Annotated in this window: 39 protein-coding genes and 6 pseudogenes (1 of these 45 running past the window's edge); 28 read left to right on the top strand and 17 right to left on the bottom strand. The window is 67.0% G+C overall.

Annotation, left to right across the window (positions count from 1 at the left end; genetic code table 11):
- The 8 genes and pseudogenes from AB0P17_RS24465 to AB0P17_RS24430 all read left to right on the top strand — a co-directional run.
- A protein-coding gene (locus AB0P17_RS24465) for an ATP-binding protein (RefSeq protein ID WP_365814032.1) crosses the window boundary here: on the top strand, nt 1-2128 show its 3' portion. It extends 50 nt beyond the left edge of the window; only the last 2128 of its 2178 coding nucleotides appear in the window; the start codon falls outside the window, past its left edge; its stop codon occupies nt 2126-2128.
- A 465-nt stretch (nt 2129-2593) separates the two neighbouring features.
- Complete coding sequence (locus AB0P17_RS24460; protein WP_365814031.1) at nt 2594-4267, top strand: DEAD/DEAH box helicase family protein; 1674 nt, start codon at nt 2594-2596, stop codon at nt 4265-4267.
- Nucleotides 4264-6297: a type I-E CRISPR-associated protein Cse1/CasA gene (locus tag AB0P17_RS24455; RefSeq protein WP_365814030.1), complete on the top strand. Its 2034-nt coding sequence runs from the start codon at nt 4264-4266 to the stop codon at nt 6295-6297. Before AB0P17_RS24460 ends, AB0P17_RS24455 begins: the two co-directional genes overlap by 4 nt.
- Nucleotides 6294-7529, top strand: a complete 1236-nt coding sequence (locus AB0P17_RS24450) for a type I-E CRISPR-associated protein Cas7/Cse4/CasC (RefSeq protein WP_365814029.1) — start codon at nt 6294-6296, stop codon at nt 7527-7529. The genes AB0P17_RS24455 and AB0P17_RS24450 overlap by 4 nt, the downstream gene beginning before the upstream one ends.
- A gap of 1 nt (nt 7530) precedes the next feature.
- Entirely contained in the window at nt 7531-8268 is a 738-nt protein-coding gene (cas5e, locus tag AB0P17_RS24445) for a type I-E CRISPR-associated protein Cas5/CasD (RefSeq protein ID WP_365814028.1), read from the top strand.
- Nucleotides 8265-8990, top strand: a complete 726-nt coding sequence (cas6e, locus tag AB0P17_RS24440; RefSeq protein ID WP_365814027.1) for a type I-E CRISPR-associated protein Cas6/Cse3/CasE — start codon at nt 8265-8267, stop codon at nt 8988-8990. The genes cas5e and cas6e overlap by 4 nt, the downstream gene beginning before the upstream one ends.
- A 1347-nt stretch (nt 8991-10337) precedes the next feature.
- The gene (locus AB0P17_RS24435; protein ID WP_365814026.1) at nt 10338-10661 is read left to right on the top strand and encodes a hypothetical protein; all 324 of its coding nucleotides are present in this window, start codon (nt 10338-10340) and stop codon (nt 10659-10661) included.
- A pseudogene (locus tag AB0P17_RS24430) lies at nt 10615-11199 on the top strand (transposase); the annotation flags it as partial. The gene AB0P17_RS24435 and the pseudogene AB0P17_RS24430, both read left to right, overlap by 47 nt.
- A gap of 41 nt (nt 11200-11240) precedes the next feature.
- On the opposite strand, the gene AB0P17_RS24425 reads toward AB0P17_RS24430, so the two are convergent.
- Entirely contained in the window at nt 11241-12800 is a 1560-nt protein-coding gene (locus AB0P17_RS24425; RefSeq protein WP_365814025.1) for an ISL3 family transposase, read from the bottom strand.
- A gap of 89 nt (nt 12801-12889) precedes the next feature.
- Here AB0P17_RS24425 and AB0P17_RS24420 point away from each other — a divergent pair.
- Nucleotides 12890-13147, top strand: a pseudogene (locus AB0P17_RS24420) (transposase); the annotation flags it as partial.
- A gap of 8 nt (nt 13148-13155) precedes the next feature.
- On the opposite strand, the gene AB0P17_RS24415 reads toward AB0P17_RS24420, so the two are convergent.
- Nucleotides 13156-15246, bottom strand: a complete 2091-nt coding sequence (locus tag AB0P17_RS24415; RefSeq protein WP_365814024.1) for an ISAzo13 family transposase — start codon at nt 15244-15246, stop codon at nt 13156-13158.
- Between the two features lie 50 nt (nt 15247-15296).
- On the opposite strand from AB0P17_RS24415, the pseudogene AB0P17_RS24410 reads away from it, so the two are divergent.
- Nucleotides 15297-15755: pseudogene (locus AB0P17_RS24410) on the top strand (transposase); the annotation flags it as partial.
- 14 nt (nt 15756-15769) lie between these two features.
- Here the strand turns inward: AB0P17_RS24410 and AB0P17_RS24405 are convergent.
- Entirely contained in the window at nt 15770-16483 is a 714-nt protein-coding gene (locus tag AB0P17_RS24405) for an NTP transferase domain-containing protein (protein WP_365814023.1), read from the bottom strand.
- Between the two features lie 59 nt (nt 16484-16542).
- Between AB0P17_RS24405 and AB0P17_RS24400 the strand changes: the two genes are divergently transcribed.
- Entirely contained in the window at nt 16543-16959 is a 417-nt protein-coding gene (locus AB0P17_RS24400) for an NUDIX hydrolase (RefSeq protein WP_365814021.1), read from the top strand.
- Here the strand turns inward: AB0P17_RS24400 and AB0P17_RS24395 are convergent.
- Nucleotides 16954-18735 (bottom strand): hypothetical protein, encoded by a 1782-nt coding sequence (locus AB0P17_RS24395; protein ID WP_365814020.1) that lies wholly within the window; start codon nt 18733-18735, stop codon nt 16954-16956. The genes AB0P17_RS24400 and AB0P17_RS24395 overlap by 6 nt on opposite strands.
- 268 nt (nt 18736-19003) lie before the next feature.
- Between AB0P17_RS24395 and AB0P17_RS24390 the strand changes: the two genes are divergently transcribed.
- The gene (locus AB0P17_RS24390) at nt 19004-20239 is read left to right on the top strand and encodes a helix-turn-helix transcriptional regulator (protein ID WP_365814019.1); all 1236 of its coding nucleotides are present in this window, start codon (nt 19004-19006) and stop codon (nt 20237-20239) included.
- Nucleotides 20240-20585: 346 nt separating this feature from the next.
- Here AB0P17_RS24390 and AB0P17_RS24385 read toward each other — a convergent pair whose 3' ends face one another.
- Nucleotides 20586-20744, bottom strand: a complete 159-nt coding sequence (locus AB0P17_RS24385; RefSeq protein WP_365814018.1) for a hypothetical protein — start codon at nt 20742-20744, stop codon at nt 20586-20588.
- A gap of 71 nt (nt 20745-20815) precedes the next feature.
- On the opposite strand from AB0P17_RS24385, the gene AB0P17_RS24380 reads away from it, so the two are divergent.
- Together AB0P17_RS24380 and AB0P17_RS24375 are read left to right on the top strand one after the other, a co-directional pair.
- A complete protein-coding gene (locus tag AB0P17_RS24380; protein ID WP_365814017.1) occupies nt 20816-21913 on the top strand; it encodes an NUDIX hydrolase in 1098 nt (365 codons plus the stop codon).
- A 63-nt stretch (nt 21914-21976) separates the two neighbouring features.
- Nucleotides 21977-22924 carry an endonuclease/exonuclease/phosphatase family protein gene (locus AB0P17_RS24375; protein ID WP_365814016.1) on the top strand — a complete coding sequence of 316 codons (948 nt, stop codon included), beginning with the start codon at nt 21977-21979 and terminating at the stop codon, nt 22922-22924.
- A 349-nt stretch (nt 22925-23273) separates the two neighbouring features.
- On the opposite strand, the gene AB0P17_RS24370 is transcribed toward AB0P17_RS24375, so the two are convergent.
- The 3 genes from AB0P17_RS24370 to AB0P17_RS24360 form a co-directional block, all read right to left on the bottom strand.
- Complete coding sequence (locus AB0P17_RS24370) at nt 23274-23792, bottom strand: hypothetical protein (protein WP_365814015.1); 519 nt, start codon at nt 23790-23792, stop codon at nt 23274-23276.
- A 357-nt stretch (nt 23793-24149) separates the two neighbouring features.
- Complete coding sequence (locus AB0P17_RS24365; protein ID WP_365814014.1) at nt 24150-25892, bottom strand: hypothetical protein; 1743 nt, start codon at nt 25890-25892, stop codon at nt 24150-24152.
- Nucleotide 25893: 1 nt separating this feature from the next.
- Entirely contained in the window at nt 25894-26604 is a 711-nt protein-coding gene (locus tag AB0P17_RS24360) for a hypothetical protein (RefSeq protein WP_365814013.1), read from the bottom strand.
- A 480-nt stretch (nt 26605-27084) separates the two neighbouring features.
- Between AB0P17_RS24360 and dnaE the strand changes: the two genes are divergently transcribed.
- Together dnaE and AB0P17_RS24350 are read left to right on the top strand one after the other, a co-directional pair.
- Complete coding sequence (dnaE, locus tag AB0P17_RS24355) at nt 27085-30675, top strand: DNA polymerase III subunit alpha (RefSeq protein ID WP_365814012.1); 3591 nt, start codon at nt 27085-27087, stop codon at nt 30673-30675.
- Entirely contained in the window at nt 30672-31025 is a 354-nt protein-coding gene (locus AB0P17_RS24350) for a DUF6300 family protein (RefSeq protein ID WP_365814011.1), read from the top strand. Before dnaE ends, AB0P17_RS24350 begins: the two co-directional genes overlap by 4 nt.
- 706 nt (nt 31026-31731) lie before the next feature.
- Here AB0P17_RS24350 and AB0P17_RS24345 read toward each other — a convergent pair.
- From AB0P17_RS24345 to AB0P17_RS24320, 6 genes and pseudogenes are all read right to left on the bottom strand, one after another.
- Nucleotides 31732-32970 (bottom strand): hypothetical protein, encoded by a 1239-nt coding sequence (locus tag AB0P17_RS24345; RefSeq protein WP_365814010.1) that lies wholly within the window; start codon nt 32968-32970, stop codon nt 31732-31734.
- A gap of 123 nt (nt 32971-33093) precedes the next feature.
- Nucleotides 33094-33456 (bottom strand): nuclear transport factor 2 family protein, encoded by a 363-nt coding sequence (locus tag AB0P17_RS24340; RefSeq protein WP_365814009.1) that lies wholly within the window; start codon nt 33454-33456, stop codon nt 33094-33096.
- Nucleotides 33457-33505: 49 nt separating this feature from the next.
- Nucleotides 33506-34735: pseudogene (locus AB0P17_RS24335) on the bottom strand (IS256 family transposase); the annotation flags it as partial.
- 127 nt (nt 34736-34862) lie between these two features.
- The gene (locus AB0P17_RS24330) at nt 34863-36101 is read right to left on the bottom strand and encodes an IS110 family transposase (protein ID WP_365814008.1); all 1239 of its coding nucleotides are present in this window, start codon (nt 36099-36101) and stop codon (nt 34863-34865) included.
- A 626-nt stretch (nt 36102-36727) separates the two neighbouring features.
- Nucleotides 36728-37510, bottom strand: a complete 783-nt coding sequence (locus tag AB0P17_RS24325) for an SAM-dependent methyltransferase (RefSeq protein WP_365814007.1) — start codon at nt 37508-37510, stop codon at nt 36728-36730.
- A complete protein-coding gene (locus AB0P17_RS24320; protein ID WP_365814006.1) occupies nt 37507-38349 on the bottom strand; it encodes a helix-turn-helix transcriptional regulator in 843 nt (280 codons plus the stop codon). The genes AB0P17_RS24325 and AB0P17_RS24320 overlap by 4 nt, the downstream gene beginning before the upstream one ends.
- A gap of 284 nt (nt 38350-38633) precedes the next feature.
- Here AB0P17_RS24320 and AB0P17_RS24315 point away from each other — a divergent pair, with 284 nt between their 5' ends.
- The 4 genes from AB0P17_RS24315 to AB0P17_RS24300 all read left to right on the top strand — a co-directional run bounded on the left by AB0P17_RS24315 (nt 38634) and on the right by AB0P17_RS24300 (nt 43082).
- Nucleotides 38634-38822, top strand: coding sequence for a hypothetical protein (locus tag AB0P17_RS24315; protein ID WP_365814005.1), 189 nt, complete (start codon nt 38634-38636; stop codon nt 38820-38822).
- A gap of 34 nt (nt 38823-38856) precedes the next feature.
- Complete coding sequence (locus AB0P17_RS24310; RefSeq protein ID WP_365814004.1) at nt 38857-39363, top strand: NUDIX domain-containing protein; 507 nt, start codon at nt 38857-38859, stop codon at nt 39361-39363.
- A 1029-nt stretch (nt 39364-40392) separates the two neighbouring features.
- Nucleotides 40393-41643, top strand: a complete 1251-nt coding sequence (locus AB0P17_RS24305) for an MAB_1171c family putative transporter (RefSeq protein WP_365814003.1) — start codon at nt 40393-40395, stop codon at nt 41641-41643.
- 263 nt (nt 41644-41906) lie between these two features.
- Nucleotides 41907-43082 (top strand): hypothetical protein, encoded by a 1176-nt coding sequence (locus AB0P17_RS24300; protein WP_365814001.1) that lies wholly within the window; start codon nt 41907-41909, stop codon nt 43080-43082.
- Between the two features lie 437 nt (nt 43083-43519).
- Here AB0P17_RS24300 and AB0P17_RS24295 read toward each other — a convergent pair whose 3' ends face one another.
- Nucleotides 43520-44260 carry a helix-turn-helix transcriptional regulator gene (locus AB0P17_RS24295; RefSeq protein WP_365813999.1) on the bottom strand — a complete coding sequence of 247 codons (741 nt, stop codon included), beginning with the start codon at nt 44258-44260 and terminating at the stop codon, nt 43520-43522.
- 529 nt (nt 44261-44789) lie between these two features.
- Here AB0P17_RS24295 and AB0P17_RS24290 point away from each other — a divergent pair.
- Nucleotides 44790-45236: a hypothetical protein gene (locus AB0P17_RS24290; RefSeq protein WP_365813998.1), complete on the top strand. Its 447-nt coding sequence runs from the start codon at nt 44790-44792 to the stop codon at nt 45234-45236.
- A gap of 599 nt (nt 45237-45835) precedes the next feature.
- Nucleotides 45836-47749 carry a helix-turn-helix domain-containing protein gene (locus AB0P17_RS24285; RefSeq protein WP_365813997.1) on the top strand — a complete coding sequence of 638 codons (1914 nt, stop codon included), beginning with the start codon at nt 45836-45838 and terminating at the stop codon, nt 47747-47749.
- 53 nt (nt 47750-47802) lie between these two features.
- Here the strand turns inward: AB0P17_RS24285 and AB0P17_RS24280 are convergent.
- A pseudogene (locus AB0P17_RS24280) lies at nt 47803-49480 on the bottom strand (Tn3 family transposase); the annotation flags it as partial.
- Between the two features lie 696 nt (nt 49481-50176).
- Nucleotides 50177-50982, bottom strand: a protein-coding gene (locus tag AB0P17_RS24275; protein WP_365814087.1) for an IS5 family transposase whose coding sequence is annotated in 2 segments (ribosomal slippage) — nt 50177-50637 and nt 50637-50982 — 807 coding nt in all. Because the reading frame shifts where the segments join, the coding sequence is not laid out codon by codon here.
- Nucleotides 50983-51712: 730 nt separating this feature from the next.
- Between AB0P17_RS24275 and AB0P17_RS24270 the strand changes: the two genes are divergently transcribed.
- The 6 genes and pseudogenes from AB0P17_RS24270 to AB0P17_RS24245 form a co-directional block, all read left to right on the top strand.
- Nucleotides 51713-52048 (top strand): SH3 domain-containing protein, encoded by a 336-nt coding sequence (locus AB0P17_RS24270; protein ID WP_365813996.1) that lies wholly within the window; start codon nt 51713-51715, stop codon nt 52046-52048.
- Between the two features lie 421 nt (nt 52049-52469).
- The gene (locus tag AB0P17_RS24265) at nt 52470-53699 is read left to right on the top strand and encodes a glutathione synthetase (protein ID WP_365813995.1); all 1230 of its coding nucleotides are present in this window, start codon (nt 52470-52472) and stop codon (nt 53697-53699) included.
- A 162-nt stretch (nt 53700-53861) separates the two neighbouring features.
- The gene (locus AB0P17_RS24260; RefSeq protein ID WP_365813994.1) at nt 53862-55319 is read left to right on the top strand and encodes an aminotransferase class I/II-fold pyridoxal phosphate-dependent enzyme; all 1458 of its coding nucleotides are present in this window, start codon (nt 53862-53864) and stop codon (nt 55317-55319) included.
- Nucleotides 55320-55524: 205 nt separating this feature from the next.
- Complete coding sequence (locus AB0P17_RS24255) at nt 55525-56088, top strand: hypothetical protein (RefSeq protein WP_365813993.1); 564 nt, start codon at nt 55525-55527, stop codon at nt 56086-56088.
- A 3-nt stretch (nt 56089-56091) separates the two neighbouring features.
- Nucleotides 56092-56616 (top strand): OmpA family protein, encoded by a 525-nt coding sequence (locus tag AB0P17_RS24250; protein ID WP_365813992.1) that lies wholly within the window; start codon nt 56092-56094, stop codon nt 56614-56616.
- Between the two features lie 468 nt (nt 56617-57084).
- Nucleotides 57085-57573, top strand: a pseudogene (locus tag AB0P17_RS24245) (DUF4240 domain-containing protein); the annotation flags it as partial.
- Nucleotides 57574-57671 lie beyond the last annotated feature (98 nt).

Raw genomic sequence — 57671 nt, 5'->3', positions numbered from 1 at the left:
GCCCAGCGTCCAGGCCGGCCTGATCAGCGGGGGTGTCCATTTCCACGGGGCAGGACCGGTCGCCCCGCTGGTCCCCCGGCAACTGCTGCCGGTGCCGGCCACGTTCACCGACCGGGAGTCCGACCTCGCCGCCCTGATCAACCGGATCGGGGAGCTGCCTGACTACGCGGTGCGCGTGGTGGTCATCAACGGGCCCGGCGGTGTCGGCAAGACCACGCTGGCGAACCGGCTGCTCCACCAGGTGGCCCCCGAGTACGGCGGGGGCCAGCTCTACGCGGATCTGCGCGGCTGCGCCCCTGAGGGCCCAGCCGCCACCAGTGAGGTTCTCACCCGGTTCCTGCGCGCGCTGCGCCCCGGCGCGCAGCCCGCATCCGCGGAGGAGCTGGCTGCCTGGTGGCGGTCGGCAACGGCTTCGCAGCCGGACCGGCTCTCGATCGTCCTTCTCGACAACGCCGGCAACGCAGCCCAGGTCCGGGCTCTCCTTCCGGGCGGAAGGGGCCACCTGGTCGTCGTGACCAGCCGGAACCGCCTGGCCGAGCTCGTCCCGGACGGCGCCGTGCTGCACAGGCTGGATCCCTTCGACGAGGCAGCCGCGCGGCAGTACCTCGCCCGCTGTCTCGGCGAGGACCGTGTAGCCCGTGAAGCCGGTGCCGCGGCACAGATCACTCGACGCGCCGCAGGCTCGCCCATGGCTCTCGCCCTGACGGTGACCCACCTGGCCGCGGACCTGGACCGGCCCTTCGCCGAGCTGATGTCCACAGCCCAGAGCAGTACCGCAGCAGATGTCTCGTATCCCTCCATCGCCCGTCAGGAGGCGGCCGTGAACCACGCCCTCGACCAGTCGTACTGGTCACTTCGCCGCGGCACCCCCGCCCCGGCCGTCTACCGACGTATGGCGAGCGTGTTCACCGTCGACTTCGACGTGCCGCTCACGGCCGCCGTCTGCAACCTGACCGGCGCGGAAGCCAAGGGCGTCCTGGAACTCCTGCACGAGCGGAACCTCATCGAACTCCGCCAGGAGTCAGGTTCCCGCGGCCGCGTCTACCGCTTCCACGACGCCGCCCGCGCCCATGCCCGGGACCGAGCGGCGCGGGAGGCCGTCGTCGGGGAAGCGGAGGAGATCCTGCAGCGGGCCCTGGATCTCTACCTGACGACCGCGAGCACGGCCGAGAAGCTCCTCACGCCCACACACCGCCCCCTGCGCCGGGACTACGTCTTCCCGCCCGCCGAGCTGATCGTGTTCGAGGGTGAAGCCGCCGCCCTGGACTGGCTCTATGCGCAGCGGGACAACCTGCTGCACGCGGTGCGCGCTGCGGCTGCCGCGGGCCTGGACCGATCCACCTGGCAGCTGGCCCACGCCATATGGCCGCTGCTCCGCTCGTCCCACGACTACGAGCTGTGGTCCACGAGCCAGGAACTCGGTCTGCGGGCCGCGCGCCGTTGCGGGGACCGTGAGGCCGAAGTCGAGATGCTCAACACGTGGGGGGTCGGGCTGCGCGGCGCCGGCGAGTTCGAGGCCGCCGCGCAGACGTTCGCGGCTGTCCTACGGATCGCCCGCGAGGAATCCGACCGTCGCGCCGAGGCCCAGGCACTCCACGAGCTCGGCTCCGTGAACCTCCACGGAGGTCATCCCGCCGCCGCGGAGGGATTTCTCCTCCAGGCCCGCCAGCAGCGCATCGAGCTCAGCAGCACGAGCGAGTCCGAGAACCACCGTCTCACCTGCACGCGGGCAGTGGCGATCACCAACGTCTGCCTCGGCCAGGCCCAGCTCGAACTGGGTCGCCCGGCCGCGGCAATCGAAACGCTCAGCACGGCCCGCACGACACTGCTCGACATCGAGGACCACTTCGATGCCGCCCGGGCGCTCGCATGGCTCGCCCGCGCCCACGCCGTCCAGGGCGAGCCCGGCGACGCCGAGGAGAAGGGCCGGCAGGCCATCACCGAGTGTGACGCTGCCGGGTCGGCGCGCTGGCGCGCCCACAGCCGTGAGCTTCTCGGCCACACCCTCCGCGACCTCGGCCACGCGAGCACGGCACGAGATCTCTACCACGAGGCCATCTCCATCTACGCGGCGGTGAGCCGCCGCGATGAGCAGCGTGTCCGCGAGCACCTCCGCCACATCGTCTAGCCGACGGCTCGGCTCGGCCTTCCGCAGCTGGCCGGCGCCAAGTCACCCCACGCCAGACCTCTCACAGGCTGCCGCAGCACCAGCAGGACCGCGGCAGCTCTCACAGCAGATCACACCATCAACCGGAGTCCCCCCTTCCATGACTGGCGCTGGCCGTCACCGAGTTCACGCAGTATCCCGACCGTCGTCTTGCCGCGGTGACCAGCGCGCTCGGCGGCACCCGCGGCGACCTGCACCGTCTCAGCCGGTCCCTCACCCGTCAGGAGGCCGCCGCGTGCGGCGGGCCCTGAGCGGGGCCGCATGAGTACCCGACCGGGCAGCCACGCCCCGGCCCCATCCCGTCAGAGAGCGCAGACCACAGGGTCGGCTCAGCCACCGACCGCCCAATCAGCGGTGCAGTACGGAGAGTTCAGTTCGTTGGAGATATTCTCGCCCGCTCTGCCAGGCATCCCGCAGCCGCATCACGTGCTGAGCACGGGATGCCCCGCATACCCGGGCGTCACCCGGCATGCCCAGTGGGGTCTGCCGGTCTACCGGGGGCAGCGGCTTCCGCCCGCGCTCGCCGACTTCGCTGCTCCCCGCCACTCGTGGGAGCGGCTGGTCCAGGACGTCCTCAACGGCGTGCCCCCCGCGCTTACTCGGCAGCGGAAGCACCCGGAGCTGCGGGACTACCAGCGCCCCAGGGTGGAGAAGATGCGGGCGGCCTTCACCGACGGGGCTCCGGGATTTCTGCTGGCCGATCCGACCGGGTCGGGTAAGACACCGATGGCTGTCACCACCCTGTCCGGCCTGCCCGTAACAACGGTCCTCGTGGTGACCAAGCTCAGCGTGGTGCCGGCCTGGCGGGCCGCGATCGACTACTTCGGCACGGGCGCGCAGCGCTGGGTGGTGATCAACCCTGAGCAGATGTGGCGGCTGTTCGAGCACTCGTGGCATCCGCTGGCGTCCCTTCCCGCGGACGAGGCCGCCGCGCTCGCCGCGCAGTCGGGCCGGTGCCGGGTCGGCTTCGGGGCGGTGGTCACCGACGAGTCCCACATCCTCGCCGACCCGATGTCGATCCGCTCACGTCTGCACACACGGATCATGGACACGGCCGGGGGAAAGTGTCCGTGGTGGCTGCGGCTGTCGGCGACGCCCTTCACCGCTCCGCACGAAACGAAGTATGCCGCCGACCTGATCGCGTACGTCACCGGTGCGGAAGAGCCGGGCGACGTCGACCGGGGCGACTACCTCGAGTGGCTGCGCGGCGAGTGCGGCTTCGAGGTGAATACCGGTACCGGCGGCCGGTGGCACCACGTCGACAACGCCCATGATGTGGAGCGGGTCAAGGAACTGCTCTACGACAGCCCAGTGGGAGCGAGTTCGTCCCCCCGGGAGCTGGGCCTGCCCGACCAGGCCCGCGAGCTGCGCCCGGTGGAGCTGTCGGCGGCGGACCATCGTAAATACACGCAGGCGTGGCACGAGTTCCGCCAAGCGGTCGGCCTCGCCACCGACGTCACGGACGGCGCGGTGCAGGGCGAGGGGCGGCAGCGCGCGCTGCGCCGGGTCCAGCGCGCGTCGTTCCTGAAGGTTCCCCAGGTCGCGGCCGTGGTCGCGGACCTGGTCGCGGAGGGCTACCAGGTCTGTGTCCCCACCTGGTTCCTGGAGACGGTCCACGCGCTGGTGGAGCACATCGCGTGGGAGCTGAAGTCCCGTGGCCTGCCCGACCGGGTCGTGGACATCACCGGTGAGAACGTCGGGCTTCGGGAGCGCAAGCGCCAGGCTTTCCAGCTGGGCCAGTGCAAGGTCGTGGTCTTCAACGCGCTGGAAGGGATCAACCTGCACGCCGGCGAGCGCAATGTCGACGGCCGGGGCACCGACGCCACCTCGGCGCCCCGGGCCACCGTGGTCGCGGACGTCCTCACCGGCGGCAAGCGGACTCTGCAGGCCGAAGGCCGCGCCTCACGCGACGGACAGCATGCCCGGGCGGTCTACGTCTACGCCTCCGGAACGACCGAGGAGGCCTGGCTGGCGCGGATGCTGCGGTCCGCGTCCAACACCCAGGCGCTCGCCCGCGCGAGCGCGGACGCCCGTGCGCTGACCGAGCTCGCCGATCAGCTCGACGCGCACGCCGGCACCCATGCGGAGGTGCCGGCGTGAACGCCCGCCCAAGCTTCAGCCTCGCCCTGCGCCCCTGGGTCACCGTGGTCGACGCCACCGGCCGCACGCACCTGTGTTCCCTGGCCGAGGTGTTGGAGGACGCCGGCGGTCTGCGGCTCGGAGCCGCGGACCCACTGCTGTGGGGAGCAACCGCCCGGCTGCTCACCGCCATCGCCTACAGCGCGGGCTGCGCACCCGCCGACGACACCGCCTACTGGGACAACATCACCACCGGCATCGACTTGTCCGCGGCCCTCTCCTGGGTGCGCGAGCACGCGGCGGACCTGGAGCTGTTCGCCCCCGGCCGGCCGCTGTTCCAGGACGGCGCCCTCCACGACGTCGCGCATCGTCCCGAGGCGACCGTGCCGGTGCTGTATCTCGACCTCACAGCGGCGATCGGGCGCCCGCTGCTGTCCGACCACCGCCACCTGTACGCCTCCGTCCCCGTGGATGGGCGCCGGGCCGCGGAACTGCTGCTCATCCAGCAGACGTGGGCAGTGGGCGGGCGGATCTCCGCCAAGACCTCCGTGTTTGGGCCGGGTTCCAGCTTCGGCCGGCCAACCGCCGCTTCCGGCGGCGTGATGTGGCAGCCGGCCGGAAGCGTCGCCGAGCTGCTGGCCTGGCGGCTCATGCCCGTGGCCGACGGTCCCGGCCGCGGGCACTGGACCTACACCCCGCGCGTTGCGGGGACTGCCGAGTTCCTGCCCGAGAGCGAGTGCGACGGCCTGACCTGGATGATCCGGCGCATGCTGCTGCTGCCCGACGCCGACGGCATGGTCGCCCGGGTCATCACCGCCCAAGGGTGGCGCGTCACCAAGCAGGCGGACGTGCCGATCAGTGTCCGCCACGGCAGCCGCGACATCGTCGGCACCGAGCGGGGAAAGCAGCTGTCCGCGGAAGGGATCACCTCCGACGACGACCTCGCCCCGCTGCTGGCGCTGTGGGACAAGGCCCCCCCGGGAAGTTGGGCCCACGCCGCGCGGACGGCGGTCACCGCGACCGGCCAGGCGCCCGACGTGATGGCCATCGGCCTCGCCACGAGCAACCGGAAGATCCTTCACCAGCGGCGGATCCACATCCCCGCCTCGGCCCTGGCCGACCCCCGCAGCACGGACGCCGCCCGCGCCCTCATGTCCTTCCGGCAGCGCGCCGGCCTCGTCACACCCAGCCGCCGCACCGACCCGGCCACCGGAACCACCCTGCCGCCCGCGTTCGGGTCCGCGGCCTTGCTCCAGGAGGAGTTCATGGACCTCTCCGGCCCCCAACGGGACCAGATGCTGGTCCAGCAGGCCGGCGCCGCGCCCAGCGGTGACCCCGTCCGCGACGGCATTCGCACCGCGGCACTGGCCGCCGTGACCCTGCCTGGAGCAGGCGACCTTGACGAGGACCTGTTCACCACGGTCTCCGCCCCGCCCTCGCTGCCCTCACCCGACGTCGACGACAGCACGGGAGGAGACAGCGCCTACGCGGACAGCCCCGGTCACGCCCTGGTGGTGCAGATGGGCCGGTGGCTGGCCAGCCCGCACATGCGCCCCGTCATCGCCGACCTGGAACGCTGGGCCCGCCGCCCCGAGCCGGACAATCCCGTGGTCGCCCTGGTCACCCGGTCTCTCGCCCCCGAACACCACAGCGCCGGCATCCTGACCGCCGCGCTGATGGCCGTCCATCACCGCACCAACCGGCGCGCTCCCCTCTACGGAGGGGCCGACCTCCCCCGTCTCATGCGGGCCTTCGGCTCCGGCAGAAAATTCGGCCCCACCCACCCCGCCACCCGCGCAGCCCTCCAGGTGATCGTCCGCACCACCTCCGTCGACACCCTGCGCCCTCACCTCGTGCGGCAGGTCCGCTACGCGTCCAGCCGAAAGATGGCCCCTCGCTGGAGCAGCCTCTTCGACGACCTCGCCACCTGGGACCGCGCCGTCCGCACGCGCTGGTCCGAGCTGTTCTTCACCGCCCCCACCCGCCGCACCACACCCGGCGCCCCTTCCCCGACCGTGAACGACCAGGACAAGGACCCGATCAGCGCATGACCACCCCCATGGGCCCGGCGCCCACCGCCACCCCCTATCGCATAATCGACACCACCGGCGCCGAGGGCAACCTGGTCGTCGTACACAGCCTGACGACCGTGGCCGGGGTCTGCCTCAACCGGGACATGGACGGCCTGCCCAAGACTCTGCTCTACGGCGGCACCGAACGGCTGCGGGTCTCCTCCCAGGCCCTGATCCGGCCCGCCCGGACCTGGATCCGCGCCCACAGCCGGCTCGACGAGCAGGGCGCGAGCTCCCGCCTCCTGCCCTTCCAGACCGCGCTCTGTCTCCAGGAGAGGGGCATCGACCCCGCCGACGCCGTGCCCGCCGCCCTCCTGGCCGTGATCGCAGCCGGCATCAGCGTCGATCCGGCCGAGCCCGACAAGACGCGGGCCATGACCTACGTCCCCGCCAGCGCCCCGAGGCGGCTGGCCGAAGTGATGCTCGCGCACTGGGACGACACCGACGTCCCCCGCAAGGAGACCGAGGCGCGCATCACCACCGGTCTGCGCAACGGCCCCCGTGCCCGCGGCCGCAAGAAGCCCGCACCCGAGGACACCCCGGCCACCGATCTCACCGACTCTCTGTCCTCCGTCCTTGTCGCGGCTGCCCGGGAGGCATTCAGCCCCGGCCTGGCCCTGGACATCGCCCTGTTCGGACGCTTCCTCGCCGAGATACCCGGCGGCGTGATCCGCTCCGCGGTCAACGTCGCCCACGCCCTGTCCGTCGACCCGCACGTCCTGCTCACCGACGAGTTCACCGCCCTCGACGACTGGAACACCGGCGGCATCATCGGCGGCGCCGGCATGATCGGTGCCCAGCACCTGTCCTCCGGCACCCTCTACCGCTGGGCCTGCCTCAACCGCCACCAGCTGCGTGAGAACCTCGCCGCCTCCGGCGCCGGCCACGACGAGGTCGAGGCGGCTGCCCAGCACGCCGAGCGCCTGTTCACCACGGCGATCACCTACACGCTGCCCAACGCCCGCAGCAGCCGCACCGGATCCGCGGCGCTGCCCACCCTGGCCATCGCCGCGACCAGCGACATCGCCCTGACCGCGGCCGCCGCCTACGAGACGGCCATCGACCCGCCGGCCGGCGAGGAAGCCGCCGAACGGCTCGCCTCCTACCTCACCCACGCCGCACGCCTGAAGGACGGCACCGCCCGCTGGCTCTCACCGACCGGATCCGAGGCCCCGCCGCTTCCCGACGTCCTCACCGTGGAGGACCACTGACATGCCCACCGTACTGATGCGGCTGTCCGCCCCCATGCAGTCCTGGGGCACCACCTCCCAGTGGGAGGAACGCGCCACCACCGTCCGCCCGACCAAATCCGGCGTGGTCGGCCTCGTCGCCAACGCCCTCGGCTACGCGCGCGACAACGACCTCAGCGCCCTCGCGCCACTGCAGTTCGCCGTCCGCGCGGACCGCCCCGGCCGCACGAGCGTGGACCACCAGACAGCCGGAGGCGGCCAGCCCTCCCCCGCCACCAAGATCCCCTCGAAGTACGGGGCTCCCCGCAGCCCCGAGCCGGACCCCGCAGGCACCCTGCACGCCGCCGAAACGGCCACCGGCCGCACAACCGTCCTGATCTACAAGCAGTACCTGGCCGACGCCGCCTTCCTCGCCGGCCTCAGCACCCCCAACACGGACCTCGCCGCCGAGATCGCCGCCGCCCTCGCCCAGCCAGCCCGGTCGCTCTACCTCGGCAGACGTTCCTTTCCGCCCACCCACCCGATCTACCACGGCACCACCGCGCTCCCCCCGGCCTCCTGGCCCGAGCAGATCCCACTGCTCCCGGAGGCATCCGACCCCAACCCCCGCACGTGGACCGAGTCGCCGCCCGGCCCCGGAACCATGGCCAGCGCCGAACAAGTCCCCACGACCTTCCTGGAACGCGGCCACCACCTGATGCACCTGCAGCTACGCCGCGTACGCCCCACCACCCCGCCGCCCCCAGGAGACACCGCGTGACCAGCCCCTCCCCACCTCCCGCCGCCGTCCACCGCGCCTACCAGGGATGGCGCTCCGCTCTCGTCCTGCCGGCCGCCGAACAGACCGAGTGCCGCAACGTCAACCGGCTCCACCAACTCGTCCTCGCCGGCTTCCGCCACCCCGACCTGAGCACCACTGTCCCCACCGAACGGCCGCGCTTCGTCCTGTACGCCGCGGACCGCGGCCCCGCCCGCCCGCACACTGAGCGCCACCAGGTCGCCAGCCCGCCCAAGGCCGTCGTGGTCCAGTCCCCCGATCAGCCGGACTGGCGGCCGCTACTGGACAGCGGCCGCCTGACCCAGGCGAACGTGTTCCCCGTCGACTACGAGTACGAACTCGGGCAACAGGTGGACATCAAGATCATCGCCAACCCCTCGTACCGCGACACCACCACCCGGCGCCGCCTCGCGCTGACCACCGTCGCCGAATGCGGGGCCTGGCTCAGCCGCCGCCTCGCCGGCCAGGGCGTCGACGTCGCCCCCCATCACATCCAGGTCGGTACGCGAGAACGGATCACCGGTGTCAAGGACGGCAACCATGCCATCACCGTGATCTCCCGCATGTTCCGGGCGCGGGGGACGGTACAGAGCCCCGAGACCTTCCACCAAGCGCTCGCCCAGGGCCTCGGCCCCTCGAAGGCCTACGGATGCGGACTGCTGCTCACCAAGCCGATTGCCGACGAGGACTGGCGACCCGTATGATCCGGACACCGCACAGAGCGCAGATCACCCAGCGTTATCCTCACTCCGGTGAGGCTGTCCCTGAAAGCGCGGCCCTGGCCTCCTTCGCTCTGGAATCCTCCCCACCACGGTGGGGCTGCACCCGAACGCCGCTTCTTGGCCGCCCTGTCACATGCGTCTTCCCCACCCTGGTGGGGCTGCTCCTGAGAGCGTCGGCGACACCGCGGCGACAGCCTCTTCCCAACCCGGTCGACCAGCCGCCGCGCCCCTCTGCCACCACGGGGACGCCGCGGCGGAGACCTCCGTGCATGGGCTCCCTCTTCACTGCCAAACCGCCAGAGCGGCAGCTGGCGGACCACTGCTACACGGTCCACAACACAGCCTCGGTCTGGCGCGCGGGCTCAGGCCCTGCTCCCCACGGCCGCGGCGAGGGAACGACAAGTCGCGCTCCTCTTGTCTGACAGTCATCCTCCACCCGACCTCGGGCTCCCCGTTCGCCAGAGGTCACCTGTGCCGTCTCGCCGACGCCCCCCGAGCCGCTGCCGTCTCCGCCCCAGGGCAGATGGTCCCGAAGGTCCGCAGGCCCCTGAGCGAGCTCGTTGGTCTCCGGGCACCCGGTGCTACGTGCTGAGCCGCCGAACCGGGCTGACCACCAGGACGCCGATGCGACTCCTACGGCTTCTCCCAACTGCCCTTCCTCAGAGCATATTCTGATAGCAAAGGTCTACATGTCCACTCAAAACCCACAAAAAGGGATTCGCGACGGGCGGTTGCGGGATCTCGCTAAGGCCGCTCGACGGCAAGGGTTCCAGCTGGGGAGAACCAGTTCGGATCACTTGTATTTGCAGTGTCCTCGCTGCCCTATCCGCATCACCTTCTCCAAGACCGTCGGCGGCAGAGACACCCGGGTGTATCTCGCCGTATTGAAGCGGCTGCGTGATCACGGACTGAAGTACCAAGGCATAGGAGGTGTCCATAGTGCCGCCCCTTCCTTGACGGATAATCCGGGTTCTTAACACAACATCCGTATGTCCGCCGAACTCCTGGCCAAGACCGCCACGGATCTCCTTGCCCAGTAGCGGGCACGCTGGTGGTCCGACTGCTACCAGCCCAGGGTCCTCCGGCGGCGGGGGCGAGTTCGACCTGCACGGCGACGGCAACGATGAACGCAGACTGACCGCTTCGAACCTGTGGTGGGAGCACCTTGAACGGCTTGTCCGCCTGACTTTGAATCACAAGGCAGACGCGCTGGGGACAGAGCCCCGTGGAGCTGAGGACGGTGAAGGGCAGCCTGCGTCCTGGCCGACTGCATGTCAGCGAACTGGATATTCACTTACATACGGTGTTTTATATTTTTATACTCGACACATGCCGAATCGACCGTCGTACCGCCACCTTGCTCGCACTGGCCGCCGCATCGAAGCCGACATCACGGCCGAACCGATCGGCCCGGCCACGGACCGGTTGCCCGACGCGGAGGCGCTCATTCGGCGCAGCCACGACGAACGCCTCACCGGCGCCGAGCTTGCGCGCGACTACGAGACGAGCACCCGGACGGTGTACGCCGCCCTGAAGAAGGCCGGGCGCAGCCGGGAGGGGGACTGTAAAACGATCGGTGTAACTCCTGATCAAGGAAGATGCATCGATGACCAGCGACAACGTGACCGAGGCCGAGTCCGTCAACTCCGCTGAGCCGCAGCCGGCGAAGAAGGTGGACGACCGGCTCATCGACGAGTTGGTCGGCCGCGCCCAAGCCGAGGGCCTGCAGCTGACCGGCGAGGGCGGGTTGCTCCAGCAGCTGACCAAGCGGCTCCTGGAGTCCGCCCTCGAAGGCGAGATCACCGACCACCTCGGCTATGACAAGCACGACCCTGCCGGGAAGAACGGCGGCAACAGCCGCAACGGGACCCGGGCCAAGACCGTGCTGACGGACGTCGGCCCGGTCGAGATAGCCGTGCCCCGCGACCGTGAGGGCAGCTTCGAGCCGAAGATCGTCAAGAAGCGGCAGAAGCGCCTGTCCGGGGTGGACGAGATAGTGATCTCGCTGTCCGCGAAGGGTCTGACGACCGGTGAGGTCCAGGCCCATCTGGCTGAGGTCTATGGCGCCGAAGTCTCCCGCCAGACCGTCTCCACGATCACCGACAAGGTCATGGACGGCATGGCCGAGTGGCAGAACCGGCCCCTCGACGCCGTCTATCCGGTGATCTTCATCGACGCGATCCACGTGAAGATCGGTTCTGTCGACGATCTTGTGATCCGGACGGGCTGGACTCATCGCGCGAGCAGGACGCGTTTGCGAAGGAGATCGAGGCCGGCCCGGCCGAACATCTGCCGTTTCAGCATCTTCAGCCGGTTGATGTTGCCTTCGACGGCGCCGGAACTGTGGGGAAGGGACAGTCCGTTGCGGACGGCGTCGAAGTCGCGGCGGAGGTTGCGGGCGAAGCCCGCGAGTGGGGTGAGGGAGTCTCGTTCGACCTCGGTGATCCAGTCCTCGAGGCGGTCGCCGTGGCGTGCGGTCATCATGACGGCGAAGTTCCTGACGTGAAGAGTGAGCCGGTCCAGCTCGGGATCGCGTTCACGCAGCCGGTGAAGCTTGCCGGCTGCTTCGTCCCGCAGGTGTTCGGGGTGAGTCATGATCCATGAGGTGACCTCGCGGACCGACGGAGGCTTCGGCCCTGGATCGGGTGCGTGTCCGCGCCCGGTGCGGTACTGCCGCAGATGACGCTGGACGGCCAACTCGCCTCCGGGGTAGCCCTGTTCCTGAATCTCGCGGTAGAGCTGGGTGGCGTTTCTAACGCCATCGTTCCAGCGCCGGTGCAGGTGGCCGACATACGGGTCGACGACGTGCGCCCGCTGCAGGCTTTTGGCGACGACGTCGTCCGCCGAGGGGGCGTTGACCAGTTTGCGGACGGTGGCCTGGTGCAGTCCGAGTTTCCGGCCGATCCCCGCCTTCGACATCCCCTGCTGCCACAACTCGTGTGCGGCAGCATGTTGTCCACGGAGCCGAGTCACGATCTTCAGCTCTGCCGGCAGCTGGACCACCTGCGGTTCGTCGGGGGTGTCTGCGGGTTGTGAAGGCGGTTCGGCCAGACGGGAGCGATGACCGTTCACTGTCTTCTCGACCGCCTGGCCGAGATTGGCCCACAGATGATAGCGATCAGCGACCTGCTCGGCCTGCGGCGCTCCGATGCGTGCGCCCTCCGCGTAACCGCTGGACCGGTCCCGGCAGATCACCTTCACCTCGGGGTGGTCGCGGAGCCATGCGGCGAGGTCTTCGCCCTCGCGCCCCTCGTAGAGATGCAGTGGACGGTGGGTGGCCATGTCGATCAGCACCGTGCCGTAGTGACGGCCCTTGCGGAAGGCGAAGTCGTCAACGCCGAGGACCTCCACCTCGCCGACCTCCGGTTCGGGCAGGGCTCTGACCAGCCGCAGCAGCGTGTCCTTGCCCACGGTGATGCCGGCCGCGGAGGCCAGGCGGGCTCCTGCCCGGCCGGCCAGGGCCAGTCCGATCCGCGTCAGCACCCCGCGCAACAGCGGGGTCTGCCGACTGTGCGGGGTCGTCAGTCCCACGATCTGTTCGGCGAACGTCACCGCCGTGCAGGCAGTGTTCTCGCAGCGGAACCGGCGTATGCGTAACTCGATCACCACGCCGAGCCCGCCCACGGCGACGTCACGCAGCTTGCGTACGTACCGGCCATGCACCCGAGCGGAGCTTCGACCGCACCGGCAGGACCCGCTCGCCGCCCGCACCCGCGTCCTCAACACCACCTTGTCCGGCCGCCGCTCGACCTCCTCGATGAGCAACGCGGACAGGTAAGGAAACAGCTCCAAAAGCACATCACGAGAGCACGCGATGCATGATCGCGAACAGTCGGCACGAACCGCTCAACCGTCCGGATCACAAGATCGTCGACAGAACCAAGATCCGCGACGGTGCCGTGGCGAACCGGCCGATCTACGTGGCCCTGGCCGTCACCGTCGAGGGCCGGCGGGACATCCTGGGCCTGTGGGCTGGCGATGGCGGTGAGGGCGCCAAGCACTGGATGCACATCCTCACTGAGATCAAGAACCGCGGCGTGAACGACGTACTTATGCTCGTCTGCGACGGTCTCAAGGGCCTGCCCGACGCGGTGGAGACCGTCTGGCCTCGCACCACCGTCCAGACCTGCGTGGTCCACCGAAGCCGTCAAGAAACAACCTGGTGGTTATCGGCGCCAACTGAGGTGAGTAGGTCGGCTGCGGTGGGGTGGCGGTGTCCGGCAGGGGTGATGTCGATGCGGCGGTCGTCGAGGATCGGCAGGACATCGCGGATCGCGTTCCAAAGGGTGCTCTTGCAGACGCCGAACAGCTCGGCGAGAGCGTCGAGGCCGCAGACGCGGCGGCGGTAGAGGATCGTGGCGAGGATTCGGTCGCCGTCGGTGATCTTCTGCCGGAACACGCCGCCGCGGGTGCCCGGACGCCGGTTGCCGCCGCGCTGGCGGTGACGGCGTTCTTCGATCGCGGCGGCATAGGGCACGATCAGCTCTTCGAGCAGGGCATGCAGTGCCTCACGGGACATGCCGGTCAGCGTCGGGTGCGTCAGCGCCTGACGGGTCGGTGTCGCGGGAGCGTGCTCGGCCGGGCCGCTGCCGGTGACCCAGGCGCGGAGATCCTCGGCGCGGGTGAAGTAGCGCACGACGGTGGGCGTGATGCTGTTTTTCCGTTCGTCCAGCAGCTTCCGGGTGGCCTTGATGCCGAGGCTGATGGTGACCGGGTTCATCCCGAGCAGGTCACACAGCACCTTCTGCGGGCAGACCTGCCGCAGGTAGATGATGGTGAGTAGGACTTCGTCCGCATCTGACAGCAGGGATCGGCTGCGGCCGGTGGTGGCGACGCGTCGTCCTTTGCGGAGCACGTAACGGTGTTGTTCGGCCGCTGCGGCCTGAGCCGGAGCCAACTGGGCCTGCAGCGCGTCCAGTTCGTCTGTGCTCATGCCGGTCAGACGGGGGTCGGCGAGCATCTGCAGGGCTTGCGCGCGGGACTTTGCCCGTTCGTCGGCGCGCGGTGCGCAGGCGGTGGTGCCGGTCGGGGCGATGCTGTAGTTCCACTGTCCATGCTGATCATGCGCGGTGATCGGCAGGGCCTGGATCTGCTCACGGCTGACGGCGATGCCGGTGGGGTAGGAGCCCTCATCGAGAGCGGCCTCGACACGCAGTCCGCTCCGGGTCGTGGTCGCGGCGATCGTGTTGAGAACGACCTCGTGGCTGGTCAGGGGACGTCCGCGCCAGTTCATAGTGATGTGGGAGAACAACCGGTGCTCGATCTTGTTCCATTTTGACGTACCCGGCGGAAAGTGACAGACCGTAACGGTCAGGCCGGCGTCGGCAGCGAATGCAGCCAGTTCGGCTTTCCACACCCGGTAGCGGTAGCTGTTGGAGCCTCCGGCGTCTGCGGTGATCAGCAGCCGGGATGCCGCGGGGTACTCGTACTGGCCGCGCGCCTGCCACCAGCGTCGGATCGACGAGGCGGCGAATGTGGCGGTGTTGTGGTCGGTGCCGACGTTCACCCAGCCGGTGTTCGCGGCCATGTCGTAGATCCCGTACGGGATGACGGACTCCACGTGCGGGCCGGCGAAGAAGCTGTGGTCCTCGACTTCGACAGGCTGTCCGGCCGGCCGCCATTCCTGTCCGGGCATCGGCAGCTGCCCGATCTGTTCCTTCTTCTTCGCGTCGACGCTGATCACCGGCTCGCCCACGGCCTGGTGTTCCTGGACCTGCTCGTTGATATAGCGGAACTGCGCGTCCCGGTCCGGGTGCTGATCGCCTTCCAGGGTCTTGGCGGTGCCCTGCAGGCTGAATCCGTGCTCCCTGAGCAGCCGGCCCACCGTGGGCGCGGTCACCCGGTGCCCTTGCCGGGACAGCTCCGCGGCCAGGTGCCGCAGCGACTTCGTCGTCCAGCGCAGCGGCGACATCGGATCACCGCGCTCGTCCGGTTCGACCAGGGCCATCAGCGCCGGAACCAGCTCAGGGTCGATCGCCTCGGCCCGCATCCGCCCGCCGCCAGGGCGCCGGACACGTCCTTCGGGCAGCGGATCGACTCCGGCCTCGAGTTCGAACACGCCCTTGCGGACGGTCGTCTCGCTGACCTCGGCTATCCGCGCAACCACACCGACGCCTCCATGCCCGAGCAGCCGGGCCTCGGTCGCCAGGGCCAGACGCCGTTGCCGCTCGTTCAGGTGCGGGAGCAAAACGTCGAACCGTCGCGCCAACTGGCCATGGACCTCGTCGGATATGCGCATACCACATCAACGAGTTCGTCTCCGTGAAGCCACGCGTTGTTTCTTGACGGCTTCACCTGCTGCGGAACTCCTTCCGTTATGCCGCCCGCCAGGACTGGGACAAGATCGCCAAGCTCCTCAAGCCCGTCTACACCGCTGCGACCGAGGAAGCCGCACTCGAGCGGTTCGCGGAGTTCGTCGACGCGTGGGGCAAGAAGTATCCGGCGATCGTCCGGCTTTGGGAGAACGCGTGGGAGGAGTTCACGCCGTTCCTCCGGTTCGACACCGAGATCCGCCGCATCGTCTGCACCACGAACGCCATCGAGTCGGTGAACGCCAGGATTCGGCGGGCGGTCAAGGCCCGCGGTCACTTCCCGAACGAGACCGCGGCCTTGAAATGCGTCTACATGGCCATCATGTCGCTGGACCCCACCGGCAAGGGCCAAGCCCGCTGGACCATGCGCTGGAAGACTGCCCTGAACGCCTTCGACATCACCTTCGACGGCCGCCTCTCAGCAGCCCGTCAGTAGCCCCAACACCCTGGTTACACCGCTCGTTTGACAGACCCGCGCGCAGTCGCAGCTAGGTGGTGCAGCAGCCTCGGTGTCAGGTGGACACGGCCTTGGAGCAGCCGGAGGTTGTTCCGGCCGTGGTCCGCGATCAGTTGCGCGGCGTGGGCAGGGTCGGGCTTCTCGACCAGTCCGGCCATGGTGCGTACGGAATCGGACCCAGTACAGATGATCACCCCATGGCTGACGGCCTCACGGGCGTCAAAGGGGCTGGCCAGGACCGCAGGAGTGCCCGGTGTGGCAGCGGTGAGGAGTTCGGCCAGGGCCGTGTGGTCCGGGTCGACGTTGTCGGCGAAGACCAAGGTGATGTGGCCGGTACGCAGGTGCTCGGCACCGTTGAGTGCGGAGGTGATGTCGGCGTAGCGGCCGTGCTGGGCGATGAAGTCGACGCGCAGACGTTCGGTGGGCGGGCGGGGGGCGGTGGCCGGTTGCCGGGTCAGTGCCTGGTAGCGGGCGAGGGCGCCGGGGGCGAGGACCTGGCGGGCCCAGTCGATGAGCGGGGCGTAGTACGGATGGTGGACGACCACCGCGCGGTCTGCTCCGATGGCTGCGACCTCTTCCAGGACGTGCACCAGTCCGGGACGCCCTCCGATCGGGCGGAATTCCTTGGGCAGGAAGGGCGACCAACCCCCTACCCGGGTGCCCAGTCCACCGGCCGCGATCACCACGCCCGTGGGCTGCGCGTTCATCGTTGTGCGCCCGGGACGGGGCGGGCGGGCGGTAACGTCGCCGCATGCTGCATACACGCGTGACGGGCATCCTCATTGAGGACGGCCAGATCCTGCTGTTGGACCAGGACACCGACGGGCCACGGTCCTGGAGCCTGCCCGGCGGGAAGGTCGAGGACGGCGAGACGCTGGAGGGGGCGCTTGTACGGGAGATGAGGGAGGAGACCGGCATCGAGGTCGAGGCCGGCCGGCTGCTGTACGTGTGTGATCACACGCGGGCTCATGTTGTTCACATCACCTTCGAGGCCCGTCGGGTCGGCGGGCGGATCGGGGCCGTTGCGGAGGGCGCGGACACGCGCCCGATCCGGCAGGTCACCTTTGTGCCGCTCGATGACCTGCTGGATCGGGGATTCAGCGAGACGTTCGTGAAGCTGTGCCGGGACGGATTTCCCGGGGCCGGCTCTTACATGGGGCCCAAGGCCGCCATCGGGCTATGAGCCGCTGCGCGGCGATCCGGTCAGCTCGGTGACCAGCAGGCGGTCCAGCGCTCCCAGCGGGCGGGCTGGCCCGTCGAGCGTGTCGATCCAGCGGTTGAGCCTGACGGCGATCTCCCACGCGCCGAGTCCTGTGGTCTCGTTGGTGTCGGGGTCGCGGACGAGGCGTACGCCGACTCCGCGCGAGGAGCCCAGGAGGTACCGCGAGCGAAGTTCTCTGATCGCCGTCGCGCTTCCGGGCGTGTTCCACGCCGCGCCGAACAAGTGCCGTTGCACCGGCCGCTCGTCGCCGTTGGCGGGGCCGTCGGCGCACCAGATCTGTACGTTGCCGACCAGGTGGTGCACCTGGCCAGGGCCACGGTCCGGCTCTGCGACCGGGGTTACGTCGCCCAGCGCGTAGTCACAGTTGGACGCACGTGCCCCCGTGGTCGCTTCCAGCGCTTCATCGCGGGTGGGCAGGCGGGCCCCGGACCAGGCTGCCATAACGGCTGCTCCCACCCAGGTGACCCAGTACGCCGGGTGCGCCTCGTAGCCGGGGCTGACCATCCAGCGCCGACGGGCCGCGTCGAAATGCAGCCGACCGCCCCGCTCGTGGGGCATCGGGCACACCATGAGGTTCGTGCCGCAGTGCGTGTTCGACACTCCGGCGGCGTGCATCATGGTCAGCAGATCTGCCATCTCCGCGTTGCTGACCAGCAGGTTGCGCCAGGACACTCGCGTCACCGGGCGGTAGGCGAGGACTGGCAGACTCCTCGTGGGCGAAGGAGGCGTGCGCAGGCGGGCGGGGCGCCGGGCCGGCTCGTGGAGTTCGTACAGGTCGTCACCGGAGAGCCACTCAGCGGCGGTTTCCGTGACCTGTGCGTCGAGCAGCTGCCCGGCACGCGTCATCGTCTCGGAGACCTGGTTGCGCACAAGTTCGGCCGTGCGGGGAGCGAGTACGGCGACCAACCGGTCTTTCCCCTCAGTGGTCGCGAACGTCGCGTCCGCCGCCGCGGTGGCGGATGGACCGGTGGGCCGGACCGGACCGGGCGGCAGCTCGATCCCCAGGTGGCTCGCGAGAGCGGTCAGCGCCGCCGGACGGTCGTCCACATGCTGCTCGTACGACACGACCGTGTACTCCCGGCCATTTCCCCGCCCCACCAGTGCGCGGGCCAGCAGCAGTGCGTTGACCGCAACCAGGCGCCCCAGAGCGACCGCGTCCTCGGGATCGTCCTGTGGCAGCAGCGGCTCGAATTCGCCCCGCCAGCACGGCGAGTGCGCCGTCGCCGCGACCTGCGCGTACCGCTCCCCGTAGCGCCAGCGTTCCCACAGCCCGCGTCGTGCGAACGAAGAGGCGATCCCCACGGGGGCGCGGGTGAGGACCAGCACCGGGGAATGGGGCAGCAATTCCACCACGGTGTCCGTGGCGAAGAAGAGGTTGGTCTCCTTGACCAGATGCCGCGGCCGTCCGTAGAGGTCGCTGAGAGCACAGGCCAGATGGTGCCGCCCCAGACCTCCGAGCACGACCCCGTTCAAATCGACCGCGACACGGCTGCGCGGGGACAGCGGATGCTCCCTGCCGAGCTGCTGCCGGAAGGGCTCGTTGTGCTGCGGCATCACCGAGCGCAGAGAGTCGGACAGCCAGTTCGATCCCACCCGCTCGAAGGTCCCCAGTGCCAACACCGGCGGCAGGCCCTGCTCAGCGTCCTGACCGGGCCACCCCGCCATCCGCGCGGCAACGCTCGGGACTCCACCGCGGGAATCCGTGTGCTTCTCGGCCGGATCCAGTCTTCTCATCATGCCCAACTCCCCATCATGCTCACCGGGCCTACCCAAACCTGCGAAAATCCCCCGGCACGGCACTCCAGCCGCTCATGGGTCGTCTTCGCTGGGACGACCATGGTGGCCACCCGCATCAGCCCCTGGGCAGGGTCCGGCTGTCCGCAGGTGTCCGCAGAACCGCCAGCGGTACCGCACGCCCGTACATAACAAGTTCGCTGGTCAAAGCCGCGCGGACCTGTCCGCACCGTCTGCGGACACCAGCGTCGTCACCACCACGGAGGAAGCGATGCCGACCGGAATGGAAGCGCGGGAAAACTTCGCGGCGGAACTGCGGCGATTACGGGGCAACCTGTCGCTCCGTGACCTCGCACGGATGGCCTGCTGCGGCAAAAGCACCGTCAGCGACCTCGAACACGAACGCAGAACCCCGACTCCACGAATCTCGCTCGCCCTGGACCAAGCCCTCAATGCGGGCGGCAGACTGGTCGAACTGGAAGAAGCCCACCGGCGACTCCACGAGCACCAGGGGAACAGCCAGATCGAACCGGGGCCTGACGGCACCGAAGACCTATTCGAAGGATGGGACAACGACGTGTGGCGTAGGGACTTCCTCAAGAACGCCGGCGCGCTGGGCGCCGTATCCGCAGGACTCGGCGGCTCTCTCGACATAGGGGGAAGCGAGTTGATGGAAGCTCATACCGCGTTACGTGCTGCCCACGGCCGCTTGGACTACCTGCGCGGGGCCGCCTCCGTCTACACCCAGGCCCTCGACCACCATCAGCAGATCCTTGCCTGGCACGCCACTCTCCGGACAACAGCCGAGCACCAGCGGGTGGCGGCCCTCGCAGCGGACACCGGGGGCTTCGTCGGATTCCTGAGTTGGGACCTGGGCATGCCCGACACCGCCGCCACCCACTACCGTGACGCCGCAGCCCACGCCCGCCAGGCGGGTGACCTGTCGAGCTGCGCCAACTTGATCGGACAGATGAGCCGGGTCCATGCCGAGCAAGGCGACTACCAGCGCGCCTTGCATCTCGCCGACGGTGCCCTTCGTCTGGCGGGAACCCGGGCACATCCCGCCGTACGGTGCTGGCTTCACGCCGTACGCGCTTACCACCATGCGGGCCTGGGCAGCGCGCGCCCCGCGCGGACCGACCTCAATACCGCCTGGGCGCTTCTGGAAGGTGCTCACGACGGCGAGACACCTCCTTACATCGGCTACCTGGACACCGCCGAGATCGGAAAGTGGAGTGGCCACGTCATGGTCCGCCTCGGACAGACAGCCCCGGCCTATCTCACATCAGGCAGAAGGGTCCTGGACCAGACGCGCGCGGACTGGCCCACGACCAGCGTTCGCGGCTCAGCCGAGGTCCTGACCACCTGTGCACGCCTCCACGCCGCCACTGGCGACCTGGACGTCGCGCACCACCTCGTATCGCGCTCCCTCGCTATCGCCACGGCGACCGGTTCAGCGAGAAACCTCCGCACGGCGCTCGCTACCCGAACTCTCATTACCTCCTGATTTGTCGTAGAGGTGGAGTTCCGGCTACGAGGCCGGCGAGGAGCCAGGACGCCGATATGGCGGATCGGTTGTGCTGCACTCGCCTGGATCCGAGCAGAGCTGGGCCAGCCGTGCGTTCGCCAAGTCGACGGCATCACGGAGGCTCTCTCCGCTGTTCGGGTACAGCTCATGCTCGACCCGCCTGAGACGGTCCTCGATCACGCTCACGCGCTCCATGACACCGGGGCGGCCCGGCACCCCGGGACGTGCCTCCTGACCAGCCCAGTCCTTCGAGGGGCGTGCGGGCAGAAGTCATCCGTGACGGCCAACTGCCCACTACGCTCCCACCGCTCGCCATTACCCCAGGTCAGGCATCGAAGTACTGCTGGAGTAGCGACTCGGCCAGCCACCGGAGGATGCCGACGGGAAAGATCTCGAACGGCCTGCCTGAGGAGACCCGGCGAAAGATCATCGCGCCTGAATTCTTCACCCGCTCACGACGGGGCGCGTCCCCGACGCTCCCCATCAGCTCACTGTCTGAGGCCCACCGCCTCACTCCGCCCTGGGCCCGACCGGCCCCTTCTGACTTGGAGAGCCATGACGACCACATCCGTTCCCGGCGAACAGCCCGGCACCGCAATGACCGCGGAAGCGTATGGCGCTCTGCGTACCTCGGCCGCCCTGTGGGTCGGGACGTCCGTGCTGATCACCAACCAGTTCGGGCAGGTCCTGGTCCAGCACGTCGACTATCGCGACACGTGTCTCCTGGCGGGCGGCGCCGTCGACAAGGGCGAGTCCCCCGCTCGCGCAGCAACCCGTGAGCTGGTGGAGGAGCTCGGGGTCACCGCCACTGTCGACCGGTGCCTTGCCGTCGACTGGGTCTCCGCCGACAGCAGCGGGGCGCCCGCCGCTATGCGGTTTCCCGGCGAGATTCTGCACGTCTTCGACGGCGGCGTCTGGGACGACGACCGGATCGGCGAAATCCGTCTGCCACCGAGCGAGATCACCGGGATCGAGTTCGTCGAACCCGCACGGCTGCCAGACCTGCTCTCCCCCAGCGACGCCCGACGCGCCCTGTCCGCACTGCGGGCCCGGATCAACGGCTCGGGCGCAGCCCTCCTCGAAGACGGACACCCCACCGCACCAACCACGCTGGATCGCCTGGAGGTACTACGCACACCACGAAAACCGCAGCGGTGGCCCTGGCAGGCGGCATCGGTGCCCTCCGGCCTGCCGGTCCGCCAAAGCTGGGGCTGGCTGTTCGCCCCCGACGGCAGGGTCCTTGTTCTGATCGGGCAGGACACCGGATCCGGCTGCCTGCCTGGCGGAACACTCGAACCCGGAGACCACAACGACCCGGCGGCCGCGCTGAGGAGAGAGGCGTACGAAGAAGCTCAGGTCCTCATCAGTGACCCGCTCCACCTCGGCTATCTCTACGACGCATCCGGCCCCCAAGCCCGCGTACGCCTCTACGCGCGCCTCACCCACAGTCGGCCCGTGGCGCGCGACCCGGCTACCGGCCAGACTTACGCACGCGTTCTGGCCACCGCTGAGCAGGCCGCTGAACTGTTCGACTGGGGGCCGGACGGCGCCCACCAAATCCGAGCCGTCCACGCAGCCCGCGCCCGGCTCGGACTCCCCAACCCGCAACGGCAGACAGTCACCGAACTGCCCGCACAAGGCAGCATTTTCTGACCGACACACGCCATCGCGTCGGTCGACAACAGAGACTCACCCGAAGACGAGCAGGAGTTCCGAATGAAGCGTCTGGCAAACCTCAACGCCTACAAACTCAACGGCGCGGCCCGCGGGACCAGTGGCTGGCAGGACCGGGTCGACACGGTCCGTGAGATCGGCCCGGACATCCTCGCTGTCCAGGAAATCCGCGTCGACGAAAACGCCACCCCCCAGACGCAATGGGATGCCAGAGCTGCACAGATCATTAAAGAATTCGCGGACGAGTGCGGGCTGACCGGCGCCGTCGGCATCACACCAAGACATCCGCACGGCATCGCCATGGCGGCCAACGCGCACCGCGCGTGGTACACAGCTCTGCTGTGGAATCCCGGAACCATCGGCGTCGTTCCCGGCAGCTACCGTCCCTTCGGCAGCCCTGACTTCTGGCACGGATTCACCACCGCCCAATTCGAAATCGGCGCGGAGAAACCGGTAACCATCGGCTCCTACCACGGTGACCCGTTCCGCCCGAACTTCCGCGAGGACGAGGCGCTACGGATCAAAGGCATTCTCCGAAGCAGCGGCGGAGCCAACCCGGGCTTCGTACTCGGCGACTTCAACGCCCTGTCCGCAGCGAGGGTCCTCGCAGCCGACGGCACCCTGTACTACTACGACCCCGAACCGTATACCTACCAAGACCACGACGACCTCGAGTACCAGCTCCTGGAAGGCACCATCGGCGGTGAGCAGCTCGCTGACCGTCGTCAGACCGACGCTCTGCTACGGCGCGGTTTCACGGTCGACGCCGCAGCCCACCTCGGTGCTCCGTGGCATCCGACAGTCGGTCACTGGCCGGACGGGAAGGGTGATCCCGACCCCTGGGGGGAACGGCGTATTGATCTGATCCTCGCCACCCGACCGGCCGCCCCGTCCCTGGTCCACTACGGCGTCCACCGCACCCCCGCCGCACTCAGGGCCTCCGATCATCTGTCCCCGTACGTGGACATCAACCCCAACCAGATTCTCTGAGAGTTCGCGACTTCTGAAGAGGGCGGGAGTTCCGGAACCGGCTGGCTTGCCGAACACCCCGCGTACGGCAAGCCAGGCGGCGCGGCAGTTGCCTGAGTATCGCCGGCGCCGAACGCTACTGGCCGCGACGAGGCCGTCCACGGGGCGATACTGACCGGAGCCACGTCACCTCCCTTCCCCTGAGGGACAAGCGGCACGGTACTCATTGAAAACCTCATGACAACGCCGACACCTTTCGGCTGGCCTGCGCCGCAGGGGGCTGAACAGGATGTCGAACCGGTCGCCGTTGTGCCGCTGGCTTCGCCACGTGGTGCCCGGCCAACCAGTTCGTGTGTCCTGCGCCCGGATGTCAGCTGCTGACGTTGGAGCTGGGGCAGTGGAAATTCAGGGTTTCGGACGCCCACTCCGCTGACACGTGCAGCAACGTCCCGCCGGGCACATGCTCACCGAAAGGCAGTTCGAGACCTGTGGATGTGTGGGTGAGTGGCTTGTGAGGTTCGGTGAGCTGGCGGAACAGGGTGGAGAGGGGCGAGTCGTCGTCCAGGTGGTGCCCGTGTTCCATCAAGGCCGGGCGGACAGTGTCCTCGACAAGGGGTGCTCCGGTCTGACGAGGTGTAAGGGTGGCAAGGAGTTCGGTCACCGGCACGTCCTCCGGGGCAACATCGTGGGGCCCTGAGTACAGCACCAGTGCGATGGTGGGCAACGCATGGGTGAAGGGCCCTGCGTCGCTTTCCGTCGGCCACACGGGCTCCAGCAGTGTGGCGGAGCGGTGCAGAGCGCGATGCCACCGGTCGTTCATCCACTCGGTCGTCGATACCGAGAAAGCCAACCGGCCAGCCTGCCACCAGAGACTCCGCATATCTGACATGGCGATAATCTATTGCTCTCCGTGGTCTCTTGTCTCCCAAATCTGAATGCTTCTTCGGGTCACATGCTTCCCTGCCCTTGCTGGTTCGGGAACTGTTCCCACGGGTGGTCGGGATGGCCCCTGTGAGGCCGGGCGGCGGAGTTCTGTGGTGCATGCCTTACGGAGCCGGGCGCGTTCGTCAGGCCTCTCGGTCGTGTCGGAACGACCACGCGATCACCAGACCGCTCGGCCCCGCCGACCTGTTGATCATCACCACCCCGTCCTGGTCTGCGAGCCCTGGTGATTGTCGGACCGGACCATCCACCGCTTGGAGGGCAGTACCGGGGCCCAAGTGATGGCACCCCGGACTCCGCGCTCTCACCCGTTTGCGAGGGAGTCTGACGGGGTGTCCGCAGGGCCGGTAAAACAGCGGAGTTCTTGGAGTTTGCCGAGGCATGCGTCCAGCAGTTCCGTCTCGTCCTCCCGCCGAGCCGCACAGGCCACGATGTACAGGGCTTCCTGGCAGGCCGGATAGTCGCCGCCCTCGGCAGCGTGCTCAGCTCCGCTCACCGCACTGCCGAGGGTCCGACCGACATCGCCGAGTGCCTGATAAGCGGTGGCCCGGGCGATCGCGGCCCGGGCGGAATCGGTGCCACACAGTGTCTCCAGAGCCTCTTCCGAGCGCCCCGCCATCACGAGCGCCCGGCCCAACAGACATGTCTGTGCGTCGGCCTCTTCCGGAGCCCCCGCGCGTTCGTACCACTGCCGTGACTGCTCAAGCTCGTCCAGGGCTTCGGCTCGTCCGCCGGCGAGGTTCACCCGGGCCCGTACGCCTGTGATCAATCCCCGCAGGCTGTCGTCGACGGTGCGGTCCATCAGCCCGACCGCCCTGTCGGCCTGTTCCATGGCCTCGTCAAGGTATCCTGACCGGCAGTACACGTCGGCCAGCCGGGCTCTCAGGAACAGATGTGTGTCAATCGCCCCGTCCCAGAAGGCGGCCTCGATACCCAGGCGGAGAGAGTCGATCCGGTCCGCTGTACGGTCTCTCCTTACTCTCCTTTCGTACAGGGACTCCAGGTTCAGCGCGAGCTTCCACACAGTGCTGTGCCATGCGAGTACGGAAGCGTGCCGCATGACCGCGACGAACGCAGCGCGTTCACCATCGAGCCACTCCAGAGCCGCGGTGCTCCCGTCCACGCTTCTCTCGCCGTCCGAGTTCTGCACGACCTGGTCCGAGACGAGGAGGAGAGCCGCGGCCAGACGGCGCGCAGCGCTCGCTTCCGGCTTTCGCATGTGCGTCCGGTTCCGGACATACTCCAGCGCGGGGTCAGTTAGCCGGAAGCGGTCCGGACAGGTCAGAGCGGCCGCCACCAGCCCCTTGTCCACCAGTTCTTCCAGTGCCCGGCTACCCTGCCTGCCCTCGGCGGTCACGATGAGTCTCCGGCTGACCAGAGTGTCTGCGATGAGACTCAGAAGGCACATGAGACGGTGCGCCCGCCGCGACAGCCGCGGCACGGGCGGCTCCGGCTTCCGCTTCTCCGGGACCGCCGGCGAAGCAAGATCCACCACAGGAGTCCCCTGGCGGAGTAGCGGGGCCAGCCGGTGATCACCGAGCACAATCAGCAATGATCCCGGACAGGCCAGCGGGTCCCCCTCGGTGGGGTGCTGGACACTGTCGAGGATGATCAGCAGTGGCTGTCTGACGGTGATCTCGCCCAGCATGGCGTGGCGTTCTCCGAGTGTCGCCGGCAGCCATTGCTCTGCAACTCCCAGCGTCCGCAGTACGTCTCCTACATAGTCACCGACATCAGCGACCGAGCCGCGCCGCTCATCGGCCACGTCAAGATAGATGTGGCCGGCGGGGTAGCTGCTGGCCACATCCTGCATCCACCGGGCCGCCAGCGCCCGCCGGGCCGCCGGCTCTCCAATGATCGCGATCATCGGAGAGCCGTTGTTCACTGCCTTGTTCAGAGTCTCCAGAACGGCCGAGGAGGCAGACGCCGGGTCTCCGGGCACCGCCTGCCGGGGTGGCTGGTGTCTGCGCTGCGGCAGCGCCAGAGCTCGGATGCGGACGGCAGCGTCCCTCGCGGCGAGCACGGGTGCGGCGGAGGAGCCGTCCATGTCAGTGCTTCCTGTCGTCAGACCAGTCCGGAGGTGGAGGTGGAGGTGGGGGAAGTTGTGGCCACACCGTGCGTTCGTGATCTTCGAGACGTATCTGGAAGGACCGCTCCTGGACGCGCATGTTCAGGTCCAGAGGTGGCGGGGGAAGGTCGGAGTCCCGGACGATGCGCCCTGTCAATTCGCTGGCTCTTCTCCGCCACCATATCCGCCATCCGTCCAGCGCCGAGGCAAACAACGGGGCAGGGGCATCGTCCTCGCAGGTCATCATGACCGCGAAGCCGGCATCGCTATCGTGCCCGTTTGCCCCGAAGGGATCTCCGGTGCGGATCCCGACAATGCAGGACCGCTCGTCGATGACAGCTCCGCACACGCTCGCCTGCGGGTACCGCCGCATCATCGCATCAAGCGCCAGGAACGGCGGCTGTACATCGCAGATTTGTCTCACGACGACACCTGCGCTTCGCACCCACCGATCCTGATGGGCGTTCTCCGCCACCCCCTGGGCGTGCCTCGAACACCTGAAGTGGCCGCAGGTCAGCGGTGCCAGAGCCAGGGTGTGCAGGTCCAGGGCGGCCCCGCCCTCTGTCGGCTCGTATGCGGTTGGATGGAGCGTCAGGTGCACGGCGAGCGCGTCGGCCGCGCCTTCCCCGCCGATCGGGCGGGTGACGACACAGGCGGCAGGAGAAGGAAGTCCGGGGATCAGGGAAATCATGATTCGATCCCAGCCTGGTCCGATCCGGCTGATCCTTGTCTCTGCGCAGCGGTGTCCGTCACGCTCCCATTGTGCGCCGGAAACGCGCGGCGGAACACTCCGCCCACAGGCTTTCGACCTGCTCTTCCAGGGAGAGCGGGCGGAGCTCTGTGTACTCAACAATGAGTCGGCCAACGGGTCGCTCTCTCCGGCCGACCACGACAGGGCGGGCTCAGCCAGCTCGTGCGCCCTGCATGGCTCTGCCGCCATGACGAGACCGACTGTTCGGGTTGGCATCCAGGGAAACACCCCGTGTGGTACGACCGCAGCAGGAAGTACGTCTGCGGCGGAGGCCCGGAAAAGGATCGTTTGCGATGATTTCATGGCAGGCCAGGTCGGCGTTCCGCGGTTCTTGTCCCGACGTCCCGAAGCGGCCTGCGATCAGAGGGTCAGAAGTTAGGGTGGGGGCTTCCTACGTCCCGCCTCGGAGGTGCGCTCCCGGTGCCTGATTCCTTCGTTCACCTGCACAATCACACTGAGTACTCAATGCTGGACGGCGCGCAGCGGCTCAAGCCGATGTTCGCCGAGGTCGAGCGTCAGGGCATGCCGGCGATCGCGATGAGCGACCACGGCAACATGTTCGGAGCCTACGAGTTCCAGCAGGTGGCCAAGAGTTTCCCGGGCGTGAAACCGATCATCGGGATCGAGGCGTATGTCGCTCCCTCCTCGCGGCGGAACCGCAAGCAGGAGTTTTGGGGGCCCGGCGGGGTGCGGGCGATGTCGGACGACGGCGAAGGTTCCAAGGACGTCAGTGGCGGTGGCCGGTTCACCCATATGACAATGTGGGCGCAGAACGTCAAGGGCCTCCAGAACCTGTTCTACCTGTCGACAGAAGCCTCCTACACGGGACAGTTCCCGGCGGGCAAGCCCCGCATGGACATGGAGCTGATCGCCGAGCATGCTGAGGGGATCATCGGGACAACTGGATGCCCGTCGGGTGCGATCCAGACCCGGCTGCGGCTGAAGCAGTACGACCAGGCCAAGGAGATCGCCGGCCAGTACCAGGACATCCTCGGCAAGGAGAACTACTTCCTGGAGCTGATGGACCACGGCCTGGACCTGGAGCGCAACGTCCGCGCCGATCTGCTGCGGCTGGCGAAGGAACTGGGGATCCCCTTGCTGGCCACCAACGACGCGCACTACGTGCTGGAGGAGCACGCTGACGCGCACGACAACCTGCTGTGCATCGGCGTGGGAAAAAACAAGGACGATCCGGGCCGTTTCAAGTTCAACGGAACCGGCTACTACCTCAAGACCGCGGCCCAGATGCGGGAACTGTTCTCCGAGATCCCCGAGGCGTGCGACAACACGCTGCTGATCGCGGAGCGAATCGAATCGTATGCGTCGGTCTTCGAAAATGTCGATGAGATGCCGAACTTCCCCGGCGTCCCTGAGGGGGAGACGCAGGAGTCCTGGCTGCGCAAGGAAGTCCTCAAGGGGCTGGCCATGCGCTACGGCGACCCGATTCCGGGCGAGGTTCTGGAGCGCTTCGAGACCGAGATGTCGGTTATCGGACCCATGAACTTCTCCAGCTACTTCCTCGTTGTGGCCGATATCTGCCAGTACGCCCGTGACCAGAAGATCCCGGTGGGTCCGGGCCGCGGGTCGGCAACCGGCTCGATCGTGGCGTACGCGACCCGGATCACCGAGCTGTGCCCGCTGGAGCACGGCCTGCTCTTCGAGCGGTTCCTGAACCCGGAGCGCATCAACCCGCCGGATGTCGACCTCGACTTCGACGACCGCCACCGCGACCGCATGGTCCGCTACGTCGTGGAGAAGTACGGCGACGAATTCACGGCGATGGTGAATACCTTCGGAAAGCTGAAGGCCAAGAACGCGATCAAGGACACCTCACGCCTGCTGGGCTACCCGTTCTCACACGGAGAGCGGATCACCAAGGCCCTGCCCGCCGATGTGATGGGAAAGTCCATCCCGATCAACGGGCTCTTCGACGAGAGCCACCCCCGCTACGGGGAGGCCGGCGAGATCCGGGCCCTGTACGAGAACGAACCGGACGTCAGAAGGGTCGTGGACGGCGCCAAGGGCGTCGAGGGCCTGATCCGCAACACCGGCGTCCACGCGGCGGCGGTCATCCTCTCCAAGACCCGCCTCACCGACCGTATCCCGCTCCACATGCGCGCCAAGGACGGCGTCAAGATCACCGGATTCGACTACCCCAGTTGCGAGGACATGGGGCTGGTCAAGATGGACTTCCTGGGACTGCGGAACCTGGGCGTGATCGACCACGCGCTCCAGAACATCCGGGAGAACCGCGGGGTCAACATCACGACCGACACCGTGCCGCAGGACGGTGCCCAGCCGATCCCGCTCGATGACGCCACCACCTACAAGCTCCTGGCGAGCGGGGACACCTTCGGGGTCTTCCAGCTCGACGGCGGCGGCATGCGCACCCTGCTGAAGCTGATGGAGCCCACACGCTTCGAAGACATCGCGGCGGCCCTGGCCCTGTACCGGCCGGGCCCCATGGCGGCCAACGCGCACACCAACTACGCGCACCGCAAGACCGGCCGGCAGGAAATCGAGCCGATCCACCCAGAGCTGAAGGATGCCCTGGAACCCATCCTGGGCAACACCTTCCACCTGCTCATCTACCAAGAGCAGATCATGGCCATCGCCCGGCAGCTCGCCGGCTACACCCTGGGCGGCGCCGACCTGCTGCGACGCGCGATGGGCAAGAAGAAACCCGAGGTACTGGCCGCCGAATGGGACAAGTTCTCCGACGGCATGATCAACCAGAACAAGTACTCGGAGGAGTCCACCAAAGCCCTGTGGGACGTCATGCTGCCCTTCTCCGGGTACGCGTTCAACAAGTCCCATACAGCCGGATACGGGCTCGTGTCGTACTGGACGGCCTACCTCAAGGCGAACTACCCGGCCGAGTACATGGCCGCCCTTCTCACCTCCGTGGGCGACGACAAGGACAAGGCCGCCGTCTACCTCGCAGATGCCCGGAAACTGGGTGTTCAGGTACTCCAGCCGGACATCAACGAGTCGGTCGCCAACTTCACCGCCATCGGCGACGACGTGCGCTTCGGGCTCCGCTCGGTACGCAACGTCGGCGAAGGCGTCATCGACTCCCTGGTGGCCTCCCGCAAGTCCAAAGGTAAATACACTTCCTTCGCCGACTTCCTCGACAAAGCCGATATCGCGGCGCTCAACAAACGGGCCGTCGAATCACTGATCAAAGCCGGCACCTTCGACTCGCTCCACCACACCCGCAAGGGACTGTCGGCAGCGCACGAGGACGCCATCGACGCGATCATCCCCGTGAAGAAACAGGCAGCGATCGGCCAGGACGACCTGTTCGGCGACCTGGGCAGCGACAACGACGAACCGGTCTTCGGCCTGGACTTCCCCATCGACGAAAGCGAGTGGCCCCGCAAACAGCTGCTGGCCGCCGAACGCGAGATGCTCGGCCTGTACGTCTCCGCCCACCCGCTGGACGGCACCGAGCACATCCTGTCCCGCAACCGGGACACCACCATCAGCGAACTCCTCGGATCCGGCCGCACAGAAGGCGTCGTGCAGTTGTCCGGCCTCATCACCAGCGTCGACCGCAGAATGACCAAACAGGGAAACCCCTGGGCGATCGTCAATCTCGCGGACCGTGACGGCGAGATGGAAATCCTGTACTTCCCCGCCGTCTACACCCTCGTCCAGCACGCTCTGATCGCCGACTCCGTCGTCTCCGTCCAAGGACGCCTCAACGACCGCGACGGAGCCGTCAGCATCTTCGGCCAAGAGCTACAGGTACTCGACGTGTCCTCCGCGGAAAGCGGCGGCCGGCCACCGGTCATGCTGTCCTTCCCCTCCCACAGGATGAACGAACGGACAGTCACCCAGCTCAAGCGCATCCTCGGCGCCCACAGAGGCGAAACACCGGTCCGCCTGCGGATCTCCGCACCGCAGAAAACCGTCCTGTACGAGCTGGGCTTCCTGGTCGATCCGACGTCGGTCGCCTCCGACATCAAAGGCACATTCGGACCGGACGCCTGGCAAGGCGTGGCGTGACCCAACCGACCGAAGAGTTCGTGCTCCGGCTCACGGCCCCCCCGAACTGTCCTCCTCCATGCGGAAGACCCGGACTGCTCTCAGCCCGCTTCCCCAACTCCTGGAAGAACACCCGCGGTGAAGAGGTTCACGGCCTCCGGGAGGCGGTCCTGTGCCCCGAATGTGACCGCGGCGAGCCGCCCGCAGATGCGCTGCTGGCCCTTTTCGCTGTCGATGACCAGATCGCCGGGTCCAACGCCGAAGTGTTCAGCCGCCTGGTCACCGCCTGGGTGGAATCGGTACGCCACCGCACTGTCGACCTGACACTGCTGAACGCAGAAGTACAACGATGGCAGAAAGGAAGTCTCTGACCGGGCACCTCCGTCTGCTCAGAGCTGTTCCTCAATCTGCAGGAAACGGGTGAGGGCCTCTCAGTCGGCCCTCACCCGCTGAGGCTCTTTTCTACTCTTCTGATCCCTCATCCGGCATATCGTCCGGCCCCTTGATGTCACCGTTCTCGTCTTCAACAGCTCCGGAGCCACCAGCACTGACGACGACAAGCCGCTCCACGAAACGACTACGCATGCCCTCTTCACCCCCTCCCCACAACCATGCGTACACCTCATATTGTGGTGCGCTAAAAAGGGAAGGCGTTTATTGGCCACTGTCTCTCCTGTGGCCTTTACGTCGAACTTTCGTGGTGGTCCGTCTGCCCAGGCAGTGGGCCATCAGGCGTTCTGTGGCTGAGCGTGGATAGACCTGCGGCCCGGATGTCGTCTCGGGTGTGCGCCGGATTCCGCTGTTCCGGGCCAGTGGTGTTGTTGTCGGGACGGGGAATCTGCTGGTCATCCGGAGTCGGGTAGCGGGGCGATCCTGTGGAGGGCGGCAGCGATGTGCTGGGGCCAGTGCCAGGCGGAGGATCCGGCAGCGGCCGGTGGGGCCGAGTTGTCCCCGCCGCGTCGCTGGCCGCGGCTGGATTCCGCGGTTCGGCGGGCAGCCCCGCTCGGGCGGGTCGTGGTTCGGTGGCCGGGAAGGGCAGTGGGAGACGGGCTCTCCTTGCCAACGTGGAGTTGGAGATCACCGCTGCGACCTGCCTGAGCCGGGACAAGGACGAAGAAGCAATGCTGCTGGGATGGAGAGCACAGCGATCGTGCTCAGGCTCCGCTCGCTGTCGGGCGCAGTACCAGGGCTTCCCACCACTGCGCGAGGTCCACTCGCAGTCGGCTGAGAGACCGCAACTGCCAGGGCCATCGTCATCCGGTAGCCGAAATCCCTGGTCGTCCTGTCGACGTACTGGAGTTCGGTGTTGTCCTCCAGGAGTAGCCGACGTTCCCACCCCGACAGCCCTTCCACCCACTCGGTCAACGACGACCGGAGAACAGGCCGGTGCGCGTGGCGCGTGCGGAACAGCTCCTGCTCCCAACCCCGCCAGCACCCCCGGCTGCCCGTCGGCGAGCCCGACGAGGTTGGAGGCCGTCGTACGGACACGGCGCGCTCCGGCGGCGTGGGGCGGATCAGGTCACGGACTTGAGCGGCTGCCTCTGTGTACCAGTCCGGTTCGGCATCTACCTTGGCCGTCGGCCGGGCAGCCCGTAGCGTACGCAGCCGGTCGTGCAGGAGTGCGCGCGCCGTGTTGAACCGGGCCGTCCGGCCAGCATCTTCAACGGCCTCGCGGGCCTCGTCGAGGTTGTCGTGGAGGTGGCTGCGTCGCATCTCTGTGGCGAAAACCTTCTCGTACTCGGCCTGGGCGGGCGGCTGGTAGGCGAACCGGTTCACGGCCCGGCGCTGCAGTGAGCCCAGCTGGAGTTCTGCGGCCAGCCGCGCCGCGAGCGCCACAGACTCGGCGAAGACACCATCGCCCGCGGTGAGAAGCTCCGCGACCGCCTGTTCGACCGCTTGACGCATGTCCCGCGTGGTCCTGCGACCGGCATCAAGCCGGTACTGCCCTCCGCCCATGCCCCAGGTGACGACCGCCACGTCGACGGCCTCGGCGATCGGTTCCTCAACGCGGCGCTCGTCGCGGCACCGGCTGCACAGACCGGCGGTCTCCGGCTTCCCGCACACTGTGCAGGCGAGCGCCTGCCGGGCAGCCTCCTGGGCCGCGTGCTGAGCCCGCTGCTCAGCCCAGACCCGCTCACGAGCGTGCCGCTCCTGGATGGCCTCCTCGCGGCGCACCTCCGTGGCGGCGGCCTCACTCCGCCAGCACGCATTCAGCTCCGCCTCGAACCCAGGCCGGTCAACTCGCCCGCTGGCAAGCGCTGTCGTTGCCTTGGCGACGGCGCGGGCCCGCAGCGCCCGGCTGTCCAGGACCAGCATCTGGCAGGCGGCGCAGTCGGCCAGGATGTGAGCTTCCCCCGAGATGCGGTGGAGGGTGACAGGCGTAGAAGTCGATCCGGAACGAGCAATTGTCAATTCCTGTGGATCGATGCTGCCGCTTGGCTATGCGCTGAGGTGTTCGTGAAGCATCTGCCAAGTCCCGGCGTTGTTGACGAGCACGTTGGTGCCGCGGCCGGTTCCTGAGAGCGGCTGGCCGTCGATGGTTCCGGTCCAGGTGAACCGGTAGCGGCATATCGCGTGGTCATCCCACTCCAGGTCGTTGATCTGGTAGACCTCGTCGTGGATGGTGGCGAAGGTCTCCGCGATGGCGGAGAGGACGGCTTCGCGGCCTTGGTGCGATCCGTCGGTGAACCAGTAGACGGCTTCGGAAGCGATCAGCGGGACGAGCTGGGTGATGTCGTGGCTGTTGGTGGCCTGCTCGTAGGCGCGGATGAACTCGGTCAGCGGGGCTGTGGGTTCGGGCATGACTGGTCCTTTTCTCCTTTGCGGGGGCGTCAGATGACGGGGGCTGTTCCCGCTCGACGAGGATGCCGTTCTCGAACCGGGCTCCCGCCCGGACCAGGGCGACGAGGTGGGCACCGGTGACCGCGCGCCACCGGTCCTGGGCGGACTCGACGAGCTTGAACACCATCGCCAGGGCGGCGGCCGTGCTGCCGGCGCCGCGGGGGACCTTGGTGCGGAGTTTGACGGTGGAGAAGGTCGACTCGATGGGGTTCGTGGTCCGCAGGTGGATCCAGTGCTCGGCCGGGAAGTCGTAGAACGCCAGCAGTTCCTCGGCGTCGTCGGTGATTTTGGCGACGGCCTTGGGCCACTTGGTGCCGTAGGTCTTCGCGAACGCCTCGATCGCCTTCTCGGCGTGGGTGCGGTCCTCGGCGTTGTAGATCTCCTGCATCGCCTTCGTCGCGCCCGGCTGCGCGGACTTCGGCAGGGCGTTCGTGACGTGCGGGCCTTGTGGACCCAGCACTGCTGGTGGTGGGCGGCCGGGAACACCTCGGCGAGCGCCTTCCACAGCCCCATCGCACCGTCACCGACGACCGGCTCGGGATCGCGCATGCCGCGGCGGCGGCAGTCCCGCAGGAGGTCGGCCCATGATTCGGTGGACTCGCGCAGGCCCTCGGCCAGTGCGATCAGTTCCTTGGTGCCGTCCAGGCGCACGCCCATCAGCACCAGGACGCAGGAGTGCGCCTGCCCGAGACGGACCTTGGGGTGCACCCCGTCCGCCCATACGTACACGTAGTCGGACTCGGCGAGGTCGCGTTGCTGGAAGGCAGTGTGGTCGTCCTGCCACTGCTTCGTGAGCCGGGTCACGGTGGCCGGCGACAGGCCGGCAGAGGAGCCGAGGAAGTGCTCCAGCGCGGGCACGAAGTCCCCCGAGGACAGTCCGTGCAGGTAGAGCAGAGGAAGCACCTCGGACACCCTGGGCGACTTGCGGCACCACGGCGGCAGGATCTTCGAGGAGAACCGCATCCGCGCGCTGGTGGCCGTCGACCCGCTTGTCGTTCACGTGCGGGGCCGTGACCTCGACGGGGCCCGCACCGACACCCGCGGTGCGGGGCCTGTGGTGGCCGTTGCGGACCACCAGGCGGTGCCCGGCCGCGTCGGTCTCGGCGGCCAACTCGGTTGTGTACTGGTTGACTTCGGCCTCCAGCGCGGCGGCGAGCATCCGCCGGGTGCCCTCGCGGACGGTCTCGTCGATCAGGGAGCCGGGCTCGGTGGAACCGTCGGCATTCACTACGCTGAGCACGGGCGTGCCTTCCCGACCCGCGCTGCGAACGCGGGCCTACTCGGTGACCATCAGGATCATTCGGGAGGTACGCCCTTCGCGTCCCGTCCCGGAGACCGATCCACAGACATCCGAGCTTGCTAAGAAGTCAAGCCGCGAGCGTCACAGGCGGCGTGGACGTGGCCGGAGTCGCCTTGCTGGGATCGAACTTCGGCCCGGTCTGCAGGCAGTGGTGGAGGCATCCCAGGAAGCGGTTGAAGACGTTGCGCATGGCGGCGGTGTGCCGGTCCCCGAGGTCGCGGCGTCGGTCGTATTCGGCCTTGACCTGTGGAGAGGGCAGTGCGCCGAAGATCCAAACGTAGCCTGCGGCGGCCAGGCGCTGGTTCTTCACCCGGCGGTGGCGCACGAGGTGGCTCTTGCCGCTGGCGATGGTGACCGGCGCCGAGCCGGCATACGCCTTCAGGGCGCGGGCGTCGGCGAAGCGGGTGCGGTCGTCGCCGATCTCGGCCAGGACGCGTGCGCCGGTGAGCGGACCGATACCAGGGAAGCTGCCCAGGATTTCGGCGTCCGGATGGCAGGCGAACGCTTCGGCCGCGGCCTCGGCGAGGTCGTCGGCTGCCCGGCAGGCGGCATCCGACTGGGCGACCAGCGCGCGGGTTTGGCGTCCCATGACCTGCTCGACGAGCGGCAGCTGGTGCAGGTAGTCGCCGGTGAAAAGGGTGCGCAGCCGTTCCACCCAGACCTCGATGTTCCGCTGCCGTCCGGATCTGCGCAGGGCGGCCCGCAACTGGGCACGGGTCAAGCGGGCGGCGGTGTGCGGGTCGGGTGCCGCGGCGAGGACCGCGCGGGCCTCCCGGGAGTCCAGACCCACGCCGCGGACGGCGAAGGCCGCGAGGGCGGCCGGGTAGCACTGCTTGAGGTGCGAGCGTAGCTGGTTGTTGAGCTGGGCTCGGTTCCACACCGTGTCCTGCTGGGCGCGGGCCAGGACTGCGATCGCCCGGACCAGTTCGGAGTCGGCGGGCAGCGGCCGGTGCACGTCGGCATCGGTCCGCAGGATGATGGCCAGCGTCATCGCGTCGGCATGGTCGGACTTCGCGCGGGCACTGCGGTGCCGCTCGCGGTAGCGGGCCACCGCCATCGGGTTGATCGAGTACACCTTGCGGCCGGTGGTGCGCAGGCAGGCGAACACCAGGCCGCGAGCGGTCTCCACCGCGACCGGTATCGGGGCCGCAGCGCAGTCACCGGCTTCCGCGAGCAGGGCAAGCAGCTGGCGGAAGCCGTCCGCGTCGTCCTTGATGCGCTGCTTGGCGACCAGCTTTCCCGTCTCGTCGACCAGCGCCACGTCGTGTTGGTCTTCCGCCCAGTCGATCCCGCACGTGATCGTCAACTTCAAGCTCCCTGCTCTTCGTGCTCGTCCTGGTGTTTGAGTCTGCGCAGGGCGCGCTGCGACCTAATGGGAGGGCTCGATGGCCCGACATCCGATGAGCAGTTCGCAGCCCCAGCTCCCCGCACGGTCCACGGTCTCTGGAAGGAGCTCGGCGGCTCGCGTGATCAGGGAGAGGTGGCCGTACGAACGACGCTGGTCACGATCATGACGTCATCGTGGAGATATGCGACGTACTCCGGCAGATGCACGGTGACAGGGCCCTCTGCCTGTGGAGAGGAGTCCAGCTCCAGGTCTTGAGTAGGGGTCACCCGTCACCGTGCACTGCTATTAGGTCTTGAGCATTGCTCATCCGGAACCGAGCGCAAGTGTGGAGACAAGGTGCCTGGTCAGTCCGCTGCAGTTCGAGGGACCTGCCGCAGGCCGAGCCCCAGTCATGGCACCTGCGGATTTCCCCGCCTGGAACCGGATGAAGTCACAGGCCGGTCACAGTGGCTCGATCTCAATGCGTACATGACCCGACACCACCACCCGGTCCCGACACCAGAGCCAGCACCGAGAAAGGCAACCAGAGCGGCTGTCCCGTCACGGCAACGTGCCGGGACATGGCCCCCCGCTCCTACCCGTAGTCAGTCCTTGCGCGCGACGTATCCCCACTGGTCCACGTCCGGGCCTACCGTTCCTTCGGGGAACCAGCGGTTGATCGGGCCGAGGCCGGGCGGAAGGATGGTGAGCCCGGCGGCCATCGCTGTCATTTCCTCGGCACTGGATGCCACATATGGGATCGTGCCTGATTCTGAATAGCGTCGGCCCGCCTCTTCCGTCTCGGGTGAGGAGAGGGTGGTGCACAGGGCCAGATAGCTGCCAGGTGCGAGACGTGTCATGTAGGTCTGCACCAGATCTGCCGCTGCGGCAGCGTCCGGGATGTGGCCTATCGTGGACATCAGCATCAGGGCTATGGGTGCCTCCATGTTAAGAGTCCGCGCAGCATGCCTCAGCACCTCGTCCGCGTTGGTCAGGTCGGCGTCAACGTAGTCTGTGGTGCCCTCGGGAGTACTGGTCAGCAGTGCACGGGCGTGCAGTAAAACGATGGGGTCGTGGTCGACGTACACGATCCGTGATTCGGGGGCGATGCGTTGCGCGACCTCGTGTGTGTTGTCGGCGGACGGCAGGCCGGTGCCGATGTCGAGGAACTGGCGTACGCCGGCGGTTGCCAGGTGCCGGACGGCGCGGCCGAGGAATGCGCGGGAGGCTCGTGCGATATCGCCCATCGCGGGGTACTCCCGCAGCATCAGTTCTGCGAGTTCCTGGTCGGCGGGGAAGTGGTCTTTGCCGCCAATCAGATAATTCCAGAAGCGAGCGCTGTGAGGGATGTCGGGCTGGAGGTCCAGATCCTGAAGATTGTCGGTCATTGGGAAGAACCTTCCGAGAGTGGTAGACGGGTAGTTGGAGGCAGCGCGAGCGCTGCGGTTGCATCCATGGCCGCTTGATAGGTACGGACGGCGCCTAGATCATCGCTGACAGTCGCGGCTTCCGCGTGCAGCCCACGAACGACGAGCCGGTCGGCGAGCTGGGGGTGGGGATAGCGCAGGATGTCGACGGGCCCGCTCAGCAGGAGGGGATGCGGACCGACGAGCGTTGGGATCACCTGCACTGTGACCACGTCACGGCGCACGGTATGCCCGTCCAGGGCCGCAAGCTGCTCGTGCATTACTGCGGGCTCTGCCCCGACCGGTCGAGTGAGTACTGCTTCCTCCATCAGCACCCACAGCCGCACTGGTTCATTCCGGCCGAGCGCGTGCTCCTGGCGGGCACGCAGCAGGTCCAAGCGCTCGCCGATCTCATTCTCGGAGGCGCGTGGGTAGCGCAGTTGTAACAGCGCCCGTGCATATCCGCGTGTCTGGAGGAGCTCCGGAACGACGCCGGGAGCATACGAACGAATCAAGCTGGCAGCCGACTCAAGATCGATCACTCCCGCAAGGTGATCGGGCAGCAGGGCGCGGTAGGGATGCCACCATCCGTCCGCCAATGCCTCGCCGAGTGCGTCCAGCACGGCGTCCACTTCGTCTGCTCGGGTCCCGTACAGGCGCAGCAGGTGAGTGACCGTTGCCCGTCGGGGTGCGGTCTGTGCCTGTTCCAGGCGGCCGACGGTCGCGCTGTGGACCCCCAGGGACTGAGCCACAGACTCGATGGTCAGCCCTGCGGCCTTCCTGCGCGCTCGGAGGTCGGCTGCGAAAAGTCGTAGCGCCACCGTTGGGCCGGATCGAGGCCGAGACACGAAACTCCCTCCGAATGAACCTTGAACCCCATGATCACTACATACTACGCCGAAGTGTCTGGAAACACTTTGCAGGGTTGCAGAGTGCCGCCATACAAGTGATAGTGGACTGGGGGAAACGGTCGAGCAACGCTCTGTAGCGACCGACGCATCCCCTCGATCACAGGAGCTCTCATGCACATTTGCGTGCTGGTGGGCCTGCCGCGTCTCGCCTGCCCTCTCCACCTTGTCGTGACGCCCCACTGGAGCCGTGCTTGATGGCCGTCAAGCTGACCACGCCACATTGCCGCACCGGGGTCCTGCAACACGACGACGCATCTCGCCCCAATTCCGGCATGGTCGGTACCAACGACAGCGCGCCCCCTGGAGCCCTTGATCCGCCCGAGCAGATCTCCGTCGAGAACGAGCTCCTGATGAGCAAGTTCCGCTATGCAAAATGGAGTTGACGTTGAGTCGAGCGCATGCTGGAAGGTCGGCGAAATGACGGAGTTCATTGAGCGGGTAAACGAGCAGGACCGCGTCATCGGAGTGGTCGAGAGAGGCCAGGCGGTACGCGAGGGGTGGCTTTACCGGATGGCGATGGTTCTGTGCCGGGACCCCCAGGGGCGATATCTCGTTCACCGTCGGCCCGACAGCAGCTCACGGTTCCCTGGCCAGTACAGCTGGCTCGTCGCCGGAGCCGTGAGCGTCGGGGAGACCTACACAGCCGCCGCGAGCAGGGAGCTGCACGAGGAATTGGGGGTGCGGGCCACCGTCCACCCCTTGTTCAAATTTCGGTGCGAAGGTGAACTTGGTCCATATTTCTTCGCAGTCAACCAGGTTAAGGTCGATCCGAACAGTATTGCACCGTCATCCTCGGAAGTCGCTTGGCACGGATGGCTGAGCAAGCGCGCCCTGGAGGACTCCATCTGGACCTGGCCATATGTCCAGGACAGTCGCGATGCCTACACGCGATACTTGCAACACCAAAAGGAACAAGCTGATTGAACCCACGCCGCATAGACCTGAGCGGGGAGTCGGCATGACATGGGCGCCGGTCGGCCGGCAAGGCGGGCCACTCAAAAAACACCCGCCTTGCCGTCACATTCACGCCAACTTACTGAAATCCCCACCCCGGGAACCTCTTCATCCGGTTGCCACTCAGGCGTTATTGTGAACTGAAAATAGCCGACAGCAGAGAGTGACCGACGGCGCGTTACCGTATTGATCCCACCTCATTCCGCCGGTCTGCACGAGGTCGAGAGAGAAAACGATGGAGGCTGGCCCAGAATGTGCAGTCTTTCCATTAGTGAAACCTCGGCGATGCCATGCAGCATCGGAAACTCTGCGATCTGGGCCGAACTCCACAGGTCCCCGACCCCAAGAGACCTCCGTTACCCACCAACTCGATCGGCTCGAAAGGGCACCCCAGGCCCATGCCTAAATCCGCGCACAGCGACACACCTAACGGTCCCGGTTGCTCTCATTCAGAAGGGGGCCATCAGGGCACATTTCGCCCATCATGGCGCGAGCAATGGCAGACATTCCTAGCAACACGACGCACAGCAAAAGTCATTCGCCGCGACCTGGGGATCTCCGGCGTGCTCACGATGGAGGGTCTGATCGGGGTCATCGCAACCGCGCGAGGCCGGCCGATCACCGTTACAGAGGCACCACTTCCGTCCCAGGTATCTGCCTTCTGCGCTACGGGCCGAGACCGTGACTACATCGTGACGGACGCTGTCGCCAGCGAACTCACCCGATGGCACGCGGTGCTACACGAACTGTTCCACCTGTGGGCAGACCACCCCGTCCAGGACGGTCCGCCACCCCCAATGTCTGAGGACATGATTCGACAGCTCCTGCCGAACTTGACCCCGTCATCTGCCGTCAGGGTATTGCGGCGTTCCCACTACAACACCAAGCACGAACGTGGCGCGGAGGCGTTTGCCACCCTCATGCTCCAAAGGCATCTGAGCCTCGGCGACGACACCGGCACAGGCCAGGTCACCTCAGCCCTGGCGCACAGGAGATCCGGTGTCTGAGGGCACGTCGAACATCGTGTACCTGATCATCGCAGCCGTCGAGGCTGTGATCGCCATATGGAAGTTCACGGCGCTGCGGCGCGACTACACCCCGGCCCTGGTCCTGGTCGCCTCGTCGAACGTGACCGCCTTCGGCGCTTTCGCCCTGGCGGCCCCTGTGACCTACAGAGCGATTGGAGACGCCACAGGCCGCGCCAGTTTCGCCACGCTACCGGTCTATCTCTGCATCCTGGCGACGTTCGCGCACTTTCACCTGATCACGCTGTTGTGGAACCCCGCGCTGCGCGACAAGCGAGTGTCCTTGAACCGCCGCATCACGGGCTGGATCGGCATGTACGGGGCGGCCTCGTTGCTTATGATCGTGACGTTCCTCGGAGCACCCCTGACCGGGCCGGCCGAGCCCCTGACGTTCAACACGGACAGGGCCTCCGAGCCGATGGTGCTGGTATTCCTGACAGCGTTTCTGATCGCATTGTCAACCGGCACTCTCTCGACCTTCCAGCAGTGCCGCCGCACCAGAAGCAAGGACCCGAAGGTGCGTCGGGCCCTGAAAACGCTGGGTGTCAGCATGCTCTTCGTTTTCGGGTACGTCCTGTGCAGCGCCCCGGCCATTGCTCTGGCGGCCGCCGGTAACCGCGACCTGGAAACTGTTGGCATCCTCGGATCCACCTTCGGCTCCATCGGCGCCTTGCTTTCCACCTACGGCCTGTCCGATGCTGCCTTCAACGCCTGGATCGCCGAGCGCCGCGATCTGCGAACGCTCCAGCCGCTGTGGGAGTTGACCGTTGCGGGTGTTGACGAAGGCCTCGCCTTCACTGCGCACCGGCCTCACCTCATGTCCATCAACGCGAGCTTCCACCTCCACCGTCAAATCATCGAGATCCTCGACGGGCTACGCGCCCTACGCCCCTGGGTGACCTCCGAGCCCGCCGAGGCAGTCAAAGCACTTCACGCAAGCAGCACACGCCCTGTAAAGGAGGCGGAACTGCAAGCCATCACAACCGCGGCTTGCCTGAAAGACGCAGCAGAACGTCTGACCGAGAGCAGGCAGAGCGCGCTCGCCGCCCCTGTGCCTCCCCTGGCCGACGCCATACCACTCCCCGGTGAGGACACTCGAGCAGCCGACGAACGTCGCCGTCTCCTGCAGGTGGCCCGTGCACTCAAACACCCGATCGTCAACACGGCAGTACAGACCGCCCGGCACATGCGGTCCAAATCGCACAAACTCGCCCAAGAGGGTTGACCGTACCCTGCTCGTCGGAGCTAGTGCCGGTCCCAGTAGTCTCTGGTCCGACAAATCCGGGGCGTGGCCAGACACTGCCCCAATGGGGGGAATACGTGCGTCGAGCTGTCGTTCTCGGGGGAAGCTGGGCGGGACTGCTCGCCGCTCGCGCGCTGAGCGACCATGCAGACGAAGTGATTGTGCTCGAACCGGCGCCGCCGAACCCAGACGGCATAGGCAACCCGGGTGCCCCTCACCGGCGGCAGCTCCACGCACTGCTATCCATGGGGCACGTGCAGCTCGAAGGCTTGTTCCCCGGCATCACGGGCGATCTCCGCCAAGCTGGCGCGCAGTTGGGCACAGGCACAGAAGTGAAGTACTACATAGACGGCCGCCTCAAGCCGCCGGTAGACCTCCCCATGGTCAGTGCAACACGACCGCTCCTCGAGAACGTAGTACGCAGCCGAGTGCTTGAACTCCCCAATGTCATGGTTACGCAAGGCCGGGCACAGGCCCTGCACCTCGACGAGCGCAGCGTGCGCAGCGTCCGTTACGCGGCACAGAGGCAGGAAGCTCCCCAGAGCACCAACCCGAGCGACCTGACCGACATAGACGCCGACTTCGTCGTCGACTGCATGGGACGCTCCAGCCGCCTGGGAACCTGGCTGCTGGACGCAGGCTGGAGCAGCCCACCGCTCGACCGTATGCGTATCGACCTCGGCTACGCCACCGCCCGGTTCCACAGAGGCAGCGAACTGCCAGGCACTGTGATCGTTCATTCAACGCCAGGGCCGGCCAGCGACTATCTGTTCTCCCGCTGTGAACCAGGAGCCATGTCCGCGGTTGAAGAGAACTCTTGGGCGGTCGCGCTCGCTGGCTACGGGAATCAGCGACCAGGTACATGCCCTGAAGAATTTGTGAAGCGAATGAAGCGGTGTGTCGCACCGCTGCACGAAGTCGCCGAAAGATGCGAAATGGCGGGTTCTGTCGAAACTTTTCATTTCCGAGAAGGCTTACGCCGGAAGTTTACCCGCCTGAACCGCTTCCCTGGCGGCCTGATAGCCCTGGGGGACTCTGCGGCCTCGGTCAATCCCATCTATGGGCAAGGGCTCACCCTCGCCGTTCTGCAGGCGTCTTGTCTGGGGGCGTACCTGCGTTCGGGGCTCGATCCGCACGCCCCAGCCCGGACGTATTTCGACCACTCCGCTGTCTTCGTTGAAGCTGCCTGGGGCCTGTCCACCGCCGCCGACCTTGCCCAGCCGCACGTAGATGGGCACCGTTCCTGGAGATACCGGCTGACCCGCATACTCAACGACAAGATCATTGCGGCGTCGATTACGGACCCGGAGGTCAACCGAGCTTTCATGCGGGTGCTGAACATGCGTGACCACCCACGATCGCTGCTGAGCCCCGGGGTACTCCTCCGTAGCGCACGATCCTGGGCCGGGTCCACTGGTTGACCAGTTCAGCGTAGGGGCATTCTCACTTCCGCTCATTGGCGAGATGGTCTCTACTGAATCGCGTCCGATCAGGCCTCGGCGCCACCTCGACAACCCCGCTCACCGGGCCGAGCCAGCGTCAAGTCAGCAAGCTGATGCCAGCACCCCGCCCGGAGATCGCGGACGCAGTCCGCAGCGTCTGGCCTCGCAGCGGGCGGTGCGGACCGCCCTCACGTCCACCTCGCCCTGCGCAGACGCCCCAACCGAGACGGCCCACTGTGCCCTTCTGAACGGTACGGTCCCCCGTTTGTACGCTCCCCTCGCGGAGCGGTCCAGGAGAGCCGGTACTTCACACTCAATGAGCCGTCATCGACATCCAGCATATCGTTCTCACACGCGGTGGACGGCAACGACGCCTGGGTATGTTCTCTTCATGAATGGGCCGGATACACCTGCGTTCAATCAGATATTCGACCCGCTCCTTCATTTCCCTGGTCTTCTGATTGTGCGCGGCTCAGCATTCCTCTGATCTTGTTGAGCACAGTCTTGCGTTTCTGGGAAGACAGGGAGCCCATCGTGCGTCTGAGCTCTTCCATGTCGGAGTCTCTCACCGGACTCGACATCGCTATTGTCAGCGCTTCCCGAAGCTCGACAGCAAGAATATTATTCGGATTCTCGGGCGAGCCGCTGCGACGCATCGCCAAATGGCTGATCCCCTTCCCCTTCAAAAGGGCAAGGTAATTCAGATCCTCGTGCACGGGGCGCAGCTCACGACAAAGCGCTTCACTGTCGCTGGCGCTGAAAAATCCCGGCGGAACTTTGAAGTACTTTTCCAACTTCTGGACCTGGACGTGGCCGGGGCTACGCTGACCGTTCAGCAGATAGCCAACCTGCCCGTGTGACATCCCAGCCCCTTGCGCGATCTCGCCGTACGAGAGGCGTTTCCCGTCCTTTCGTCGACGTGTCTCACGAAGAAAGGTGAAGCGATCAAGGAAGGGGTCCGAGGTTTCACTGTTCGGGACATCCCCGTCTATGAGGTCGCGGATCCGGTCCAGGGGGAGCCCTGCGCGACGGGAGAGGCTTTCCAGATCGACGATGGCGTCCCAGCTCAGCTGCAATGCCGTGAGCAGCTCATCGATGGAACGAACCACCGCCCCAAGGTCGTCGTCGCCCGCCACGGCAGCGTCAAGGGCGTCCATGCAGCAGTTCTCCTGTTCGGGCCAGGTGGCGAACGAGACGTCGGGGTTGAGCCCAACGCACGGGGTCGCATTCCCTGTTCGTGCCCAACGTCATTTGCCCATGCGCAGGCACGCACACCCCCGTTCTGCCCAACTGGGGACACGTTACTCCACGGGTGAGCGTCCTACTCGGTTCGGCAAGCCAAGCGACTGTGAGGGCCTCCGAGCAGCGGCGCGCCCTGCGGCCACGTGCCAGACGGCGCTAGACCGACCAGCAGATCTCCACAATTGTTGACACGGGCGGCCGACTACAGAAAGATCTCTACGTAGCGGCTATCGACCCCTGGCCTGGATGGGGCCCTCCTGAGTAGCCGCTTTACGTCACATCCCAACCACCGTAAGTGACGGTGGTTCTGAGTCCGGTCAACAGGTTCCTAGGCCATGGGTGACCGGACCCAGCGGTACCCCTCAAATGGAGATGTGGATGATCTTGGCATCCTTTCGACCCCGCGCGCAGCCCGAACCCTGGTTTCGGCGTTCGGTGGTTGCTATGACGGTCACGCTGGGCGCTGGTCCACTGCTCGCGCCTGAAGCGTCGGCGGCCGGCCGATGGAGGCCCGGATACCCGACCCGACCATCAGGGGACCTCGGAGCTTCTCACCTCGGCTCCTACACGCTGACCATCGGCACCAGACGTGGATTCTGCACGGATCCGACGCTGTACTCATACCTCGCACCGGAGAGCATCTATGCGCTGCCCGAAGGCAAACGCGTGCTGGAGCGCCTCACCTTCCCAAACGTGGCCACCACCGGAAAGAACACAGCCATGGCCTCGATGGCCGAGGCCTTCCGGTACTTCTACCCTCACAAGATCAATCTTCACCTGACCGAGGGCCCGGTCCAACCCAGCGCCAAAACGCCCCTCATCGTCGACGCGACCTCAGTCGGAGCAGGACAGGTGGCACCCGCTCCTCGGAACACCCTGGCGCGAGCGTAGCCCCTGCCAAGAACGGCAATATCACTCTGCCCGCTAAGGCCGACTCGCTCCCAATTACTGTCCTGCCGGCGCAGGCCCCGACGAGGGCAAGGCCCAGCGTGCCGTCATCACCGGCAGGCTCCCCACTGCCGAGGTGAAAGTGGCCCGCCCAGCCGACTCGGTTTCCGGCCCACAGCAATCAGAAATCCTGCCGTTCCTGTTGCCCTAGCACCTGATAAACCGGTGTGGATCTTTGCGTTCTATCGCATAGACGCGCCACGGAATGCACTCCAATACCTTTACCTCCGCGAGCCGCCCGCGCAGGAATCCGTCAGAATTATTAGCGCACACGACTGTTTGAACTACCGGAATAATCCACCAGTTGCGCCTGATGCTGTCGCAGATCATCAGGCGCCAGGGCGGGGGACGAGTCTGGACCATGACCGTCTCTGTGTACACCACAGAGCTTGGGGTGCGCGTTCCGACTCGATGCATAATCCTCGCCGACTCACTACCGGAATCGACACTTCGAGGTCGCGGGTGAGCAGGCACCTCCGCTAGTTACGGCACAGAGCTCCATTTCACGATCTCGGCTTCCGGAACACACCAAGGAGCGCTCGATGCTCAGCCTCGGCTCACTCCCCACACAACACTCCGAACTTGAACTGAAGTTCGTCACCCAAGGTCCCGCAGTCACGCAGCAACTCAAGCTCACGGAACTCATTACTCTGGCGGCAGGAACACTGTTGGAGAAAGGCGGTCCTTCCCGCCTCTCCGCGGGCGCTCTCATCCTGGTCACCGGAACCGTACCGGGCCGTCTCCACGGGCACATGACCACTGCGATCGAATCGCTCCTCCGGCAGATGAGCCGACAAGGGGGGGCAGGGCTGGTGGTCAGCACTGCCACCCGTTCACCTCAGTCAGTACCTCAGTCGATCCTGGAACTGGCAAACCGCCTCAACGTTCCGTTCCTGCTCACAACTGCCCCCGCCGAGCGGTGGAAAGGGCTACACGAGAGCATCCAGAAGCATCGTCTGCTGTTCGCGGAACGCCGCGCGGCCGAGCTCGGGTCGCTTGTGCAGCAGCTGCCTGCACAGCTGGCCGATCCACGTACGATGCAGCGCATCGCTGACTGGCTCGCCCGAGCGCTCGACGCCCAAGTCCTCGTCAGCGAGCCTGAACGAGTTCTTGCCGCCTCGCCGGCTACAGCGGCTGAAGAGCTTGCGCAAGCCATCATCCGCCAGACTGTCGATGGCAGCGCACCCGAACCATTCGCGGGGCCGCATACCCAGCTCATCTCGCTTGCCCCCGCTTCGGCCACCGACACTGTCCTCGCAGTGGCCCGCCAAACTCCGTTCGACGAGGCCGACCTACGTCTGCTGCGCTACGGGGCGAAGCTACTTGGGCTTGTTGACCAGGCCTACCGCGAGTACCACGCCGCATCGGATGCCTCCCACGCCGCGCGCAGCGCGGCGTTCGAACTGCTGATGGACGCGGAGATAGACAAGGCCCGTCGCGTTATGCGCAAACTCGCCCCGGGACTCCTCGACCCCGACACCGCACGTGTCTTTGCATTGGAGACGAACCGGGCATCCCGGGATACGGCCGTCCTCCGTTGCCATACCGCTCTCGGGCAGCGTGCCCTAGTAGTGCCCGACCCGAAGGAGCACGGGCGGCTCCTCATCGTGCAGTCCGTGCGTTCAGCTGAGGAAGCCGACGACATGGTTTCCGCCGAGCTCACCCGTCTGGTAGGCGTGCTCGGCGCCGGCTCGTCCCTGGGGGGCAGCGGTGTCTACTCCATGTCCCTGCTCGCCGATGCGCTCCAAGAGGCGATCACCGCCCAGCGCTTCGCAACCCTCCAGGCAGGCTCCGTTGCCCTGTCGGTGCATGAAGCCGACCTCATCAGCCTTCTGCCTCAGGAGGAAGCCCAGCAGTGGGCCCGCCACCTGCTGCGCCCCCTGATGCAAGACGAATCGTGGGAGCCCCTGCGCGAAACCCTACCCAGCGCCCTCGCCTACCAATACACAGTTGCTGCCCGTCGACTGGGCCTACACCGCAACACCATCATGCGACGTGTTGCCCGGGCCGCGGAACTCCTTCGCATGAACTTCGCCGCCGTCAACGACCGTGTCGCCGTGGCCCTTGCTCTGGAACTGGTCACTCAGCGGGAGGCACCCGTGCCGACACCCGCGGCCGGTACGGAGCTGCCCTCGCTAAGAATGCTGCTGAGCGCTCCCCAAGTACACGCCTGGGCGCAGAGTCTACTCAAGCCCGTTCAAACCGACCGGCGGGATCTCCTGGCCACAGCACGGACATGGCTCAGCCTTGACGCGCACGTTGAACCGACAGCCCGCATGCTCGGTCTGGCCGAGGGGACGGTCCGGTCCCACCTGCGGGCGCTGGAAACCTATATGCAGCGCGACTTTACGTCGCTGGGCGGTATCCGTGACCTGCATTTCGCGCTGCATATCGTCGCCAGCAGTCCCGGCAACAGCGCAGTACCGCAGAGCCGGAAACCAGCTGAGGCCACCTGAATCACCAGTTGGCTCTTCTCGACATTCGGACGTTCTGAGAGCCTTCCTTCAAAGGAAGCCGTGGCGATCGTGTCGGCGCGCAGGTAGTACTGGTCGACGTGCACCAGCCGGGCCCGGGTCAGGGCCTCCTCGTCGGCGTCGATCACCGGGGTGTAGCCGATGTTGCACGCCGCGACCAGCAGCGCCACCAGCGAAGCCTTCAGGTTCTCCATCCGGGTCCAGCCGTCCCCGCGGCGCACGAAGGCATCCAGGAACCCGGTCCAGGAGTCGACCTCGAACAACAGTTCCGGAAGGACGATCTTCGGGAGCATCGTCGCGCTGGTCCGCCGCAGCCAGCGCAGCGACTTCGGCTCGCCGAGCGCGCCGAGCCGGTCGACGTTGAGCTTCAGCCGACCGCCCGGCTGCACCTCGAAGGAAAGCTTCGCGTCCTGCCCGGCCTCCTCCAACCGCTCGGCCATCAGCTGCCTGGCCGCGTCCAGCGCCCGCACCCGGCCGGCCAAGTGCTCGTGCACCGGCTCCTCAAGGCTCAGCCCGTGCAGGACGTCCGCCGGGACCGCCTCCCACTGCGGGCCCTCCAGCAGGCGCGCCCGCGGGTCGGCCCAGCAGTTGGACGGGGTCGCGAACACGTCCCGGCGCCCGAGAGCCTTGTGCAGCTGCTCCAGTACGCACACCGCGTAGGCGTCGCGGTCCACCGCACCGGGTTGGAGAAGACCGCCTTCTTCCACGCTGGCGGAACCAACTTCTGGTCGATCTCCCGGGGCAGCAGCGGCTTGGCCTTCACCTTGCGCCGTGAAGCGCCGGGAGGCGCTTCACGGCTTCCAGCACCCGCTTGCCGCCGGAGGCCGCCCCGAGCGCGTTCGACTCGCCGAGCAGAGACAGGAACGGGCGCACCGTGCTGTAGCGGCTGGCCAGCTGGCGACGCAGCTCCACCTCGGACTCGTCGTCGCCCGGCGGCAGCAGTTCGTCCAGCAGCCGCACCGCGGCCTCGACCTCGGCGCGCGGCCCGACCTCGGTCTCCAGCGCCAGGAAGAGCGCCGCCGCGTCCAGGTCGGCGCCGGCCTCGCAGGCCAGGCCCAGCTGCTCGGACCACAGCCGCCACGCCGCCTGCACCGTGCGCGACGCCTTCGCCAGCCGCGGACGGGAGGCCAGCCACTCCTTGTCCGTGGCCCGCTTCGCCACGTTCAGCAGCTTCACCTGCATCAGCAGCGCGAACACGTCCAGCGCGTCGTCGATCGCCGACGCCTCCGTGTGCCGCACCACCGAGGTCAGCAGCGCGGTGCGGCGCGGCTCCTTGGCTCGTTCCAGGATCGGCACCTTCGAGCCCAGTCCGACCCGGGCCAGCGTCCCCAGCCGGTTCGGCGGCACCTTGTCGAGCTTCACCCGGCCCAGGTGGAAGGCGGAGATCTCGTCCACCCGCTCCAGCGCCTTGGCCATGCTGGTGCCGGTGGTGCGCGTCGGCGGCCGGCGTAGCCGCTCCAGTTCCGAGATCCGACGCGCCTCCGGCACCTGCAGCAGCGCCACCAGGTCGTCGGGCAGCGAGCGGTCCGCCCGGCGGGCGGCGTTAGCCACCGCGGCGTACAGCCGCCGCTCCGCGACCGTCCAGACCTCCGCGACCTGCCGCACCAGCGCCGACACCCCGGGCAGCAGCACCCGGTTGCGCCGCAGCCACCCCACCGCCTGATTGAACAGCGCCACCGGCCCCTCGGCGTGCGTCCAGGCCTGCCCGTGCAGGAGTGCGCGGGTCCGGCTTGTTGCAGCCGAGGACGGCGGAGATTGCATACGCTCCGAAGAACCGGCTGATCCCGAGTCCGGCGTGAAGGCCGGCCAAACCGGGCCAGGTATCCGACACCACAGCCATCCGCACCCCACGCCGGCTCAACTCCTCCCGGGTCTCCTCGCCGTCTGGGTACGTCTCCAGAAACACGGCCGGAGGAACTTCACTGCGCAAGTCAGCGAGGAGTTGCGAGGTCGGGTCCACACCGAGGTGGTGGAGCATCACCCGGTGGTAATCGTCGTAGTCGGGCGTCGATGACCAGGACGCGAAGAAGTGGTCGCCCGCGCTGATAGCCGCCGCGAACTGTTCCGGTGTGATCGACCGCGCGTGGGCGAGGACGGTCTACTCGAAGTCCGCTCGCGGGTTCCAACTGCCACCGATCGGCTGCATCAGCACGCCGCCTGAGTCGAACAGGACAGCACGGAGATTGTCGGGAGAGGCTGATTGAGTCATCACACGCCCAGTCTGGTGAGTAGATACCCCGCTGGTCGCCCCCTCCGGGCCGGACACCGGCAACTGCATCCCCAGGTCAGACCGACATCACAATTTCATGTTCAGCAGTAAAGCGTATGACGGATCCGTGTGAACGTCCGGATACGGAATCTGGTCGGCGGCTGACGCGACCTCCGGGGACGTTGCATTAAGAGGTTGTCTCACGTGGCAAGTTTCGCGAGCTTTTTGTAGCAGGTCAGGGCGGCGGCCAGGCCGAGGAAGGCGAGGAAGTGCGAGCCCTTTCGTTCGTATCGGACGGAGAGGCGGCGGTAGCCGAAGAGCCAGGCGATCGACCGTTCGATCTTCCAGCGGTGCCGACCGAGGCGTTCGCCGGACTCGATGCCGGGCCGCGCGATGCGCGCGACGAGCCCGCGCTCGCGCAGCCAGGCCAGGTGTTCGGCGGAGAAGTACGCCTTGTCCGCGCGGAGTTTGACGGGTCGGCGCCGCCGTGGTCCCCGGCGGGACCGGACGGCGGGTATGCCGCGGATGAGCGGCTTGAGGGCGAGGCTGTCGTGCATGTTCGCGCCGGACACGGCGACGGCGAGCGGGATGCCCTGGGCATCGGACAGCACGTGCAGCTTGCTGCCCTTCTTGCCGCGATCGACCGGGTTCGGCCCGGTCAGCGATCCCCTCTTTTGGCGCGAACGGAGGCCGCGTCGACGATCGCCGAGGTCCAGTCCACCTCGCCCCGGGCCCCGAGTTCGTCCAGCACCGCCCGGTGCAGCCGACGCCACAGGCCGGCCTCGGTCCATACCGTGAAGCGGCGATGCGCGGTGGCGGGCGACGTGCCGAACGTCGGCGGCAGATGCCGCCAGGCACAGCCGCTGGTCAGCACGTACACCACTGCCGTGAACACGGCCCGCTCCTCACACGGAGCGGTCCCACCACCTTGCGGACGAGCAGCGAACGACGGCAGCAACGGGGCGGCCAGCTCCCAGAGTTCATCAGGAACCAGACGCTTCGACAGATCAGCACCCACGACAGACATCATGCCGCACGAACATCAAGCCACGTGAGACACCCTCTAAGGACCTCCGTCGCAGCAAAAGCGAGGCTCCGTCGGCACGGTAGGTCGATAACATCCGGCTTCCGTCTCTCTCCGGCTTGGCAGACCGTTTTGGGGCAGCGTAATCGTTACGAGAAAGCCAGCCGGTGCTCAGCTCTGCGGGGAACGCGATAGAGGTGGGTGCACAATGCAACCTTCACTCGGGACACTCCGTAAGCAAGGATCCGTGGCGAGGCTGCCTCGCCGGACCGCCGTTCCGGAGTCCGTCGCTGCGGCTCCCCGGGCGAACCCGTGGGTGAGGCCGCGAGGTGCCGCCGCAACTAATATCCGCACTGCTTATGCGGACCGGAGATGTGCACTCCCGGCAGCCCATAGATGCCGAAGGTGCGCTTCCGTGTCGGGGTGGAGTCAGATGGTGCACCGACGACAACTCCAGGTAGTCAATTTGTGCATGTGCGTAATGGCGCTGCGCGGCACAAATGCCTAGCTTTTCCGGTGTCACCCCGGCCGAGACCCCGACCAGAAGCTGCCGACGCGATGGCTGAATCAGCGAAGGGAAGAATTCCTGCAGCAAACGCGTCGGGTGCAGCAGTGGCTACCTGTTGCACGCACCAGATATTCCGGTTCCAGCGCGCACTCTCGCAAATGCATTCACGCTTGCCCCCCCTTACTCATCTGAAGGAGCCTTTCGTTGAATACCCTCACTCGCGCGACCGCCGCTCTCTCGCTGACGCTCGCCATGACCGGTGCGGCCGCGGTCACCGCCACCTCGGCGCAGGCGATCGACAATCGCTGCTACATCACGGCCTCGGCCGCAAACGTCCGCTCCACGCCAAGCGTCAACTCCACCGCGGTCGGCGTCGCCTACCGAGGATGGTCGTGCAAGGCGCTCGACTACAGCTACCCGGGTGGTGTCCAGTGGAACAAGATCCGTGTCACCAAGACCGGCGTCGTTGGATGGGTCCGTCACGACCTGGTCCACTCACCGGGCCAGGGGACTCCGATCTGCCTGCCCGGCACCTGCTAGTCCTCTCTGATCTCCTGGCCAGCGGCTCTCCTCCCGTTGGTTAGCACCAGGCGCAGTCAGGCCCCTCGCCCCTCCCCCCTGGGGCGACGCCCCGTGCTCCCCCGGCGCGGGCGCGGGCCGACTGCTCAGCGGGGGCGTCGCTCGCCCACGGCGACGCCCCCGCCTCACCCGTCCGGCGCCTGAACTGTTTGGAATGGACAGCCGCACCGGACCGCCATGTCACCGCCTCACCCCATTCCACTGTGCTGGACCGGGTCGGATTCGCCGTCGTCACCGGCCCCGAACCTGATGTCTGCCATGAGCGACTCCAACTGGTCGACGAGCGCAGCAGCAGCTTCATTCAGCCCGACACTTCCTCAGCGCCTGTACCTCCTGAAGCCGCTCCGCACACCACCCAAACACGCCCCGGGAGTCCCGCATTATGGCCCTCGCCGCCCCCGCCCCTCAGGCAACTCCGTCTGCGTACCAAAGCGGCACTGCTGCCGTCGTCGCCCCTGGCAACGTCGGCGACCTGTACGTGCCCGCGCTGGCCCGGCACGGCTGGAGCTCCATAGCGGTCACCATGCCCGGTGCCCACCGACCGAGCGACACTGTCGGTTACCGCCGCGTCCTCACCCACCATGGCAGCCTGTGCCGGACCGCCGCTCACCTCTCACGCCTCGAAGTGCGGGCTGTCCTCGCCGGCTCAGCGGCAGGCATCGTTCTCGCCGACCGGCTGGCCTCCCACCTCCGTCTGCCCGGCAACGACCCCGACGATATCCGCCTCGACACCGGACTCACCAGCGCCACGCTCCTCAACTCGGGAATCACTGCCCCGCGCGGCATTCGCACCAGAAGGCTGCACAACGCCCTGAAATGGGCTGCCTTCACCCAGGTGAGCGAACTCATCCTCGAACACCCCGACCCCGCCCACTCAGCCCCCGGGTACTACTGCCGGACCCCAACCGACATCCGCTCCGCATGGCAGCACCTACAGCGCTCCGGCGACCAGCCATTCGTCCTGCGAGAACACCTCCCCGGAACGCCGTACCGGATCCATACCCTCACCGGCCCCGGCCCCGACGGATCCACAGACCACACCATCACCTCGATCTGGTCCGAGATCCGCACGCCCGGCCAACAAGTCTGTCGCGCCGATCTCCTGAGCCGCCAAGGGCTGCTCTCGCGAGCCTTGGCCCTCTACATGATGCGCGCCCTCACAGCCCTCGGCGTACGCTACGGCCCCGCCCGAGCCGCAGTCACCTTCATCCCCGACCGCGGACCGGCCCTGCTGTCCCTGCGTACCGACCCCCACGCCGACTTCGCCACCGAGGTGCTGCGCCGGGCCACCGGCCACGACCCCATCCGTGACACCGTCCTGCTCCTCACGACCGGACAACGGTACGAAGCCGCCCAACGGCGCAGCGCCCATGCCACGAAAGTAGCTCTGCTGCCACAGCACAATGGCGCCCTCGACCCCGCCCTTCTGCACACCATCGTCAGCTTGCCGACCGTGGCCGCCACCACTCCACTCCATCCCGAGGCCCCCGTGTGGGCAGGCCGAGCAGCGGGCTGGATTCTCCTCGTGGCCGACGACAGCGGCGCCGTCCAGGACGACTACCAGGTGATCCGCGCGGCCGAGCGCATCGGCCTCTACGGGGGCCTCGCATGACATCTCCCAGGGCCGACGGCACGCCAACACCGCGCACGTCACGGATTCTGTTCGCTCACCACGGCTTTGCCGAGCTGTTCACGCTCGTAGTCCTCAATCACCTGCCGCACTGGGGTCCGCCGTCACTCGGCCAATCCCTCACCCAGGGTGCCCGCCGAGGCCATGACCTGCGCGCCCTGCGTTGGTGCGGCCTCCACGACAACAACGACCAGGCTGTCCCCGTACTGCGCCCCAACGCCGGTCCCTCCCCCAGATGCCCGCGACAGCCGGCCCACGCTGATTTCGATAACCGGATCGGCACGTACATCACCGGCCCGATCCCCACGGCTGACCGCTGCCGAACTCCCTTTCCTCGCGCCGGCGATCCCCGTCCCCGGGACGGCTTACCGATCCGGTGGTGCTACAGCCGACGACCCTGGCCGCCTGCCCCTATCTGAACTGGAAACAGTCATGCCCAACCATCCGCCCGGAGTATCCCGGGAGACCCGCCAAGGCGGGGACCTTACCTCCGCCGCCCGCCGGATCAGCCTTGACCTCAGCGTATGCTCCAACCGTCTGGGTCCACCGGACAGTGCAGTGCGCGCCCTGGAGTCCTTCGCCGCCGAGCGCTACCGAGAGCTGGGCCCGCCGCCCTACGGAGCGGAGAAGGCGTACCTGGCCGCGTACGCCGCACACCTCGATGTCGACGAATCACAACTGCTCTGCGGACGAGGCGTCACCGAGTTCCTCATGATCTTCGGCCGACTCCTGCAGAGCGAGGACGTCGCTCTGGTCACCCCCGAGTACACAGAGACAATGCGGCAATTCAGCCACGCTGCCTTCTACCCACCCGCAATCGGCCGGCAGGACTGTATAGAGCACCGCAACGAGCGCCTCCTCCAGGCAATGCGGAACCACCGATACGTCGTCCTCAGCAACCCCAACAACCCGCAGGGGTTGTACACCAACACCGCCACACTGCTCGAAGCATGTCACCAGAACCCGAATTGCACCCTCGTGGTAGACGAGGAGTACATAGAGTTCCAGGGACCGGCTCTGAGTTTGGCTGGCGCGGATGCAGACAACCTCGTCGTCCTGCAGTCAACGGGCAAAACGTGGGGCGTCACCGCGACTCGAGCCGGAATTCTGTGGACTCGCGACACCACACTGCACCACGCTGTCCAACACCAGTTGCCCGCATGGCCACTGTCTCTGCTCGACATCACAGTTGCGACAGCCGCTCTCGTGGACAACGAATGGGCCCACCGCATCCTGCCGCGTGTCCGCCACGATGCCCAAGCTCTGGAAGAACTCCTGAGAGACCGCTTCGGCGAGGCAGTGATCCCCTCAAACATTCACTTCCGCTTCGTACATCTCGAGGACCCCGATGCCGTGGCTGAGCACCTGGAAGACTACGGAATCGCGGTTCGCGTCTTCGATGGAGCGGTCCGGGGCCGGATCTCCGGTATGCGCGTCATGACACCGGATACGGCCAAGGAGTTCGATCTTCTCAAGGATGCCCTCGCTACCATCCCACGACGTCTCCGCAGGGGAACCACATCCAACTTCCGGTATCCCGGTAAATCAGTACTCGAAACGATTCCGGCAGCGACGACCCCATTCCAAGCGCAAACGACGTGACCAGCCAGATCCGACCACCGGGCGCGAACTGTTCAGCTGCCCCCGGACCCCTTACCGGCCGTCCGCACCCGCGCCGACGACGGGAAGGGACCCAATGTCTGCGGCCTGGCCCGGACTTCCCCCATGTCCTGAGCCATCACGGGCAAGCCCGGCACCGGACCGTGCCCGAACACCACCTTGAGAGAGGTACCTGGTGAACAAAGCCATGCACACCCTTGTCGCTACGTTCATCGCTGGATCCGCGCTCGTCGCCGTCTCCGCCTGTTCCAACAGGGAGGACACCACCTCCCCGGCCGCCCAGGCCAGTTCCTCCGACACCACCTCGGCCACGGTCGGAACACCGGAGGCTCCCTCCGTGAGCAGCACCCGGCAGAGCACCGACCGCGAGGTTGTCGCCCACCTCAAGGGGGACGACGGAATCGATGGGAAGATCCACAGCGTCCGGCGCCAGGACGGCATAGTGATGGTGAAGTTCGAAGTCACCAATCACCGGAGCAAGGACTACCTCACCGTCGAATGGCGTGACGAAGGTCCCACCGTCTACACCCTGGCCGGCTCCTCGATCGTCGACCGGAAGAACAAAAAGCGCCATATGGCGTTGCTGGACACCAACGGCCGATGCCTGTGCAGTGAACACACCGGCTTCATCGAGAAGGGCAAGACGAAGCAACTGTACGCACAGTTCGATGCACCGCCCAACGACGTGAAGCAGGTCGACCTCGCGCTCGGCAATCTGAGCGTTGTCACCGTACCCATCCTGGAGGGCTGAGCAGTGCGCCTCCGTAACGCTGCGCTGGCGGCATTGCCGGCTTTCCTTCTGGCTGCCCCGTACGCACATGCGGACGAGCGGAAGAACACCGCGGACATCCCGTCCCGTCACTACGACATCGTCTCGCGGGTCGAGAGCCTGGATGGCGCGGAGCGGACCGTGGACCAGGACAAGCAGGTCACCTACGGACTGCAGTCGGAGGTCCTCTTCGCCAAGGACAGCGCCGAGCTATCAGCCCAGGCCCAGAGCCGGCTCGACGACATAGCCACGAAGATTTCCCGGTCCGGGACAACCCTGCCGGTCAAGATCAACGGCTACACCGACGACCTCGGAAGCGCAGGCCACGGTCTGTCCCTGTCTCGTGACCGCGCGCTGGCGGTCCTCAACGTCCTCGAAAAGGATCCGCGTCTAACGCGAATCCACTTTGCTGCCACCGGGTATGGCGAGAAGAATCCGATAGCGGATAATAAAAGCGAAAGCGGCCGGGTCAAGAATCGACGCGTAGAGATAGTCGTCGCCCGGGGCTGACCTCAGACACGCAACCGATCCGAGCTATTTTTGTAGGGTCTCAAAACTCGCTGCATAATCTCAGCGAGAATTGCACGGCGGCGGCATTTATGCCGCCGCCGTGAGACTCCCAGGTCGGGGCGCCACCTATTCGGGTGACGAGAACAGTGATCCATCCCGCCCGCGTTCGCTGCGCTGGCACCTTGACTGCACAGAAAGTTGATCTGTGGCTGGGGGTGTGCGGTGGGGGAATTCGCTGCGTCTGTGAGCGTCCGTCCCGAAGGGCGCGCGGTGGTGGAGGACCGGGGCTGGAGCGAGGTGCCCGTCTCGGCAAGCGGATCGTCAGGGCCGCAACGGGTTGGCTATCTGCACCATGACTCGGATGGGACTCGGAATGCAGGGTCGCCTTCGGCCTTCACCGTGATCATGGTGAAGGCCGTCCACCCCAACAGGAGCCGTTGTCAGACCCAACTGGCAGAGTGCCCAGCCATGGACACCTCTGAGTTCTGGACCATCATCGAGGCCGCCCGCTCGGCCGGCGGTCGAGACAGGCCTTTCGCCGAGGCCCTGGTTGATGAGCTGGCCGCCCGCACCAAGGACGGCATCTTCAGCTACCAGGAACGCTTCGACGAGGTGCATGACGCGGCTGTACCGATGGGACGTGTGGGCCGCCGCTTACCTCATCGGCGACGGCTGCTCGGACGACAGCTTCATGGACTTCCGCGCCGGCCTGATCGCGCTGGGCCGCGACTGGTGCGAGAAGGCAGCGGCTTGCCCGGACAGTCGCTCTTCTACGAGGAGGTCAACTACGCTGCCAGTGAGGCGTTTGAGTGCATCACCAGCGATGGCGAGGACTTCTACAAGGCATGGGACGAGTACAGAGCCTCACGGAACAATTCCGAACAAGACTCCGAAGACATGGGCGAAGACTTCGACTTCGATGACCCTGATGAGACGCGGCGTCAACTCCCGCAACTCACCCAGGTCGAGCGCGAGCTGGACGATCTCCAGCCAGACCTGGTTCTGGGCGGTGTCGTGGAGGGGCAGGTTCCGAAGCCCGGTCGAACGCGCGGCCC

Origin of the sequence: Streptomyces sp. NPDC088124 (genome assembly GCF_040685895.1) — a bacterium.
Lineage (GTDB): Bacteria > Actinomycetota > Actinomycetes > Streptomycetales > Streptomycetaceae > Streptomyces.
The sequence above is the reverse complement of the archived record's forward strand: the minus strand, read 5'-3'. Positions and strand labels throughout refer to the sequence as shown.

What these genes read in the sequence shown, in the direction of transcription:
- AB0P17_RS24450 (WP_365814029.1), top strand. Translation starts at nt 6,294, where the DNA reads ATGACCACCCCCATGGGCCCGGCGCCCACCGCCACCCCCTATCGCATA.
- cas5e (WP_365814028.1), top strand. Translation starts at nt 7,531, where the DNA reads ATGCCCACCGTACTGATGCGGCTGTCCGCCCCCATGCAGTCCTGGGGC.
- AB0P17_RS24435 (WP_365814026.1), top strand. Translation starts at nt 10,338, where the DNA reads ATGCCGAATCGACCGTCGTACCGCCACCTTGCTCGCACTGGCCGCCGC.
- AB0P17_RS24415 (WP_365814024.1), bottom strand. Translation starts at nt 15,246, where the DNA reads ATGCGCATATCCGACGAGGTCCATGGCCAGTTGGCGCGACGGTTCGAC.
- AB0P17_RS24405 (WP_365814023.1), bottom strand. Translation starts at nt 16,483, where the DNA reads ATGAACGCGCAGCCCACGGGCGTGGTGATCGCGGCCGGTGGACTGGGC.
- AB0P17_RS24395 (WP_365814020.1), bottom strand. Translation starts at nt 18,735, where the DNA reads ATGATGAGAAGACTGGATCCGGCCGAGAAGCACACGGATTCCCGCGGT.
- AB0P17_RS24390 (WP_365814019.1), top strand. Translation starts at nt 19,004, where the DNA reads ATGCCGACCGGAATGGAAGCGCGGGAAAACTTCGCGGCGGAACTGCGG.
- AB0P17_RS24385 (WP_365814018.1), bottom strand. Translation starts at nt 20,744, where the DNA reads ATGGGGAGCGTCGGGGACGCGCCCCGTCGTGAGCGGGTGAAGAATTCA.
- AB0P17_RS24380 (WP_365814017.1), top strand. Translation starts at nt 20,816, where the DNA reads ATGACGACCACATCCGTTCCCGGCGAACAGCCCGGCACCGCAATGACC.
- AB0P17_RS24375 (WP_365814016.1), top strand. Translation starts at nt 21,977, where the DNA reads ATGAAGCGTCTGGCAAACCTCAACGCCTACAAACTCAACGGCGCGGCC.
- AB0P17_RS24370 (WP_365814015.1), bottom strand. Translation starts at nt 23,792, where the DNA reads ATGTCAGATATGCGGAGTCTCTGGTGGCAGGCTGGCCGGTTGGCTTTC.
- AB0P17_RS24365 (WP_365814014.1), bottom strand. Translation starts at nt 25,892, where the DNA reads ATGGACGGCTCCTCCGCCGCACCCGTGCTCGCCGCGAGGGACGCTGCC.
- AB0P17_RS24360 (WP_365814013.1), bottom strand. Translation starts at nt 26,604, where the DNA reads ATGATTTCCCTGATCCCCGGACTTCCTTCTCCTGCCGCCTGTGTCGTC.
- AB0P17_RS24345 (WP_365814010.1), bottom strand. Translation starts at nt 32,970, where the DNA reads ATGCTGGTCCTGGACAGCCGGGCGCTGCGGGCCCGCGCCGTCGCCAAG.
- AB0P17_RS24340 (WP_365814009.1), bottom strand. Translation starts at nt 33,456, where the DNA reads ATGCCCGAACCCACAGCCCCGCTGACCGAGTTCATCCGCGCCTACGAG.
- AB0P17_RS24325 (WP_365814007.1), bottom strand. Translation starts at nt 37,510, where the DNA reads ATGACCGACAATCTTCAGGATCTGGACCTCCAGCCCGACATCCCTCAC.
- AB0P17_RS24315 (WP_365814005.1), top strand. Translation starts at nt 38,634, where the DNA reads ATGGCCGTCAAGCTGACCACGCCACATTGCCGCACCGGGGTCCTGCAA.
- AB0P17_RS24310 (WP_365814004.1), top strand. Translation starts at nt 38,857, where the DNA reads ATGACGGAGTTCATTGAGCGGGTAAACGAGCAGGACCGCGTCATCGGA.
- AB0P17_RS24300 (WP_365814001.1), top strand. Translation starts at nt 41,907, where the DNA reads ATGGGGCACGTGCAGCTCGAAGGCTTGTTCCCCGGCATCACGGGCGAT.
- AB0P17_RS24295 (WP_365813999.1), bottom strand. Translation starts at nt 44,260, where the DNA reads ATGGACGCCCTTGACGCTGCCGTGGCGGGCGACGACGACCTTGGGGCG.
- AB0P17_RS24290 (WP_365813998.1), top strand. Translation starts at nt 44,790, where the DNA reads ATGACGGTCACGCTGGGCGCTGGTCCACTGCTCGCGCCTGAAGCGTCG.
- AB0P17_RS24285 (WP_365813997.1), top strand. Translation starts at nt 45,836, where the DNA reads ATGCTCAGCCTCGGCTCACTCCCCACACAACACTCCGAACTTGAACTG.
- AB0P17_RS24265 (WP_365813995.1), top strand. Translation starts at nt 52,470, where the DNA reads ATGGCCCTCGCCGCCCCCGCCCCTCAGGCAACTCCGTCTGCGTACCAA.
- AB0P17_RS24260 (WP_365813994.1), top strand. Translation starts at nt 53,862, where the DNA reads ATGACCTGCGCGCCCTGCGTTGGTGCGGCCTCCACGACAACAACGACC.
- AB0P17_RS24255 (WP_365813993.1), top strand. Translation starts at nt 55,525, where the DNA reads ATGCACACCCTTGTCGCTACGTTCATCGCTGGATCCGCGCTCGTCGCC.